This is a genomic window from Streptomyces sp. NPDC002690, from assembly GCF_053592415.1.
Genome location: NZ_JBSFVR010000008.1, coordinates 1 through 56975, shown reverse-complemented (window position 1 = coordinate 56975; position 56975 = coordinate 1). Strand labels below are relative to the sequence as shown.

The following is a 56975-nucleotide window of genomic DNA, read 5'->3' as shown; positions in this document are numbered from 1 at the left end:
GTCATCGGTGAGCAATGTGGCGTACTGCGGGGTTCGCGTGATCAAGGGAACAGAAGAACTCACGAATCGACCCTCGGAGAGTGAACTCATGTGGGCTATTCTGCTGCGAAGAGGATCCGGGCAGAGCAGCCCCCGGGTCCTTTTGTGCTTTCCGCGCGTTGTTACGGAGACGTTTCAACAAGCTCAGCGACCCCAGGGCGCGGGGCCGCACCCGTAAAACCTGTATGACGAATGCCGCAGGGCTTAGCCGTACAGCCGTTCAGAGTGACGAAGTGATGTGCCGCATCTCCCCCGGGTCCGGCCCGGGAGTGCCCCTCTCGCAGGGAACGAGGAGGACCGACGTAATGGGCGAGCGAAACGTGCACCACGATCGACCGACGACCGAGGCAGGTGAGCGGCGATGAGCTCTCTGCTGCTCCTGACGAATGCCCTTCAACCGTCGACGGAGGTGCTCCCCGCCCTCGGTCTTCTGCTCCACAGCGTGCGGGTGGCCCCCGCCGAGGGACCCGCTCTCGTCGACACCCCCGGTGCCGACATCATCCTGGTCGACGGGCGGCGTGACCTCCCGCAGGTCCGCTCCCTCTGCCAGCTGCTCCGCTCCACCGGACCGGGCTGTCCGCTGATCCTCGTCGTCACCGAGGGCGGCCTCGCGGCCGTCACCGCCGACTGGGGCATCGACGACGTCCTGCTGGACACGGCGGGTCCGGCCGAGGTCGAGGCCCGGCTCCGGCTCGCCACCGGACGGCAGCAGATCACCGCCGACGACTCCCCCATGGAGATCCGCAACGGCGATCTCTCCGTGGACGAGGCGACGTACAGCGCGAAGCTGAAGGGCCGGGTCCTCGACCTGACCTTCAAGGAGTTCGAGCTGCTCAAGTACCTCGCGCAGCACCCGGGCCGGGTCTTCACCCGCGCGCAGCTGCTCCAAGAGGTCTGGGGGTACGACTACTTCGGCGGTACGCGCACGGTCGACGTCCACGTACGGCGGCTGCGCGCCAAGCTCGGTCCCGAGCACGAGTCGCTCATCGGCACGGTCCGCAACGTCGGTTACCGCTTCGTCGCGCCGGAGAAGGGCGAGCGGAAGCAGGCGGCCCAGGAAACGGCGTCCCGGGGCGGCACTCCGCCGGACCGGCCGGCGGAGCGATCCGAACCGGCGGAGGTCGCCGAAGAGGAACCCGTGGTCGCGCCTGTGAAGAGGTAGTTCCATCCGCGTAGACTGCCGCGCGTGGCCAAGGTGACGCGGGACGATGTGGCAAGACTGGCGGGTACGTCGACCGCGGTCGTCAGCTACGTCATCAACAACGGACCCAGGCCGGTTGCCCCGGCCACGCGCGAGCGGGTACTCGCCGCCATCAAGGAGCTGGGCTACCGGCCCGACCGGGTTGCCCAGGCGATGGCGTCGAGGCGGACCGACCTCATAGGGATGATCGTGCCGGACGCCCGGCAGGCGTTCTTCGCGGAGATGGCGCACGCCGTCGAACAGGCCGCCGCCGAGCGCGGGAAAATGGTCCTCGTCGGCAACTCCGACTACCGCGACGAGCGCGAGGTCCACTACCTCCGGGCCTTCCTCGGCATGCGGGTCTCCGGGCTGATCCTGGTCAGCCAGGGCCCCAGCGAACGGGCCGCCGCCGAGATAGAGGCGTGGGACGCCCGGGTGGTGCTGCTGCACGAGCGTCCCGAGGCGATCGACGACGTAGCGGTGGTCACCGACGACGTCGGCGGCGCTCAGCTCGCCACCCGCCACCTGCTGGAACACGGCTACGAGTACGTCGCCTGCCTCGGCGGCGTGGAGTCCACCCCGTCCGTCGGCGACCCGGTCGCCGACCACGTCGAGGGCTGGCGCCGGGCGATGCACGAGTCCGGCCGCTCCACCGAGGGCCGGCTCTTCCAAGCCCCGTACAACCGTTACGACGCCTACCAGGTGGCTCTCGGTCTCCTCGCCGGTCCGGACAGGCCGCCGGCCATCTTCTGCTCCACCGACGACCAGGCCATCGGCGTCCTGCGGGCCGCCCGCGAGCTGCGCATCGACGTGCCGGGCGAGCTGGCCGTCGCGGGCTTTGACGACGTCAAGGAAGCCGGGCTCACCGACCCGCCGCTGACCACGGTCTTCTCGGACCGCCCGGCGATGGCGCGCGCCGCCGTGGACCTGGTGCTCGACGACTCGCTGCGCGTCTCCGGCTCCCGGCGGGAGCGGCTGAAGCAGTTCCCGTCCGCGCTGGTGGTACGGCGCTCCTGCGGCTGCGGAGAGCCCTCGCCGCACACGCCGTAGCCGCGTCCCGTCAGCGGAGGACGGTGAGCTCCGCCAGGAGCCGGACGGCGGTGGCGGCCTCGGAGCCGGGTGGCGCGCTGTAGATCATCATGGTCAGGTCGGGGTCGTCGGGCGCCCGCATGGCGACGTAGTCCAGGGCGAGTTCACCGACCTGTGGGTGGACGAAGCGCTTACGGCCCCGAGTTCGCCCGCGAACGTCGTGGTCGGCCCACAACCGGCGGAAGTCGGCGCTGCCCCGGGTGAGTTCGTCGACCAAGGACGACAGCAGGGGGTCACCCCGGTGACGTCCCGCGTCCAGGCGCAGGTTGGCGACGGTGTCGCGGGCCTTGACCTCCCAGTCGGGGTAGAGGTCCCTGGAGGTGCCGTCGAGGAAGACCAGGCGGGCCATGTTCCGCCCGGCCGCCGGGATCGCGGGGAAGTCGGCTATCAGAGCCCGTGCCAAGTTGTTCCAGGCCAGGATGTCCAGCCGCCGTCCGATGATGTAGGCGGGGACCGCGTCGAGCGCGTCCAGCGTCTGCCGCATCTCGGGGCCGACCTGCTGGGGTCCGCCCGGGACTTCGCGTACGGCGGCGGGCCTGGCGAGGTTGTGGAGGTGGGCGCGTTCGTCCGCGTCGAGACGGAGCGCGCCCGCGACGGCGTCCAGGATGTCGGCGGACACGTTGGGGGCCCGCCCCTGTTCGAGGCGGGTGTAGTAGTCGACGCTCACCCCGGCCAGCAGGGCCAGTTCCTCCCGGCGCAGTCCGGGGACCCGGCGCCGGCCGCCGAAGTTCACCGCGCCGGCCTCCTCGGGGCGCAGGCGGGCCCGCCGGGAGACGAGGAACTCGCTGAGCTGCCGGGCACGGTCCATGCGCCCAGTGTCCACCACGGCCGCGCGGGGGTGCGGCGGTACGGCAGAACGCGGTGCCTGGTCCTGACAGACCCAGGCACGGTGTGCCCGGGTCGAGTGGGGCTCTGGGTGGTCCGGGGCCCGGCCCGCAGGATGGAACTCGTCCACCCACGCACGTCGAACCCCCGCGACCACCAGGAGTCGTCCCATGACGAACAGCCTCACCGTCATCGCCCGTTTCACCGCCAAACCGGGCCAGGAGAAGCGTCTGCGCGACGAGCTGCACGCGATGATCGCGCCGTCCCTCGCCGAGGAGGGCTGCCTCGGCTACCAGCCGTTCGGCGAGCCCGGCCGCGAGGACCGCATGATCATCGTCGAGGAGTGGGCCGACGACGCCGCCCTGGACCACCACTTCTCGCTGCCGCACTTCCAGCACGTGGCCCGGGTCCTGGACGAGATCCTCGCCGAGCCGTTCACCCTGCGTCGGCTGACCGACTTTCCCGCTTGAGGCGTCCGTCGTGTTCCGCGCACGGCACCGACTCGTACGGGCACCGCGCTCCGCTCCGGCGCCCCTTCCCGGGCCGAGGGAAAGCGGCGGCCACCCCTCGCGGACGGCCGTTACGCCGCTCCCCGCCAGATCGTCATGTCGGCCTGGACGAAGCCGGCGTCCGGTACCGCGGTCGACTTGATCCCGATCACGAGCAGCCCGATGTCCCCCGAGGCGCTCTTGACGCAGATCTCGCTCCCGTCCGCGGCGGCGGCGAGTGGGAGGCTGTGATCCTCGCGGTCCGTCAAGGCCGAACGGCAGTCGTCGACGGTGATGCCCCGGAAGTTGACCATCAGCCGGAACACCAGCGTGTCGCCCTTCAGTTCACAACCGGGCGTCTCGCATCCGAAACGGAGTTCCCCCGTGCCGTCTTCCACCTTCACGGTCGGGTCGTCGAAGTTCGCCGAGGTCTTCGCATCCAGGTAGACCAGGGGGTACGGCTGGGGTTTCGGGTTCCGGGGCGAGGCGGAGGAAGCCCCGGACGCACCTTCGCCGGCGCCCAGGACCTGCGTGCCGGTGGAATCCGACGGGCGGGCGACGATCTGGTGGACGCCCTTGCGTACCGCGCCCATGACCGGCGGGGCGACCACCGCGACCAGTGCCGCGACCCCCGCCACGGCTGCGGCCGATATCAGAGCGGTGCGCCATCCGCGCTTCGCCGCCGTCCGGGGTGCCCCGCCCGAGGGGAGCGGGAAGGCGGACGGGAACTGCGGCCGGTCCTGTGCCGGTGGTGGTAGCTCCACCCGCGTCCCCACCGGGGTGGGATCGGGCAGCGGCGGCGGAAGTTCGACGTCCTGCTCGCTGAACCGCCGCCACACGGCCGGTGCCCCGCCCCCGTCCGAATCCGGCCCCAGCCGCCCCCGGCACCATTCCAGAACCTCGTCCGGGGTGGCCCGGTCCGCCGGGTCCGCGGACAGGCACCGGGCGAAGAGCGGGCGCAAGGACTCGGGCAGCGACGAGAGGTCGGGCTCGGAGTGCACGATCCGGTACAGCACGTCGACGCCCTGGCCCTCGCCGTAGAGCGGCTCGCCCAGGGCCGCGAACGCGGCCGTCTGGGCGAGGGAGAAGACGTCGGCCGCTCCGGTGACCTCTCCCGCGGACGCCTGCTCGGGAGCCATGTACGCGGGCGTGCCGACCGCCTGCCCGGTGACCGTGTACGCGGTCGCGTCGGCCGCCGTCGCGATGCCGAAGTCGATGACGCGCGGGCCGTCGACGGCCAGCAGCACGTTCGAAGGCTTCAGGTCCCGGTGCACGATGCCCTCGGCGTGGATGGCCCGCAGCGCCTCCGCCATCCCCGCCATCAGCCACAGCACGGCGGGGACCGACAGCGGTCCCTGCCGGGCCACGGCCTGCGACAAGGACGGCCCGGGTACGTACGACGTGGCCAGCCACGGCGGTTCACCGTGCACGTCGGCGTCGATCACCTCGGCGGTGTACACCCCGCGGACCCGCTGGGCCGCCTTGATCTCCCTGGCGAACCGCCGCTGGAAACCGGGGTCGTCCGCCAGCTCCGGCCGTACCACCTTGACCGCCACCGGCCGCCCGCCCCGGGTGTACGCGAGGTAGACCCGGCCCATGCCACCGGCACCCAGCCGGGCGACCAGCCGGTAACCCCCGACGACCTGCGGATCCAGCGCCCGAAGCGGCTGGAACACATCCCTCGTACCACTCATCCGCCCGCTCCCCCACTCCGCCGCGTCGGCCAGACGGCAGCAGCCTACGTGGCACGGGCACGAACCCGGCTCCCAGGTGGCCCCGGCGAGCGCCCGCACCGGCCGCACGCACGGGAAACGCCGGGTGAGGGAGCACCGGATGAGCGCTCAGGACGGACGCCACTCGGAACACGCCCCGTCCGGACACGTCCGGGAACCGGCGGGAGGACCGCGTGGCTCTGTTCACCGGTAGTGCCGTCAGTCGTTCACGGGTTGGGGAGGCACTCGGATCCACGGTCGAGTGATGTTCACGAGTTCCGCCGACACCCGAGCCCGAGCCGGACAAGCCTGAGCCCCTGAACCCGCTGGACCGCTGGTCAGGACACCTGTCAGGCTCCGCCCCATGGAGATTCTCGATGTCCTGATCAGCATGGCGAAGACGGGCCGACTGGGCCCGGTGTTCAGCGGAGCCGACTGGAGCGACGTGACCGCGGCTCTCGGCGAGCCGTGGGACATCGGAACGACGAGTCGGAACAGGGGATGGCCGAGGCTCTTCGCCTACGGAGACCTTGAGCTGAGTGTCTGCCGCTGCCGGAAGGTGTCTCTCGTCTGCGTCCAGACCTGGCGTGACGTCGTCGAACTGCCCCCGTCAGTGGTCGAGGGGACGGGCACCTTCCCGGCGGGACTCAGCCACCGGGACGTCGTTTCCGCCTTGGACAAGGCCGGCTGTTCCTGGGAGCCGTATCCGCCGCTGACCTTCGGCGACCAGTGCTCGCTCGTGGTGATCCCGACAGCGGCGAATTTCACCTTCGAGATCCTCGAAAGCCAGGGACCCGTGTTGAACGTCATGGGCCTGCCCGGCGACCCACACGTCTGCGACGTGGAGCACCGCCAAAGCTCGTGAACATTCATCGCTCCAGTGATCGCCAACCGCTGTTCGGACACGTCGACGCATGCTGTCCCTGACGAGCCCCGCGAGGTTCTGCCCGGCTTCTCAGCAGGGGCTCAGGCTCCTCTCATGTTCCGCGGACACGCTTTCCCCATGACTGAGAGCCCCCGCCCGAGCGGCGAGTACCCGACGTATCCCACGTACGGCAACGACTCGTACGGCACCGAGTCGCACCCCGCACCGCAGCCCGCCGCCGACGGCGCGTACCCCCCGCCCCCGGCGTACGAGCCGGCCCAGCCGGTCGCCGTGGACCCGCAGACCACGGTGTGGCCGGGTGGCGCGGGCGGCGGCGGGTTCTCGGACTTCCCCGAGTACGCCGGGTACCCCGCCCCCGCACCGCTCCCCCAGCAGCCCGCGCGGAAGGTGAAGCGGCCCTACGCGCTGCTCGCGGCGGTCGCCATCGCGGCGGCGGCGGTCGGCGGCGGCACCGCCGCCCTGGTCGGCGACCTCTCGGACAACGGCTCCGGCGGCACCAGCGCCAGCAGCGTCGTCAGCGGCACCACCGTCTCGGCCGGCAGCGCGGGCACCGTCGCCGGGGTGGCGGCGGCCGTCTCCCCCGCGATCGTCGAGATCGGCGCCACCTCCACCGCGGGCGACTCCACCGGCTCCGGCGTGGTCATCACCTCGGACGGCGAGATCGTCACCAACAACCACGTGATCACCGGCGCCTCGGAGATCAAGGTGACCCTCTCCACCGGCAAGACCTACACCGCGGACGTGGTCGGCACCGACGCGGACAAGGACCTCGCCCTCATCAAGCTGGAGAACGCGAGCGGCCTGAAGACGGCCACCCTCGGCGACTCCTCGGACATCGCGGTCGGTGACCAGGTCGTCGCGATCGGCTCCCCCGAGGGCCTGACCGGAACCGTCACCAGCGGCATCATCTCCGCGCTGGACCGGGACGTCACGGTCGCGAAGGAGGAGAGCGACTCCAGCGGTTCGAGCAGCACCGACGGGTCCGGCGGCTTCGGCGGCTACGGCAGCGGGGGCCAGGGCGGCAGCGGCGAGCAGCAGTGGCCGTTCGAGTTCGGCGGCCAGCAGTTCAACGGCGACACCGGCTCCTCCACCACCACCTACAAGGCCCTGCAGACCGACGCCTCGCTCAACCCGGGCAACTCCGGCGGCGCGCTGATCAACATGAGCGGCCAGATCATCGGCATCAACTCCGCGATGTACTCCCCCAGCTCCTCCAGCAGCACCAGCAGCTCCAGCGCCGGCAGCGTCGGCCTCGGCTTCGCCATCCCCGTCAACACGGTCAAGGCAGACCTGGAGACCCTGCGCTCCGGCGACGGCTCCTGAGCGCCGCCGGACCTCCGGTCGGCCCGCCCGGCGTGCGAGGCTGAGAACGACCGTGACCGCGACGAGCAGCCGTGACTGCGACGAGCAGCGACAACGAGAAGAGGACGCCGAGCGATGAGCCCCGCCGAAGACGATCCGCAGCGCATCCTGATCGTCGACGACGAACCCGCCGTACGCGAGGCGCTCCAGCGGAGCCTCGCGTTCGAGGGGTACGCCACCGAGGTCGCCGTCGACGGCTACGACGCCCTGACCAAAGCCGAGGCGTACCACCCCGACCTCATCGTGCTGGACATCCAGATGCCCCGGATGGACGGCCTCACCGCCGCACGCCGCATCCGGGCCACCGGGACCACCACGCCCATCCTCATGCTCACCGCCCGCGACACCGTGGGGGACAGGGTCACCGGCCTCGACGCGGGCGCCGACGACTATCTCGTCAAGCCCTTCGAGCTGGACGAGCTCTTCGCCCGCATCCGCGCCCTGTTGCGCCGCAGCTCCTACGCGGCGGCGGCGAGCGCCGACATCACCGACGACGACGTGCTCTCCTTCGCCGACCTGCGCATGGACCTCGCCACCCGCGAGGTCACCCGGGGCAACCGCCCCGTCGAGCTGACCCGTACCGAGTTCACCCTGCTGGAAATGTTCCTCGCGCACCCGCGCCAGGTCCTCACCCGCGAACAGATCCTCAAGGCCGTCTGGGGCTTCGACTTCGAACCCAGCTCCAACTCCCTGGACGTGTACGTGATGTACCTGCGCCGCAAGACCGAGGCCGGCGGCGAACCCCGCCTCGTGCACACCGTGCGCGGGGTGGGGTACGCCCTGCGGTCCGGCGGCGAGGGGTGAGGCGCCTGGTGCGCCGGCTCCGCACCCTGCCGCTCCGCTCCCGCCTCGCCCTGCTGGTCGCCCTCGCGGTGGCCGTCGCGGTGGCGGCGGTCGCGGTGGCCTGCTGGTTCGTGACCAAGCAGCAGCTGGAACACCGCATGGACGAGTCGCTGCGCAGCTCCCGGCTGAGCGACGTGCGCCCCCTGCTCGACTCCTGCGCCGGCGGCAAGCAGCAGCAGATGACGCCCGCCGTGGGAGGAATCGCCTTCCAGGTCATCGATTCGAGCGGCACCGTCTGCTCCATCGACGAGGACTCCAAGATCCCGGTGACCGAAGCCGACATCGCGGTGGCCGAAGGCCGGGAGCGCTACGCCCTGCACACCGAGACCGCCGAGAACGGCGTACGGATGCGGGTCTACACCTACCACCTGCTCACCCAGCCCCCCACCGACACCGCCGTCACCATCGGCCGCCCGATGAGCGAGGTGACGGACCCGCTCTCCGCCCTCGCCTGGCTGCTCCTCGCCGTCTCCGGGATCGGCGTCCTCGCCGCCGGGGCGGCCGGTATGTGGATCGCGCGGTCCGGGCTGCGCCCGGTGGACGAACTGACCCTGGCCGTCGAGCACGTCGCCCGCACCGAGGACCTGACCGTCCGCATCCCGGTGGAGGGCGAGGACGAGATCGCCCGGCTGTCGCGCTCCTTCAACTCGATGACCGCCTCCCTCGCGACCTCCCGCGACCGCCAGTCCCAGCTGATCGCCGACGCCGGGCACGAGCTGCGGACCCCGCTGACCTCGCTCCGCACCAACATCGAGCTGCTGGCCCGCAGCGAGGAGACGGGCCGGGCCATCCCGCCGGACGACCGGAAGGCCCTGATGGCCTCGGTCACCGCCCAGATGACGGAGCTGGCCGCGCTCATCGGCGACCTCCAGGAACTCGCCCGCCCGGACGCCGCCCAGCCCGGCCCGCTGGAGGTGGTGGGCCTGCACGACATCACCCGTACCGCCCTGCAACGCGCGCGGCTGCGCGGCCCCGAGCTGACCATCACCGCCGAGCTGGCTCCCTGGTACGTACGCGGCGAACCGGCCGCACTCCAGCGCGCGATCGTCAACATCCTGGACAACGCGGTGAAGTTCAGCCCGGCGCGCGGCACCATCGAGGTCACCCTGGACCGGGGCGAGTTGAAGGTGCGCGACCACGGTCCCGGCATCCCCGCCGACGACCTCCCGCACGTCTTCGAGCGCTTCTGGCGCTCCCCCTCCGCCCGCCAACTCCCCGGCTCCGGACTCGGCTTGTCGATCGTCGCCCGCTCGGTCCAGCAGTCCGGCGGCGAGGTGTCCCTGCGACCGGCGGGCGACGGCGGCGGCACGGAGGCGGTCATCCGGCTGCCGGGGGCGCCCACGCCGCCGCCAGAGATCGGCTGAGGGACGGGGGACGGCGGGGGCGGCCGTGCGGCACGCGGAAGCAATTGCCCCAGGGGGCCCGGTTATTCCTGGGGCTCCAAGCCCTCTCCGGCGCTCACGCGTGGGTGGGTTCCCGCCGGATCAGCGGACGGTCCCGGCCGCCGAGCGCGTCAGGTGAGGCCGAGACCGGGCTCCCCGAAGTCCAGCATCGGAAGTTGCGGAGCTCGCGTGGATCCGGCGGCTCGCGGGGACTCGGTCGAGCGAGTGGCAGAAGAGGCCCTTCTCTGGCGTAGCTGGTTCTGCCCGGAGTGCAGGGAGATGGCGGAGGAGGTACCGGCGTCCCCCTCCGCCATGTGCCGCGCGAGCTTCCGCTCGTCCTCCAGGACGATGTGCATGTTGGTGACGATGATGCCCATGTAGGACAGGCCCTGCACGGCGGCGCCGACCGCCGACGCGATGACCTTCTGGTCGTCTTCGAGGACTTGGCTGACGCCGTAGGTGGTCGCACCGATCAGGTTCATGGCGCCGAAGAGGGCTCGGTAGGCGCTGGGCACGTGTCCTTCTCGCTGGAACCGGTAGACCCCCCGGATGATCTCGCCCAGTCCTACGGCCCCGTTCAGGGCGACCCCGCTCGCGTAGACCTTGGTGCCCTTCTCCGCCATCGCGTTGCCGATCGCCTGGACGATGAGGGGAGCGGCCTCGGGAAACACATTGGCGAAGGTCTTGAACAGGCGTGTCGTCGTCTCGCTCCCGCCCGCCGACGCTCCCCCGCCTTCCTCGTCGCGTGCGGGAACCCGCTGAATCGACGGCCCGGCGTGCGCGGGCGCCGGTGCCGCCCGCTCGGTGCCGTCGCGCTCTCCGGCACCCGGCCTCCGCGCCGGCACTTTCGCAAGGAGGTGGGCCCAGGACTCCGCCTCGTTCTCGTGCCGGTCGCCCGGCGACGAGACGCGCAGACCGGTGCCGTTGTCCGTACCCGCGACCTGGCCGCGCTGCTGCTGCCAGGTGTGGGTCAGCTCGTGCAGCAGGGTGTGTTCGTCCATGCCCCGCTCACCGGCCACGATGTGGCGGCCCGACGTGTAGGCACGGGCACCGAGTTCGGCTGCCGAGCGGTGCGCCTCGGGGCCACTGTGCACCCGTACGTCACTGAGGTCCGTACCCAGACCCTGTTCGGCCTTGGCACGGATGCGCGGGTCGACCGGGGTGCCGGGCGTCCGGAGCGCGTCGAGCACCGACGACCGCTGCACCGGTGTGCCGTGGTGGCATCCGGCGCCGTGCTCGTGTTCCCCTCCCAGCATCCGGGTCACCGCGGCGTTGCCCGCGAGGCGCTGGAGGTTGAGCACCGACGCGGCCGTCGTGGCGGTGGGTGCGGTGCCCGGCCCGGCGCGGTGGAACTGCGGGCGCGGCGATGGGGTCCGAGCGGACTTCTCGGACGGTGTCTCGTACGAATGCACCAGGGTCCCTGACTCTCGTCTGGTCGCGGGCGACGGCCCGTTCGGCCGTCGCTGTCCCGGGAGGGGAGGCGACGGGCCCGCACCGGCACCGGACGGCCCGGGTGGACGAGCCGGGCGACCGCGCGGCACCACGCGTCCTGGACGCGTCCTGGGTCGCGCGCACCACCCCGCCCCGTGGAGAGCCGCGCCGTGGCCACGTCGGCTCCGTGCCACCGGTTCGATCCCGGCCCTCCTCGGTCGACGTTAGGGACGCCCGACTCCCCCGGCGTGCGGCCTTGATGCACCCCTGACGAGACGGTCCGCAACGTTGACGCACCCCTGACGTGCCCCGGGGCCGCTGTCGGCAGCCCGAAGATTCAGAACTGGTCGCGGAGGTCGAGGTCTTCGGGCATCCGGAGGAACAACTCCACGCCCTGGCATCGCGAGCCGAGCCCCTCGGACCGGGCTGCGAAGACGTCCGCCTCGCCCCAGGGGCGTAAGTTCCACTCGCTCCAGAAGTCGCCGTGCCGGAGGGTGAACCCGCACGCCTCACCCCGGTGGAGCGCGGCAAGCGCCCCGATACAGCCGCCACCCTCGTCCCAGCGCCGGGCCTGTAGCTCCTCACCGGGCGGGAGGTGCGCGACGATGGCGCGCACCTGTCCCTGGACCCAACGAATGGCTTCGAGCGGGGTGTTGGTGGTGGAGTGCGCCGCGTCCACGATCTCGTCGTCTTCGACCGCGTGATAGGTGACCCGCTCGCAGCGGTAGAGGTTCGGGGGCGTTGCGGTCGGCGGGAGCGAGTCGTGCACGGGGTGGCCTCCTTGTTCAGCGCCGAGGACGCCCCCGCCCGCAACCGGCGTGACGGGCCGCAGAGCAGGGGCGCTCGGGCTCACCTCCCCCAACAGGCGCAGATGTTCGGGGAGTTGACCGCCGCACGGGCGGCGGTCGAGCGTTACGAAGCTAGCGCTTGACGCGCTTCCGTATCAAGAGTTTGACGTCTAACGAGTGAACCCGAGAGCTCTACACATGTAGTACGAAAATCGAAAGCGGCCCTCACCTGCGCCGGTGAGGGCCGCCCGAAGCGCATACCGCGATGAGACCAGAGACGCTCACGCCAGGTCGTCGAATTCGCCTTCCTTGACGCCGCCCAGGAAGGCCCGGAGCTTGACGCGCGTCGTCCGGACGACCACGTCCGGGTTGTCGCTCTCGCGCAGCAGGATCTCACCGTCGTACTCGGCCAGCTCCAGGCAGTTGTTGCCCTCGGGGGCAGACGACTTGGAGGACTTGCGCCACTGAATTTCCATGGTTCTCACGCCTTCACACTTGTTGTGCGACCTTTCGAATGAAGTCCCTGGACTCCCCTCGGCCGAGCGACAGCTCCTCCACCCGGTCCAGTGCGGCCCGATAGTTGACGAGGCGGGTCTCGGCATCCAGGAATGCAGGTCCGGTCGCCGTGTCCATCTGCACGGTATCCAGCTGTGGAACCGGGCCGTAGACATATTGCGTCGCGCTGCCGGTCTCCGGGAAGCCGCCCGCAGCGAAGGGAACCACCCTGACCACGACGTTCTCCCGCTCCGACTCCCTGAGCAGATGGTCGAGCTGCCCGCGAGCCACCCGGGAGTTACCGAACACCATCCGGAGCGCGGTTTCGTGGATCAGGAACGTACACACGGGCGCGTCGACCCGGTCGAGGACGTCTCGGCGCCTCAATCGATGCGAAATCAGCCGACGCCGACGAGCCGGGATCAGCTGCGGCACCGCCTGATCGAACACGGCGTTGGCGTAGTCCTCGTTCTGCAGCAGTCCAGGCTGGTAGATCACCTGCATGGACCGAATACCGACCGCGTGATGCTCCAGTTCCGCCAGATCCAACGCTCCACTGGTGAACTCGCCCCGATACTCCTCCCACCAGCCCTTGACCCGCTCCTCCGCCATAGCGGCCAAGGCCTCCACGTAGGCCGAGTCGGGGCACCCGTAGCCGCCGGCCCACGTTCGCACCCGATCCGCACTCACCCCGAAGCGCCCGGATTCCGTGTTGCTGATGGCGGTGCGGTCGGTACCGAGCAGGGTCGCCGCCTCGGCCAAGGCGAGTCCCGCATGCTGGCGCATCTTGCGCAGCTCGATCCCCACGCGGCACTGCCGGGCCGTGGGCGCCTTTCTCGGTGGCATCACGCTCTCCTCTGGTCGGCTCACAGTCTCGCTGGCGGCCTCACCGTAATCCATTCGGTCACTTAATGAGCCGATAAAGGTGCACAAGTGAGACCGCGCGCTAGTGTCTCCTCACAGCACCGGCAAGCAGGTCGAAGAGCCCGAAGTGCAGCCGTACACACACGCCTTGAGGGCGTACCAGATTACGGCCATCGCCACGGCTCCCTCCCGGTGCCAGGCACCACTGACCCGACCGCGACGGGAGTACGCACATGACCACCACCACCCCGGCCCCCGCACCGCCCGACCCGCTCGGCGGCGAGCGTTACCGGCTCACGCTGCCGAACACCGCGTCGTCAGCCCGTATCGCGAGGGCGTTCGTCGCGTCGCTCCTGGCGAAGGAGCAGCACGGCGAACTCGTGGACGACGCGAAGCTCTGCGTCACGGAGTTGGTCACCAACGCGTACCGGCACACCAGTTCGTCACTGGTTCGAGTGCATGTGGCGGTGAACCGGAAGCGGGTCACCGTCTCCGTCGCGGACTTCGACCCACTCGCCGTCCAAGCGCTCGCCGCCGGGCGTCCCGGGCTCGACCAACCCGGCGGACGCGGCCTGTTGATCGTGGAGAGCCTGGCGCTGGCCTGGGGCACCACGTCGTTGGACGACCGGCTGCCCGGCCACAAGGCGGTGTGGTTCACCCTCGGGCGGTCGGAGCGGGCGCGTGTACCGGAGCCGGCCGGGCGGGCGTGAATCCCGGTCGTCCGAAGGCGTCACCGGGATCGGCGGGCGGATGCGGGCCACTGCCCAGGTTCAGTCGCTCGGGCCGCCGCTTCCGGTGCGGCCGTTCGTGGCGTTGACCAGCCCTACCAGGCCGCCCACAGCGGGCCCGACCCACCCCGCGACCACGAACGCCACGGGAACATCCAGATCCGCGCCCAAGCACACGGCGAGCCACGCGCCCGCCAGCACCACCTGGGCGACCACGTAAGCCGTCACCTTGCGCCGCACGCTCCACGCCCGCACACCCGCCAGACCTGCCCGCACAGCCGCCCCACCCTTCCGCCGCTGTCCGCAGCCGTGCTCGGCACCGTACTCCCGCCCAGAACGGCACGGGCGCCGGGCCCGCCCGTCACATCCCCGGCCCGTCCCCCGGGTTCGCCGGATGCTCGGGCGTCCACCACTCCAGGAGTCCCCCGATCCCGAGCGCCAGGGCGGCCACGGCGACGAGGACCGGGGCCCACCGCCGGTGGGTCCACCGGCGGGTCAGCGCCCAGGCCACAGCGGGTACGAGCCCGCCGCCGAGCACGATGAGCGGGAGATCGACGTAGAGCACGCTCAGATCGCGGGCATGGCCCTCCAGCCCGCCTTCGACGCTGATGAACGCCTTGGGCGCCCACGCGAGCGGCGCGACCGCAGCGCCGAGGCCGGCGAGCAGGCAGCCGAGGCTGTCGTTGCCCTGCGGCCCGGCGGGTTCGCGGTTCTCCGGCTCTCGGGTGTCCGGCTCACGGGTGTCCGCAGGTTTCCTTTCGTGTTGCCGCATGTCCCTCACGGACGCGAACCGTATGACCTGCGGTTCCTGGGGCATCGAGTCAGGCCGGGGCCGACGACCCGCGACCTCCGGCGGCCTCGACCGGTACTCGCTCACCGCCCCTTGGAATCACCTGCCGCCTCTCACACAATGATCCGATGACGCACACCGAGGACGCCGCGACCACATACGCCTGGACCGCCCTGGGAGGCCGGAGCGAACTGCTGGACTCCGTGTCCTATGTCGGGGCCGGTGCCGTCCTGCCGTCCCGGCTGCCGGTACGGGAGCTCGCCCGCGCCAGTGTGGGAACCGCCTCGCTCGCGGCGGCGGAGCTCCTCGCGCTCCGCAACGGGGTTCCGGTCCCGGCGGTACGGGTGGACGAGGGCGCGGTGGCCACCGCGTTCATCAGCGAACGCCACCTCACGGTCGACGGCGAGACGCCCACCTCCTTCGCCCCGTTGTCCCGGTTCTGGCCGACGGCCGACGGATGGGTACGCAGCCACGCCAACTACCCGCACCACCGCACCCGTCTGCTCCACGCGCTCGGTCTTCCGGACACCGGGAACGACGAGGACCTCGTGGAGCCGGTCGCGAAGGAACTGGCCTCGCGCACGGCGGTGGAGATCCAGGAGACGGTCTACGCGGCCGGCGGCCTCGCCGTGGCCGTGACTTCCGAACCCGCCCCGGCCGGGCTGCCGTTGACCGAGTCGGCGCGCATCGGCGAGGGCGGCCCCCGGCCCCTGACTCCCGCGTCCCTCCCGGCCGAAGGGGTACGGGTCCTGGACCTCACCCGCACCATCTCCGGCCCCGTCGCGACCCGCACCCTGGCCCTGCTCGGCGCCGACGTGCTGCGGGTGGACGCCCCCTGGCTCCGGGAGGACCCGGACGCGCACGCCGACACCGGTCCGGGCAAACGCTCCACGCTGCTGGACCTCGCGGCCCCCGCCGACGCGCGGGCCTTCGAGGAACTCCTCGCCGGGGCGGACGTCGTGGTCACCGGCTACCGTCCCGGCTCGCTGGACCGGCTCGGCCTCGGCCCCGACGCGCTCCTCGCCCGGCGCCCCGGCCTGATCGTCGCCCAGCTGTGCGCCTGGGGCTGGTCCGGCCCCTGGGCGGAACGGCGCGGCTTCGACAGCCTGGTCCAGGCCGGTACGGGTATCGCCGCCATCGAGGCGTCGGACGACGGCCGGCCCGGCGCGCTGCCCGCGCAGGCGCTGGACCACGCCACCGGCTACCTGCTCGCCGCCGCCGTCCTGCGCGCGCTGGGCGAGCGCCGGACCGAAGGCGGCGGACGGCATCTCCGCTTCTCCCTGGCGGGCACGGCGTCCTGGCTGTTGCACGGCATCGACGCCGTCCCGGCCGAAGGCCACGGCTACGACCCCGCTCCCTGGCTCACCGAGACCCCGTCCCCCTACGGACTCCTCTCCCACGCCCTGCCCCCGATCCACTACGAGGGCGCCCCCGAGAACTGGAAGCAGGCCCCGACCCGGTGGGGCAGCGACGCGCCCCGCTGGGCCTGAGGCGGTCGGGTCCCCGCTCAGCCGGCACAACTGCGGCGCGACCGCACCGCCGAGCACGACCAGGGAGGCAGACGTGAAGCGCACGCACCTCACCTCGGGGAGCGCCTCGTCCATGATCTGGACGAGACGCTTGGCCTTGGCCGAATCCGCGAGCCTCTCCGCGAGGTTCCGTCGCGACTCTTCCAGAGTCTCGGCCGACCGGAGGGGCTCGTAGAGTTCGGCCTCCGCGAAAGGGGCGGCGGGCCGACCCTCGGCCCACCGCCCCCTCACCGTCCGCGTGGACTACTGCACGATCGTGATGCGGTCCGTGGCCGGCGGGGCCAGCGGGGCGGCGGCCGTGGAGTGGGCCGCCAGGTAGGCGTTGAACAGGTCCAGGTCGGACGGGCCGACCAGCTTGTTCGTACCGAGGGCGAGGGCCGGGAAGCCGTCGCCGCCGCCCGCGAGGAACTCGTTCATCGCGACGCGGTAGGTCTTCGCCGGGTCGATCGCCTCACCGTTCAGCTTGATGCTGTCCGCGGAGACACGGGCGGCGCCGGTCTTCGTCAGGTCGAGCGTGTAGGTGAGGCCCTTGGAGACCTGGAGGATCTTCGGGCTGGCCTCGTTGAGGCCGCTGACCTGCTGCTGGAGCGCGGCGATCAGGTTGGCGCCGGACAGGTCGACCACGTTCATCATGTTGGTGAACGGCTGCACGGTGAAGGACTCGCCGTACGTCACCACCCCGTCGCCCTCGCCGCCGGAGTTGGCGTACACGAGGTCGGCGCGGATGCCGCCCGGGTTCATGAAGGCGACCTGTGCGCCGCCCTGGTCGGCAGGGGCGAGGCCCTCCGCCTGCGCGTCGGCGATCAGGTTGCCGAGCGGCTTCTCCAGGGCGGTGGAGCCGCGTCCGTTGATGTCGGCGGAGATGTAACCCTGCGGGCGGCTCGCGATCGGGGCGGCCAGCGCGTTCCAGCGGGCGATGAGCGCGGTCATGTCCGACGCCTTGGCCTGGTCACGGCTGACGACGTGGTTCGCGGACTTCACCGACGTACGCACGATGTCGTCGGTGCGGCGGTCGTAGGTGAGGGTCGTGTCCGTGTAGAGCTTGCCGAAGGACGCGGCCGAGGTGACCATGCGCGGCTTGCCCGCCGGGTCCGGGATCGTGCAGACGTACGCGTTGTGGGTGTGGCCGGTGACGAGGGCGTCGACCTTCGGGGAGATGCCCTTGGCGATGTCCACGATCGGGCCGGAGATGCCCGCGCCGTCGCCCCCGCTGTCGCAGTCGTAGTTGTACGAGCCGGAGGCCGGGGCCCCGCCCTCGTGGATCAGCGCGACGATCGACTTGACGCCCTGGCGGTCCAGCTCCTTGGCGTACTTGTTGACCGTCTCGATCTCGTCGTGGAACTGGAGTCCCTTGACGCCGTTGGCCGTGACGATGTTCGGCGTGCCCTCCAGGGTCACTCCGATGAAACCGATCTTGACGCCGTTCTTCTTCCACACGAAGTACGGCTTGAGCACCGGCTTGCCGGTCTTCTCGCTGGTGACGTTGGCCGCGAGGTAGGGGAAGTCCGCGCCCTGGAACTTCTTGCCCTTCTCGTAACAGCCGTCGACCGGGTGACAGCCGCCCTTCTGCAGACGGGTCAGCTCGTCGATGCCCTCGTCGAACTCGTGGTTGCCGACCGCCGTGACGTCCAGGTCCAGGCCGTTGAGCGCCTCGATCGTGGGCTCGTCGTGGAAGAGCCCGGAGAGCAGCGGGCTCGCGCCCACCATGTCGCCGCCGGCGGCGGTGACGGAGTACGGGTGCCCCTGGCGCGCGGTGCGCAGCGAGGAGGCGAGGTACTCGACGCCACCCGCGGCCACCGACTTCACGGTGCCGTCGGCCTGGGTCTCGGAGACCGTGCCGGACGATCCGGTCGGCGGCTCCAGGTTGCCGTGCAGGTCGTTGAAGGAGAGCAACTGCACGTCGACCGTGCTGGGCTGCTTGCCGTGACCGTGGCCGGAGCTGCTGCCATGGCCGTGGCTGCCCCCACGGTCGTGGGCGACGGCCGGCAGCGCGGCGAGCGTGCTCACCGTGGCCACACCGACCGCCAGCGCGAGCAGCCGCCGGGTGGCTCGGTTCTTCTTCGGAGTCGCTGACATCGGTCCCCTTGTGAGTGTTCAGCGTGCGGTACGTGGTGTTGACATGTCTGAGTCGTGCGTGCGGAAGCCTAGGGTCAACGCGCGTAGCGCGACAGGCCTTCGGGGTTACGAGCTGGTTGCCTTCCCGTCAGAAACGCGTCTCAGCGGACGAATTCCGCATGCCCGACTTCCACTCCTCGGCGAGGAGACCGAGCAACACCTCGTCGACGAACTCGCCCAGCACCCAGGCCGACGAGCGCAGTACGCCCTCGCGGACGAAGCCGTTGCGTTCGGCGGAGCGCAGCATCGCGGGGTTGTCCGCCAACGTCTCGATCTGCAGCCTCCGCAGGCCGCGCACGACGAAGCCGTAGTGGCAGAGGGTCCCGACGACATCGGCGCCGAACCCCCTGCCGCGCGCGGAGGGCAGCAGGCGCAACCCCACGTGCGCGGTCCGGTTGTGGGTGTCGATGCCCCAGAGCGACGCCGCACCGATCAGCGCGTCACCGTCCAGTTCGACCACGGAGAACGGGACCTGCGTCTGGTCCCCGTCGTCCAGCACGAGCCGCGAGTCCTGCGGACCGGGAACGGCCGGCCGCCACGGCGCGCCGCTCGACCGCGAGGATTCGGCCACGTCGTCGTAGAGCCCGGCCCGCAGGATCGGAATGTCGTCCTCGCGCCGGCCCCTGAGACCGACCTTGCTACCCCTGAGCATGCGAGCTTCCTACCCGACCCCGCCGGGCGCGGCAATCGGAATACCGGGAATACGGCGACACCGCTCCCGGCGCTCTCTCCACCGCCCGGCCGTACCGCCACCCGGCGGGCGACCCGCCGTACGCTCGTCCGTATGACGACTGACGTACCCCTCCCCGCACCCGGCCGCGAGATCCAGACACTGGACGTGCTCGCACCCGTCCAGGCCGACGCCGTACTCGACCTGCTCGCCGAGGCCGCCCGGGCGGACGGCCGGCAGGCGGTCTCCGAACAGGGACGGCTCTACCTCCGGGGCGGCCACCGGACCGGCGTACGCCACCTGCTGCTGACCAGCGGCGGCGTACTGGCCGGGTACGCGCAACTGGAGGACACCGACCCCGTGGAGGCCCCGGCCGCCGAGCTCGTCGTCCTCCCCGAACAGCGCGGCCACGGCCACGGCCGGGCCCTGGGCGCCGCCCTGCTCGCCGCCAGCGGCAAGCGCCTGCGGGTGTGGGCGCACGGCGGTGGCCCGGCCGCCCGCCACCTCTCGCAGGTGCTCGGGCTCAGCCTCTTCCGCGAGCTGCGCCAGCTCCGCCGCCCGCTGATCCCGCTCGACATCCCGGAACCGGTGCTGCCGGAGGGCGTCACCGTACGCACCTTCGTCCCCGGCCAGGACGACGCCGCCTGGCTCGCCGTGAACAGCGCCGCCTTCGCCCACCACCCGGAGCAGGGCGCCCTCACCCAGCGGGACCTGGACGACCGCCTGGCCGAGTCCTGGTTCGACCCGAAGGGCTTCTTCCTGGCCGAGCGCGACGGCGAACTCGTGGGCTTCCACTGGACGAAGGTGCACGCCGAGGAGCACCTCGGCGAGGTGTACGTCGTCGGCATCCGGCCCGACGCCCAGGGCGGCGGCCTCGGCAAGGCGCTCACCGCCATCGGCCTGCGCCACCTCGCCGCCGAGGGACTGCCCGACGCGATGCTCTACGTGGACGCGGACAACGTGGCGGCCGTGACGGTGTACGAGCGGATGGGCTTCACCACCCACGAGGTGGACCTGATGTACCGCACGGAGTCCTGACCGGTACCTTCGCACTCCGCCGGCCGCCATCCCCGGCGCGCGGAGGGCTTGTTCACCATCGACTGCCCGAACGTTCCCAGGGGCGGCGTCACTTGACGCCGCCCCTTCTTTGCCCCACCCTTTCACTACTCAACTAGTGAAAGGGTGTTGACCGCATGGCAGAACCCGCAGCGGTCGAATTCCGCATCGACCGGCGCAGCGGTGTCGCCACCTACGTTCAGATCGTCCAGCAGACGAAACAGGCCCTGCGCCTGGGAGTTCTGCGGCCCGGCGACCGGCTGCCCACCGCGCGCGAGGTCGTCGAGGCCACCGCCATCAACCCGAACACGGTGCTCAAGGCCTACCGCGAGCTGGAGCGCGAGGGGCTGACCGAAGGCCGTCGCGGCCTCGGCACCTTCATCCGGCGCACCCTCGGCGGAGCGGCCCACGAGGACCCCGGCTCGCCGCTCCGCGGTGAACTCGCCGACTGGGTGGGCCGTGCGCGCGCGGCGGGTCTGGAACGGGACGACATGACAGCACTCTTCACGGCGGTACTGGACGGCGCGCCCACGGGGGGCAGCACGTCGCAGGTGAGCGGCGAATCCGCGCCGCAGCACGGCACGTCCAGGGCGAACAGCGCACACAAGGGGGAAACGAACGCATGACAGTCGCCGCGATCGAGGCCGACGGCCTCGGCACGACGTACCGGCGCGGGAAGGGCACGTGGGCCCTGCGCCACTGCTCCTTCCGGCTGCCCGCCGGGCGGATAGCCGCCCTCGTCGGCCCCAACGGAGCCGGCAAGTCCACCCTGCTCGCCCTCGCCGCCGGGGTGCTCCGCCCCGCCGAGGGAACCCTGCGGGTGCTCGGAGCCTCACCGGCCGAGGCCCGCGCCCGCATCGGTTACGTGGCCCAGGAGAAGCCGCTCTACGGGCAGCTGACCGTGGCCGAGACCCTGCTGACCGGAGCCGAACTCAACCCGGGCAGCTGGGACACGGAGACCGCCGAGCGGTTCGTCGGGGACCTGCCGCGCACGGCACGGGTCCGCACCCTCTCCGGCGGCTCCCGCACCCGGCTCGCCCTGGCCCTCGCCCTCGGCAAACGGCCCGAACTCCTGCTGCTGGACGAGCCGATGGCCGATCTCGACCCGCTGGTCCGACACCGTCTGATGGGCCTGCTGATGGCCGAAGCCGCCGAGCGCGGCACCACCATCGTCATGTCCTCGCACATCCTCACCGAGCTGGAGGGCGCCTGCGACCACCTCCTGCTCGTCGACGGCGGCCGGGTCCGGCTCGCCGGGGACACCGAGGAGATCCTCGCCGCACACGCCGTACTCACCGGGCAGGCCGCCGACCTCGCCCCACACACGGTGGTGGAGTCCCGCACCACGGGTCGTCAGGTGACCGCGCTGGTACGGCCCGAGGGTCCGGTGGACCACGCCACCTGGCAGGTCACCACCCCGTCCCTGGAGGAACTGCTGCTCGCCCACCTCCGCTCCCCCGACGCCCCGCCGCTGACGATCACCCACCCCGGCCAGAACAGTGCCCGCCACGAGGAATCCCGGACGGTGACCGCGCCATGAGCACCCTCGCCCCGCCCCGCCCGGCCGTCCGCGCCACCGCCTCCACCGGTCTGCGCGGCCCCGTCCGGCTCGTCGTCCGCCAGCACCGGCGGACGTTCCAGCTGCTGATCCTCCTCATCGCGCTCGCCGTCGTCGGCCTGGTGGCCGTCACGGTGTGGGTCGGCCACGACGCCGACGCCTTCGCCGACACCGGCTGCCGGCTCGGCAGCAACAGCCCGACCCACGCCTGTGCGCAGTCCGTACGCGAGTACCTGGACAGCCAACTGCACCTCAGCACCGCCCGGAGTTGGGTCGAGCTGCTGATGGTCCTCCTGCCCGCCGCGTACGGGGCGTTCATGGCGGGCCCCGCGATCGGACGCGAACTGGAGAGCGGCGTCCACCGCCTCGCCTGGACCCAGTCCGTATCGCCGGCCCGCTGGCTCACCGCGAAGCTGGCCGTCCCCGCGACGGCGGTCGTGGCGGTGACCCTCGTACTGACCGCCGCCCACGCCTGGGCCTCGGGACAGGCCGAGCAGTACACCGACGAGTGGTACATGGACGGGCTGCGGCCCACGGGCGGTGTACTCCCCCTCGCGTACGCGCTCTTCGCCCTGGCCGTCGGCACCCTCGCCGGCCTGCTGCTCCGGAACACCCTCCGCTCCATGGCCGTGGCACTGGTGGTCCAGGGCATCTCGGTGTACGGGTTCGGCAAGGTACGGCCCCACCTGTGGCCGGTCGTGACGGCCACCTACTCGTCCCGCATCGACGACTTCCACCTGGGCCGGTGGGTGGTCGACTCCGGCTACCTCACCAGCACCGGCGAGCGCCTGCCCTTCAGCACCTGCGCCGACAGCACCGAGACCGGCGACACGTGCCTGAACGCACTCGGCATCACCGGCCGCTACGTGGACTACCACCCGGAGTCCCACCACTGGCCGCTCCAGCTCGTCGAGACCGGCATCCTGCTCGCGGTCGCGGCCCTGGCCGTCCACGCCTCCTACCGGCTGCTGCGCCGCCTGCACGCCTGACCCGGCGCCGCACACCCCCACCACGGCCGCGCCGTCCGGGCTCCACGAGGGGGGAGCCCGGCCGGCGCGGCCGTACGCGTCGCCACGATCACGGCCGACGCGGCCGTACGCGCGCCCCCGGGCCTCCGTTACGGTCGTACACCTTCCCGGCATCCGGACAACCCGGGAGATACGCCCTACCGGGCCCCGCAGGGGGCGCGTACCAGCAGGTGAGCGCCCCCTCGGGGCACCACTCCGCGTCCACACCGCTTCCTGCATGTCATGTCGCCGTTACCGTCCATTAAGACTCGCTTGCGACTCTCTCGGAATGCAGCCAGCTGTGCCCGCCCCCCGCAACGGAAAGCCCCAGCGCCCTCCCGGACCTTCCGCGATCTTTCCCGGCTCCGACGCGCCCACTGGGCCATTCAGCGGGAAGAATGGGTCCATGAGCCAGCAGCCCAGCGCCGATGTACCGGTCCAGCCCGCCGCCTCGTCGACTCCCCCGGCCCAGCCGACGGTGGGGTCCCTCGCCGCTCATCGCCCGCCCGCGGTGTCCAAGGGTTCGCCGCGCTCGTCGGGGTTCTCCACCGCCGCGGATCTGGACCCCGACCTCGACGCCGACGCCGACTCCTACGAGCCGCGCCGCGACGGCGGCAGCCTTCCCGGGGACCGCTTCCTCGACCGGGAACGCAGCTGGCTCGCCTTCAACGAACGCGTTCTCGAACTGGCCGAGGACCCCGCGACGCCCCTCCTCGAACGGGCTAACTTCCTCGCCATCTTCGCGTCCAACCTGGACGAGTTCTTCATGGTCCGGGTCGCCGGCCTCAAGCGCCGCATCGCGACCGGCGTGGCCACCCGCTCCGCGTCCGGGCTCCAGCCCCGCGAAGTGCTGGAACAGATCTGGACCCGCTCCCGCGAACTCATGGCCCGGCACGCCGCCTGCTACCAGCAGGACATCGCCCCGGCCCTCTCCGACGAAGGCATCCAGCTGATCCGCTGGCCCGACCTCACGGAGAAGGAGCAGGCCCGCCTCTTCACCTTCTTCCGCCAGCGCGTCTTCCCCGTGCTCACCCCGCTCGCGGTGGACCCGGCGCACCCCTTCCCGTACATCTCCGGCCTCTCGCTGAACCTCGCCGTCGTCGTACGCAACCCGGTCAGCGGCCACCGCCACTTCGCCCGGGTCAAGGTGCCGCCGCTGCTCACCCGCTTCCTGGAAGCGTCCCCGCAGCGGTACGTCCCCATCGAGGACGTCATCGCCGCCCACCTCGAAGAGCTCTTCCCGGGCATGGAGGTGCTCGCCCACCACATGTTCCGGGTCACCCGGAACGAGGACCTGGAGGTCGAGGAGGACGACGCCGAGAACCTCCTCCAGGCCCTGGAGAAGGAGCTCATGCGGCGTCGCTTCGGCCCGCCCGTCCGCCTGGAGGTCGAGGAGTCCATCGACCCCTACGTCCTCGACCTGCTGGTGCGCGAGCTGAAGGTCACCGACGCCGAGGTCTACCCGCTGCCCGGCCCGCTCGACCTCACCGGACTCTTCGGCATAGCGTCGCTGGACCGGCAGGAGCTGAAGTACCCCAAGTTCATCGCCGGCACCCACCGCGACCTCGCCGAGGTCGAGTCCGCGTCCGCGCCGGACGTCTTCGCCGCGCTCCGCGAACGGGACGTACTGCTCCACCACCCGTACGACTCCTTCTCCACCTCCGTCCAGGCCTTCCTGGAACAGGCGGCGGGCGACCCGGACGTACTGGCGATCAAGCAGACGCTCTACCGCACCTCCGGCGACTCCCCGATAGTGGACGCCCTCATCGACGCCGCCGAGTCCGGCAAGCAGGTCCTCGTCCTCGTCGAGATCAAGGCCCGCTTCGACGAACAGGCCAACATCAAGTGGGCCCGCAAGCTCGAAGAGGCCGGCTGCCACGTCGTCTACGGCCTCGTCGGGCTGAAGACCCACTGCAAGCTGTCGCTCGTCGTCCGCCAGGAGGGCGACACCCTGCGCCGCTACTCCCACGTCGGCACCGGCAACTACCACCCCAAGACGGCCCGGCTCTACGAGGACATCGGCCTGCTCACCGCCGACCCGCAGGTCGGCGCCGACCTCTCCGACCTCTTCAACCGGCTCTCCGGCTACTCCCGCCGTGAGACCTACCGCCGGCTGCTCGTCGCCCCCAAGTCGCTCCGCGACGGGCTCGTCGCCCGCATCAACAAGGAGATCGCCCACCACCGCGCCGGGCGCCCCTCCTACGTCCGCTTCAAGGTCAACTCCATGGTGGACGAGGCGATCATCGACGCCTGCTACCGGGCCTCGCAGGCGGGCGTCCCCGTGGACATCTGGGTACGCGGCATCTGCGCGGTCCGCCCCGGCGTCCCCGGCCTCTCGGAGAACGTCCGGGTCCGCTCCATACTCGGCCGCTTCCTCGAACACTCACGGCTCTTCTCCTTCGGCAACGGAGGCGAACCCGAGGTCTGGTTCGGCAGCGCCGACATGATGCACCGCAACCTCGACCGCCGGATCGAAGCCCTGGTCCGGGTCACGGACCCCGCCCACCGCGCCGCACTCAGCCGGCTCCTGGAGACCGGCATGGCCGACACCACCTCGTCCTGGCACCTGGGTCCCGACGGCGAATGGACCCGCCACTCCACCGACGCGGACGGCCAGCCCCTGCGGCACGTACAGGAAATGCTCATTGATGCACGGAGGCGCAGGCGTGCGACGCCCTGACCAGCAGACGCCCGGTACCGCCACGGCACTGACCGCCGAGGCGGTACTGGCGCCCTACCTCCGCGCCCAGGCGGCCGACTTCCTGCGGAGTCTGCGCCTGCACCGCGAACAGAGCGCCCCCACGGACTCCGGCAGCCGCGGCGCGGAAGAGGCCGCCCGCGCGCTGCGCAGGTCCGCCCGCCGCATCAGCGGGACCCTGCACACCTTCAAGGCGCTCCTCGACCCCGGCTGGGCCGACCAGCTCCGCACCGAGCTGGCCTGGCTCTCCGGCACCCTCGCCCGCGAGCACGACTGCTCCACCCGGCTCCTGCGGCTCCTCGAAGCCCTCCACCACCTGTCCGGCGCCCACCTCCCGGCCGCCCGCAGCGGCAAGGGCGCCACCGGCGGCGGAGCCGGCAGCGGCACCGGCACCGACCGGGCGGCCCTGGACGTCGGCGCCGCCCGCGCCGGAGCCCTGCTGGAACGCCAGCTCACCCTGGCCCGCACCCGCGCCCACTCCGCCGCCCTCCAGGCACTCGGCTCCTCCCGCTTCCACGCGGTCGCCGACTCCGTCGCCCTGCTCGCCTCCGAGGTGCCGCTGACCGGCAAAGCCGGTGCCCCCGCCGCCGAGGCCCTCCTCGACCCCGCCGAACACGCCCGGCAGCGACTGCTCGGCGCCGTCGCGGCCCTGCCGCACGGCGACGCGGCGGACGTCTACAACGAGGCGCACGACGCGCACTGGCACCAGATCCGGCTGCTGCTCCGCCTCCACCGGTACGCCCACGAGGTCGTGGCCGGCATCCCCGACCCGGTCCTCGCCGGTCCGGAACGCGCCCTCGACCTGCACCGGGAGGCATCCGAGGCCGCCTCGGCCGCCTCGGCGGCGGCCCGCACCCCACGCATCGCCCCCGCCACCGCGTACGCCCTCGGCGTACTCCACGCCGACCAGCGCCACGAGGTCGACGCCGCACGCTGCGTGTTCCGCGACACCTGGCCGTTCGCGGCGGCCGTGGCGGCGCCATGACCTCTCCCGGACCGGTGGTGGCCGCCGGCTGCGTGCTCTGGCGCCGTTCCCCGTACGACGGTGCCCTGGAGGTCTGCCTCGTGCACCGGCCGAGGTACGACGACTGGTCGCACCCCAAGGGCAAGCTGAAGCGCGGCGAGGACCCGCGGGACGCGGCGGTGCGCGAGGTGCTGGAGGAGACCGGCCACCACTGCGAGCCCGGCGCCGCGCTGCCGACACTGCGGTACGAGGTGAACGGGCACCCCAAGGAGGTCTTCTACTGGGAGGCCCCCGCCACGGGCGGAGCCTTCGTACCCAACGACGAAGTGGACCGCGTCGTCTGGCTCTCCCCCGCCGCCGCCCGCGACCGGCTGACCCGCCCCGCCGACCGGGTGCCGCTCGACGCGATGCTCGACGCCCGGGCGGACGCCTGACCGCTCGGGGCGCCCCGGCGCGTCAGCGGTGATCTTCCAATGTGCCACCCCGTACGCATCACCGCGTACGGGGTGGCACACGTGCGCCGGTGCGCGGGGCAGGACCGGTGCCGCGCCGGTGCCCGGGGCCGGACCGGTGCGCGGGGCCGGACCGCGACCAGGATCGTCGCGGAAGACCACAACCCCGCACCGTCCCGCACGGTTCACCTTCCGTTCACTCGCTCCCGTAGGCCGCTTCACCTGTTCTGCCTAATTTCGGACTTACACGGTGCGAGGCGCTCAGCCAACGCACCACTCCACATCGCACGCCGTCGTAGAACGTATCGACCACGGCGGCTCCCGGAAGGAAACACCCGAAAGTGAAGCTTCAGCGCAAGAACCGGCTTCGTGCCACCGCGCTCGGTGCCCTCGCCGTCTCCGGCGCCCTGGTCCTCACGGCGTGCGGTTCGGACGACAACACCGGCAGCGACGCGACGGGCGGCGGCACCAGCGCGTCCGCCTCCGCCGCCGCCTCGGACATCTCCTGCGACGGTGCCACCGGCCAGCTGCTGGCCTCCGGTTCCAGCGCGCAGAAGAACGCCGTGGACCTCTGGGTCAAGAACTACATGGCCGCCTGCTCCGGCGTCGAGGTCAACTACAAGTCCTCCTCCTCCGGCGAAGGCATCATCGCCTTCAACCAGGGCACCGTCGGCTTCGCCGGCTCCGACTCCGCGCTCAAGCCGGAAGAGGTCACCGACTCGAAGAAGATCTGCAAGACCGGCCAGGGCATCAACCTCCCGATGGTCGGCGGCCCGATCGCGATCGGCTTCCACCTCGAAGGTGTCGACAGCCTGACGCTGGACGCCCCCACCCTCGCGAAGATCTTCGACACGAAGATCAAGAAGTGGAACGACGAGGCCATCGCCAAGCTCAACCCGGGCGTCAGCCTGCCGGACAAGGCGATCCAGCCCTTCCACCGCTCCGAGGACTCCGGCACCACGCAGAACCTCGGCAAGTACCTCGCCGCCACCGCCGGTGACAACTGGAAGTACGAGCCCGAGAAGAAGTGGCCGGCCCCCGGTGGCCAGGCCGCGTCCGGCTCCGCCGGTGTCGCCGCCCAGGTGAAGCAGGTCGACGGAGCGATCGGTTACTTCGAGCTCTCCTACGCCTCCTCGCAGTCGATCTCCACCGTCGACATCAACACCGGTGCCGCCGCCCCGGTCAAGGCCTCCCCGGAGACCGCCTCCGCCGCCATCGCCGCCGCCAAGATCAAGGGCACCGGCAAGGACCTGGCGCTCGACCTCGACTACACCACCAAGGCCGAGGGTGCCTACCCGATCGTCCTGGTCACGTACGAGGTCGTCTGCGACACCGGCAACAAGGCCGAGACCCTTCCGACGGTCAAGTCCTTCCTGACCTACACCGCCTCCGACGCGGGCCAGAAGCTCCTCACCGAGGCCGGCTACGCGCCGATCCCGGCCGAGATCAACGCGAAGGTCCGCGAGACCATCTCGGCCCTCTCCTAGTCACACCGGCACCACGCCACACCAGCAACGCCTCCGCCTCCGGCGGAACCCCGTACGGCCCGGCCCCTCGTCCGGACCGGGCCGTACGGACGTGAACGACCGGCGGCCGGTCGGGCAGGGGCCCCGAAAGGGCATCGGCCACCGGCCGGCCGCCGCGCTTTCCCATCCGGTGCACCGCCGCCAGGGGAGCCCCGCTCCCTCACACAGACCGGAAAGACCATGGCCTCCACCACACCGATAGACATCCCACCGGCACCGCCGGCCCGCCAGAGCCTCCCCGCCAAGTCCGGCGGGCGCGCGGGCGACAAGATCTTCCTGGGCCTCTCCCGGGGCTCGGGCATCCTGCTTCTCGTGATCATGGCGTCCATCGCCGTGTTCCTCACCTACCGCGCCGTACTCGCCGTCTCGAAGGACGAGGGCAACTTCCTCACCACCTTCGACTGGAACCCGGCGGGCGACCCTCCGGTCTTCGGCATCGCGGTCCTGCTCTTCGGCACCGTCGTCAGCTCGATCGTCGCGATGGTCATCGCGGTCCCGATCGCCGTCGGCATCGCCCTCTTCATCTCGCACTACGCACCGCGCAAGCTGGCAGCGCCGCTCTCCTACGCGGTCGACCTGCTCGCCGCGGTCCCCTCGATCGTGTACGGCATCTGGGGCGCCCTCGTCCTGGTCCCGCACCTGGAGGGCCTCAACCTCTGGCTCGACCAGTTCTTCGGCTGGACCTACCTCTTCGAGAAGACCGAAGTCGGCGTCGCCCGCTCGCTCTTCACCGTAGGCATCCTGCTCGCGATCATGATCCTGCCGATCGTGACCAGCGTCAGCCGCGAGGTCTTCCTCCAGGTCCCGCGGATGAACGAGGAAGCCGCCCTGGCGCTGGGCGCCACCCGCTGGGAGGTCATCCGCCTCTCGGTGCTGCCCTTCGGCCGCTCGGGCGTGATCTCCGCCTCGATGCTCGGCCTGGGACGCGCACTCGGCGAGACGATGGCCGTCGCCACGGTCCTCTCGCCCAGCTTCCTCATCTCGTTCCACCTGCTCAACCCGGGCGGCGGCACCTTCGCCCAGAACATCGCCGCGAAGTTCGACGAGTCCACCCAGTTCGGGCGTGACGCCCTGATCGCCTCCGGTCTCGTCCTCTTCGTGCTCACCCTGCTGGTCAACGGCGCGGCCCGGCTCATCATCGCCCGCCGCAAGGAGTACTCGGGGGCCAACGCATGAGCCACGCATCGACCGGCGTCCAGGACCGCCCGACGCCGTCCAAGGGCTCCCTCAGCAGTCGCGCCCTCCCGCGCTGGGCCCCGCTCGGGTTCGCCGTCGTCGCGATCCTCCTCGCCGTCGGCATCGGCGCCGCGGCCGGCCTGGACAGCCGTGTCCAGTGGGGCCTGATCGCCGCGCTGCTCTTCCTGGCGATCTCGTACGTGACCACCACGGTGGTCGAGAACCAGCGCCAGGCGAAGGACCGCCTCGCGACCAGCATCGTCTGGGTCTGCTTCGTCCTCGCGATCATCCCGCTGGCCTCCCTGCTCTGGACCACGGCGGCTCGGGGAGCGAAGGTCCTCGACGGTTACTTCCTCACCCACTCGATGGCCGGAGTGCTCTCCGCCGAACCGGGCGGCGGCGTCTACCACGCGCTGGTCGGCACCCTGGAGCAGGTCGGCATCGCCACCGTCATCTCCGCGCCGATCGGCCTGCTCACCGCCGTCTACCTGGTGGAGTACGGCAAGGGCTCCCTCGCCAAGGCGGTCACCTTCTTCGTCGACGTGATGACGGGCATCCCCTCCATCGTCGCCGGCCTCTTCATCCTCTCGATCATGCTCATGGCCGACCTCGGGCCTTCCGGCCTGATGGGCTCGCTCGCCCTGTCGATCCTGATGATCCCGGTCGTGGTCCGCTCCACCGAGGAGATGCTCAAGCTCGTCCCGAACGAGCTGCGCGAGGCGTCGTTCGCCCTCGGCATCCCGAAGTGGCGCACCATCCTGAAGGTGGTCCTGCCGACCGCGATCGGCGGCATCACCACGGGTGTCATGCTCGCCATCGCGCGTGTCGCCGGTGAGACCGCGCCGATCATCCTGCTCGTCTTCGGCAGCCAGCTGATCAACACCAACCCCTTCGACGGCCCGCAGTCCTCGCTCCCCTTCTACATCTGGGACCAGTACAAGGTCGGTTCCGAGGCGTCGTACGACCGCGCCTGGGGTGCGGCACTGGTGCTGATCGCCTTCGTCATGATCCTCAACTTGGTGGCCCGCGGCATCGCCCGCTGGAAGGCCCCGAAGACCGGCCGCTGACCGCGGCTACGAAAGAAGCAGTGATTCAGATGGCGAAGCGCATCGACGTCAGCGGCCTCACCGCCTACTACGGCACCCACAAGGCCATCGAGGACATCTCGATGACCGTCGAACCCCGCTCCGTGACGGCCTTCATCGGCCCCTCCGGCTGCGGCAAGTCCACCTTCCTGCGCACCCTGAACCGGATGCACGAGGTCACCCCCGGTGGCCGCGTCGAGGGCAAGGTGCTGCTGGACGACGAGAACCTGTACGGATCGAGCGTCGACCCGGTCACCGTGCGCCGCACGGTCGGCATGGTCTTCCAGCGCCCCAACCCCTTCCCGACCATGTCGATCTTCGACAACGTCGCGGCGGGCCTGAAGCTGAACGGCAAGTACCGCAAGAGCGAGCTGAACGACGTCGTCGAGAAGTCGCTCCAGGGCGCCAACCTCTGGAACGAGGTCAAGGACCGCCTGAACAAGCCGGGCTCCGGCCTCTCCGGCGGTCAGCAGCAGCGGCTCTGCATCGCCCGCGCCATCGCGGTCGAGCCCGAGGTCCTGCTGATGGACGAGCCGTGCTCCGCGCTCGACCCGATCTCGACCCTCGCGGTCGAGGACCTGATCAGCGAGCTGAAGGAACGCTTCACGATCGTCATCGTGACGCACAACATGCAGCAGGCGGCGCGTGTCTCCGACCGCACGGCCTTCTTCAACCTCGCCGCGGTCGGCAAGCCGGGCCGTCTCATCGAGATAGACGAGACGGAGCGGATCTTCTCCAACCCGTCGGTCCAGGCGACCGAGGACTACATCTCGGGCCGCTTCGGCTGAGCCGGCCCCACCCCTCGCCTGCCTGGACGCCTTCCGGGCAGGCGACCCCGATCGGCCTCGCGGTGCTGCATGGCGGTGCCACCGCAAGGCAAAAGGGGCCGCCCCCGTTCTCTGCGAAGAGAACGGGGGCGGCCCCGTATCCACGGTTCGGGCGTTCGGGCGTCAGCCGAAGAGCAGGTACACGATCCCGTAGCTCGCCGCGGCGACGAGCGCCGCCGCCGGCATGGTGATGAACCAGCCCAGGATGATGTTCTTGGCGACACCCCAGCGGACCGCGTTGACCCGCTTGGTCGCGCCGACACCCATGATCGCGGAGGTGATGACGTGCGTGGTGGAGATCGGGGCGTGGAAGAGGAACGACGAACCGAACATGATCGACGCGCCGGTCATCTCGGCCGCGAAGCCCTGCGGCGGGTCCAGCTCGATGATCTTCCGGCCGAGAGTCCGCATGATGCGCCAGCCGCCCGCGTACGTACCGAGCGACAGCATCAGCGCACAGACGATCTTGACCCAGACCGGGATCTCGTCGTTCGGGCCCTCGACGTCGGCGATGACCAGGGCCATCACGACGATACCCATCGTCTTCTGGGCGTCCTGGAGACCGTGGCCGAGCGCCATGGCCGCCGCCGAGACCGTCTGCGCGATCCGGAAACCGCGCTTGGCCTTGTGCGGGTTGGACTTCCGGAACATCCACATGATCGCGACCATGAAGAGGTAGCCGACGACCAGGCCGATGACCGGGGAGAGGAACATCGGAATGACGATCTTCTCCAGCACCCCGTCCCAGTGCACCAGCGTCCCGCCGGCCAGCGCCGCGCCGACCATGCCGCCGAAGAGCGCGTGCGAGGAGGAGGACGGCAGGCCGTAGTACCAGGTGACGAGGTTCCAGATGATCGCGCCGACCAGCGCCGCGAAGAGGATGCCCATCCCCTTCGAGCCCTCGGGCGTGGCGATGAGCCCCTCACTGACCGTCTTGGCGACGCCCTGTCCGAGGAACGCACCGGCCAGGTTCATCACCGCGGCCATCGCCAGGGCCGCCCGCGGGGTCAGCGCCCGGGTGGAGACCGAAGTGGCGATGGCGTTCGCGGAGTCGTGGAAGCCGTTGGTATAGGTGAAGCCGAGCGCGACGCCAATGGTCACGATCAGCGCAAAGGTGTCCACTGGAGTCAGGACTCCTTGACCGCGATGGTCTCCACCGTGTTGGCGACGTGTTCGAACGCGTCGGCCGCCTCTTCCAGCACGTCGACGATCTGCTTCAGCTTCAGCACCTCGATGGCGTCGTACTTGCCGTTGAAGAGGTGGGCGAGCAGCTTGCGGTGGATCTGGTCCGCCTGGTTCTCCAGCCGGTTGACCTCGATCCAGTACTCGGTGAGGTTGTCCATGGTCCGCAGCCCGGGCATGGCCTCGGCGGTCAGCTCCGCCGCCCTGGCCAGCACCTCGATCTGCTGCTCGACACCCTTCGGGAGCTCTTCGACCTGGTACAGAACGACCAGGTCGACGGCCTCCTCCATGAAGTCCATGATGTCGTCGAGCGACGACGCGAGGTTGTAGATGTCCTCGCGGTCGAACGGCGTGATGAAGGAGGAGTTCAGCTGGTGGAAGATCGCGTGGGTGGCATCGTCCCCCGCGTGCTCCGCCGCCCGCATGCGCTCCGCGATCTCGGCTCGGGAGGAAGAATCCGCTCCGAGCAGTTCCATAAGGAGTTTCGAGCCCGTGACGATGTTGTCCGCGGACGCGGAAAACATGTCGTAGAAGCTCGTCTCCCTGGGGGTCAGACGAAAGCGCACGTGGGGTCCTCGGGATGCTTTGGATTCGGTCAGGCTGATGCTAGGCGCATCATCCGGCCACGGCTAACCGGCATTCTTCAGTGTCGCCCATCGATCAGCGTGATCAGCACGGCCCCCGGGTCACGTTTCGGCTCGATTCGTTACCATATACCCACCCGGGGTATACAGCCCGGGAAGAGTCCGGGCGGCGTCCGGCGACAGGGCACGCCCCGGAACGGGCACCTCTCGGTACTCCCGCCTTCACGGCTGTCGCCACGCACGGGCACGAGACAACGGGAGGACCCCATGACCACCACCGAGGCCACCGGGCAGACCGGCGCCACTCCCCCCGAACCCCTCGGCCTGCCGGCCGGGCCCGTGACCGACCACGACCGGGGCGTCCACGGCTACCACCATCAGAAGGACGAGCACCTCAAGCGCCTGCGCCGGATCGAGGGCCAGATCCGGGGTCTCCAGCGGATGGTGGACGAGGACACCTACTGCATCGACATACTCACCCAGGTCTCGGCGTCCACCAAGGCGTTGCAGTCCTTCGCGCTCCAACTGCTGGAGGAACACCTCCGCCACTGCGTCGCCGACGCCGCCGTCAAGGGCGGGGACGAGATCGACGCCAAGGTCGACGAGGCCACCAAGGCCATCGCACGCCTGCTTCGCACCTGATGTCCGTTCCGCACCCCCGGCCGGCGTGCCAACCGGCCTGCTGGTCAGCCACCCGGCCCGCAGCCGCTCCGGGCGTGACGGTCGCTCCGACGTGGCGTTCCCTCCCGGCCGTGGCGCCTCGTGTGTGCGCCCGGACGTGACGTCCGCACGTGACACGTGACACGTGACACGTGGTCACGGTCGGGTCCGGTCAGGACCTTCGTTCGGCCTGGCGGGGAATGTTGGACGTTCCGGCGGCCTCGCCCACGTTGAGCACCTCGTCGATGCGGTCCGGACTGAGCCGGTCCTCGGGGCTGGACGATGCGGCGATCATCAGCTCGCCGCAGAGTTCGATCTCGGCGAGAGCCACGTACTCCTGCGCGTTCGGAGCGCTGAGCGTCACCACCTGCGTCACCTCTCTCTACCGTCGCCGGCCCTTGGCGCACAGACTCCAAGCGTAGGGACCACCAGGCGCCGCGCGCATGACACGGACGGGCCATTTCGGCCCCTCCCAAGAGGGCTGCCCTCGCCCATCGAACACCCGTACGTCCAGTTGTCTTCTCCGAATACAGCACCGCAGGCTCGGACGCAAGCATCGGATTCCAGCCACCGGCTCCGGCTCCGGCTCCGGCTCCGGCTCCGGCTCCGGCTCCGGCTCCGGCTCCGGCTCCGGCTCCGGCTCCGGCTCCGGTGACCGTGCGCCGTCATGGACGCGGACGCCTTCGTCGGCGCGGGTGCTGCCGCCGCCCTCGCCGCCCCCTTCATCGCCCTCGCCCCCTCATCGCCACCGCCACCACCACCGCCGCCATCGCCATCGCCTCAGCTCTGCCGGATCTCGCCCGTGTAGAGGTCCGCCCCGTCCGGCAGATCCACGGTGACCGGCACTCCGAACCCGTACAGGAGCATCGTCGAGACCACCGTCACCGCCGGGCCCTCGGCCGAGAAGGTGAAACGGTGGCGGACCTTCCGCAGCCGGCCCTCGTCGTCCAGGTAGGCGTCGAAGGGCACCGCATGGGTGCGGAAGCCGCCCGCCGCGGCCGTCAGCGCCGCCCGCGACAGGGGCGAGGCGGCCCCCGCCGCACTGCCGATGTCCGCGGTCCCCCGGTAGTGGCGGACCCCGATGCCCGCCAGCTCGGTCCGCCCCACGTACGTCACACCACGGGCCTCGCGCAGCAGCTCGGCCGCGGCCATCGGGTCGGTGACTCCGCCGGTGACGAGGTTGCCGTCCGCAAGCACCGTGGTGTCGATCCGTACCCACTTGTCTTCCGGGACCCCGGCCCCCCGGTTCTTCATGTAGAGCGCGCCCGGCGTCAGCAGCTCGGTGATGGGCCGGTGCTCCTCCGCCCCGGCCGCGTCCTTCGGCAGCACGACCTTGATGCGGCCGAGCTGTTTGCGGAAGTCGTACGCGCCCTGGCCCCGGATCGTCACACGGGTGCCACCGGCCGAGGTCTCCATCGAGGTGTTCGTCTCCGCCCCGCCGGACTCGGCGAGCACGTCCGCCGCCCGGTCGAGCACCAGCCCGGGCGACTCGTCCGTCGGAGCACCCGTCACGGTCCCGCTCCCGCCGCCGGAACAACCGGCCAGCACGGCGAGCAGACCCGCCACGGCCAGCGCGCGGACAGCCAGTGCCGCGCCTTCGCACCCGTGCTGCCGCACCACCATCGCCTGCCAACCCCCAACGAACTCACGCCGGAACCGGACCCTCGCCCGTTCCGCATAACGACGGCCGCCGTCCCCCGTCACGCCGGTCCACCCCGATCGGCGGCGGGGAAGCCTGGACCTCTCCCGTCCGGGCCGACCCACCAGTACCGTGGGCACGTGCATCAGGAAGCTGTTCACCCTGCCCGGCGCACCCCGGCGTGCGCCGCCCATCCCCCCGGCCCCCACGCCCCGTCCGAGCCGGTTGCCGCAGCTCAGGACCACATCGCGACCACCATCGAACGCGGCTCGTTCTGTCTGGCACGCTGCTCCTGCGGCTGGTCCGGACCCGCCCGCCGCTCCCGCGACCTGGCCCGCACCGACGCCGAACGCCACCGGACCGCGACCTGATCCGTCCCCCGCCGGCACCACACCCACCGACGAGGTCCCGAACCGCCCGCCGCTCCGCAGACTCGAGCGCCCGGCATCCTGCCCGGTCGCGGCCCCGCCGCACCGGGCCCCGGAAGGTCCCATGAACCAGCCCTGCCTCACCGGCCCGACGATCCCTACGGCCCGGCACGCGAGCCCCGTGCCCGCACTCGCTCCGCCACTCACCCCGCTCCCCGTCCGGTCGCTCGCCCGGCGCACCGTCCTGGCCGCAGGGGCGTTCGCCGCGCTCACCTCCTGCTCGTCCCCGGACGCCCCCGCCGCCGGCCCTTCCGGGGCTTCCGCCTCGGGCCCGTCCCGCTCCACCGCCGGGTCTCCGGGACCGGCGGTCACTCCGTCCGCGTCCGGCGGCAGCGCCCCGGCGGACTGGCCCGCGCTCGGCCGCGGCCTCGACGGGACCCTCGTACGGCCCGGGGACTCCGCGTACGACACCGCCCGCCGGCTCTACAACACCCGCTTCGACTCCCAGCGGCCCGCAGCCGTCGCCTACGTACGGCACGAGGACGACATACGCGAGTGCCTCGCCTTCGCCCGTACGTCCGGCACCCCCGTGGCGATCCGCAGCGGCGGCCACTCCTACGCGGGCCTGTCCGCCGGCACCGGGCGCCTGGTCGTCGACGTCTCGGCGCTCTCAGGTGTCGACCCGGACGGGACCGTCGGCGCGGGCGCCCGGCTCGGCGACATCTACCGGAGCCTCGGCGCCCACGGCCTCACCGTCCCGGGCGGCTCCTGCGCCACGGTCGGCATATCCGGCCTCACCCTCGGCGGCGGCCACGGCGTGGCCTCTCGCGCGTACGGTCTGACCTGCGACAACCTCACCTCCGCCACCCTGGTCACCGCCGACGGGCGCACCCTGACCGCCGACGCCACCCGGAACAAGGACCTCTTCTGGGCGCTGCGCGGCGGGGGCAACGGCTCCTTCGGGGTCGTCACCCGCCTCGGTTTCCGTACCTCGCCCGCCCCGCAGACCGTCGTCTGCAACCTCAGCTGGCCGTGGTCCCGGGCCGGTGCGGTGCTCGCCGCCTGGCAGGAGTGGGGGCCCGACCAGCCGGACGAGATCTGGTCCTCCCTCCACTTCGACGCGGGCGCCGACGGCGCCGACCCCACCGTGTCGCTCGCGGTGTTCAGCCTCGGCACCTACGGCGACCTGCAGAACGCGGTGGACCGGCTCGCCGACCGCGTGGGGTCGTCCGCCTCCACCGTGTCCCTGCGCCGGCGCGGCTACGAGGAGGCGATGCTGGCCTACGCGGGCTGCGCCGGTCTCACCGCCGACCAGTGCCATCTGCCCGGTACGGCCCCGGGGCGCAAGGCCCAGGGTGTCCTCGGGCGTGAGACGTACGCGGCGGCCTCCGACTTCTTCAACCAGTCACTGCCGCCCGAGGGGGTGCGCTCCCTCACCGGTCGCGTCGAGGCGTTCACCCGGCTGTCCGCGGGAGAGGGCGCGAAGGGGTCGGTCATCCTCACGGCCCTCGGCGGAGCGGTCAACCGGGTCGCCCGGGACGCGACCGCCTTCGTGCACCGCGATTCCCGGATGCTCGCCCAGTACATCGCCGCCTGGAGCCCGGGCGCCCCCGGAACCTCGGCGACCACCGCACAGGGCTGGCTGAAAAGCATCCATGCGGCGATGGGTCCGCACGCCTCCGGAGAGGCGTACCAGAACTACACCGACCCCACGCTCACCGACTGGCGCCGCGCTTACTTCGGTTCCTCCGCCGACCGCCTCGAAAAGCTCCGCGAACAGTACGACCCCGAGAAGCTCTTCGCCGGACCGCAGACCCCGTGAAACCGCCGCGCCCATGAAATAACCACGGCGGGAAACCGCCACCCCGTCAGATCACCGTCCCCCAGCACGGATTCGGCCATCCCAGCACGGGGTCGGCCGTCCCGCCACGGGGTCGGCCGGCCCCGCTACGGAACAGGGCGTCGGCTCCCCCACCGGGGAACCGACGCCCTGCCGTACTCGTGGTGGATCCGCGCCGGCGGTGACGCGTACGACGTCGCCGGCGCACGGCCGCCAGGCCGCTGCCCCCGCCGCACCGCCACCGGCTGACGCATACTCAGGGCGCGCGCGGGTTCAGGCGGCGCGCGGGTTCAGGCGGCGAGGTCCTTGTCTCCCGTACCGCCGCCGCGGCCCGATCTCGGCTCGGGCACTTCCAGCGTGCCGCCGAGGCCACCGGCCGGGACTCCCGCCCGCCTCGACCGCACGAGGAAGCCCAGCCGGGGCGACCGGGAGACGGCCGCCACCAGCGGGGTGAGCAACGCCATGGCCACCGGGGCGAGGAGGAGCGTGACGGCCGTGCCCAGAGCGAGGCCGCCGATCACGTCGGTCGGATAGTGCACACCCATCCAGACGCGGCAGAACCCCTCGGCGAACGCGAGGCCCAGCGCGAGGAATCCGAACTTACGGCCGACCACGAAGATCCCGACCGCCAGCGCCATCGCCATCGTGGCGTGGTCGCTGACGAAGGAGAAGTCGTTCTTTCCCGCGACGAGGACCTCAAGCCCTTCGTGGTCCTTGAACGGCCGTGGGCGCTCCACGAACCCCCGGATGGGAATGTTGACGAGGAGGGCGATGCCCATGGCGAGCGGAGCCCAGACGAGCGCGGCGACCGCCGTCACCGAGTCCTCGGCCGTGCCGCGCCGGCGAACGCTCCACCAGCACCACAGGGCCACCAGGACCATGCCGAGCATGATCCCGTACTCGCCGACGAACTCGACGACGCTGTCGAGCCAAGCGGGAGCCGACTTGGCCAGCCCGTTGATGTCGTAGAGCAGGCTGACGTCGGGGTTCGACCCATCGAGTGCGAGTCCAGCCATCTGCTGCGGCCCCTTGCCTTGTCTGCTGCCGCGACGCGCGTCCATGCGCGCCGCCCGTGGTCGAACCCCCCGTTTTCGGTGCGATCCGGTACCGCGTACCTGTCGACGCGTCCTGCGACACGACGGTGGTCGGGCGATCGCGCGTGGTCAGTGCGCGGGCCTTCCCATTCCAGGGAACGGCCTTCCGGTAGTGACGGTTCCGCCCTCCACCGAATGATCACCATGACGTTATCGAAGAGTGACTCATCGTCGCAGCTCAGGGCCCAGGCTTCACAGAGAGTTCCTACCCACGCCATGGCAACGGCCACCCTCCGCCGTTCCCGCCCGTTCCCGCCCGTTACCCTCGCCCGCTCCCGCGCTTCCGCCACCCCCTCGGGGTACTCAAGCCTGCGGGAGGGCGGTGGGAAGCGCCGCCGCCCCGTCCTTGGTGACCCGCGTCGCACCGAAGTAGTCGGGACTGTCGATCTTGTCGAAACGGATCACCGCCCCGGTGTACGGCGCGTTGATCATGTACCCGCCACCGACGTAGATCCCCACGTGGTGGATGGCCCGCGAGTTGTTCAGATCGTCGGAGAAGAACACCAGGTCGCCGGGGAGCAGCTCGTCCCGGGACGGATGCGCCCCGGCGTTGTACTGGTCGTTGGCGACCCGGGGAAGCTCGATGTCCACGCTCCGGTACGCGGCCTGCGTCAGCCCGGAGCAGTCGAACCGTCCGTTCTGTTCGGCCGTACCGTTGCCGCCCCAGAGGTACGGGGTGCCCAGCTTCTGCTGCGCGTAGTAGATCGCCCCCGCCGCCTGCTGGGACGGTGCCACCCTGCCGACCGGCTTGGCGAAGCTCTTCTCCAGCGACCGGATGATCTTGACGTAGTTCTGCGTCTCGGCGATGGCCGGAACCCCGCCCGCCCGGATGACCCGGTAGGCACCGGCGTTGTAGGAGGCGAGCATGTTGTCGGTCGGATCGCCCGGCACGTCCTTCACGTACCCGGCGAGCTCACAGTCGTACGAAGCGGCCGAGGGGATGGCGTCGGCCGGGTCCCACACGTCCCGGTCACCGTCACCGTCGCCGTCGACGCCGTGCGTGGCCCAGGTGCCCGGGATGAACTGCGCGATGCCCTGGGCCGCCGCCGCGCTCTGCGCCCGCGGGTTCCAGCCGCTCTCCTGGTAGAGCTGCGCGGCGAGCAACGCCGGGTTGATCGCGGCGCAGAGCGTGCCCCACTTCTCCACCAACGGCTGATAGCGCGCGGGCACCGCCCCCTTGGCGAGCCCGACCGACCCGCTCGCCCCGGCGATGCCCGCGGCGGCGGAATACGTACCGACGACGAGCAGCCCCACGAAACAGAGGCACAGCCCGATCCCACCGCCGACGAACACCCAGTATTTCCGCACCCCTCAACCATCCCCTACCGAGCCGCGGTTCAAGGGTCGTTTCGAGGGTGTGTACGAATCGATCGAAGCACTCGCCTCACCCGCGATGTCACTGACGCCCCCTCAGGAGCCTCCCGCCGACCAGTAAGGGGACTTTACGTCGGGCCTCGGCAGAGGGTAGACCCCCTCGTACGCGGGGCCGTTCGGCTTCGACGTGGAGTCGGCCACCTCCGACTTCCGCACGCACGGGCTGTCCACCTCGAAGAACACCTGCCCTCCGCCCCGGACACTCACGCTGATGCCGAACCCCTCCGCCTGCGCGTACACCGCGGGGAATTCCTCGTCCTTGTTGACAGCCTTGATCCGGTACTCGCTGCCGCGCCAGAACTCCGTCACCCGGTCCAGGAACTCCTGGCGCCGCCCGGGGGCCACGACCGTCATCACCGTGCGCCTGCGCGTCACGTCGCAACTGCCCGTCGTGGTGGGACCGTGGGCCCACTGGACCGCGGGCTCGATCGCCCTCAGGGTCAGGTCGAGCATCGAGTCAGCCCGCTCGGCGGCACCCTGCATGTCCATCGCGCCCATGGGGCTCCCCGTACTCCCGCTCGTGCTCGTGCTCGTGTTCGTGGTCGAGCCTGTGGCCGGACCGTCCGATCCCGCCTGCTGCCCGCCGCAGCCGGCCAGTACGAGACCGAGCGCCAGAGTGGCGACCGCCGTCCGGAGCATGCGCCTCATCGCTGTTCCTCAATCTTCAGATTGCTGGAATGTCCCGACACGATCAGGGCGATGGCGTCGGCCGACATGGCGTCCCGCACCGGGTCGAAGTACTGCGAGTGCGCCTCGGCACTGACGCCGTGGCCGCTGATCACCGGCGGCCCGGGGTCGACCGGGAAGCGGACGGCACCGAACGCCTTGCTCGCCGGGTCCTTCCCGAACCAGAGGTCGTCGTCACCCGGGTCCGCGAGATCGCCCGCGATGTACGCACCGGCAGGACCGAGGGCCAGTAGCCCCAGGGAGCCGACGACTGCCTGCGTCTTCGAGGGCAGCTTGGTCACCGGGTCGTTCGCGGCGGCCCCGACGAAGACGTGCCGGGCGCCGACCCCGAGGTCCACCGCCTGGTCCACACCCACCCCCGGACTGCCGACCAGGATGATGTCGTCCACCCCCGGAATCCCGCCCTCCCGCTGCGTCGCGGCCCCCACCGTGCGGGAACCGTAGGAGTGCCCGATCGCGGTGAAGTGCGGGTCCTTGTGGGTGTTGGTCGCCGTCAGGCCGTCCCAGAAGTCGCCGTAGGCCACCCCGCCCTTCTCCGCCCGACCGGTGCCCATGATGGCGAAGTACCCGGCCACGCCGTCGCCGTCCGGCAACTGCGGAGCGTCGTACCCGAGCCAGACGATCGAGGCGCTGGACCGCTCGTAACCCTGCGCACCGATCGCGGTGTCCCGCGCCCGCTTCAGGTCGTTCTCCGCGAACTCCTTGTCCAGCGAGGTGTTCAGCCCCGGCACGTACGCCGACACGTGCTGCGACAGGTCGGGGTTCCCGTACGACACGATCGCCCGGCCGTTGCCCTCGGACCCGATCCCCAGCAGGAACATCGGCGGCTGCGAGCCCTCCTTCAGCTGCCGGTCGATCTCCCTCATCCCTTCGAGGATCTTCTTCGACTTCTTGTCGTCCTTGCCCGCCAGCTCGGCGATCAGGCTCTGGAGGTTCTTCCTGTTCGCCTGGTCCCTCACGGCTGCCGGTATCCCGTCCAGGTTCCCGATCCGCTCCGGGAACAGCTCCAGATACCGCCCGCGCTCGGCCTGGCTCAGCCCGTCCCACCACGCCTTGCGCCCCTTCGCCGAGGCACTCACCGGAATCCGGTCGCTCAGGTACTGCCGCTCGTCCTCGCGGACGGCCGCCGCCACCCGTGACCCGGAGCCGGGCAACCCCATGCCCCCGATCCCGACGCCCCCGAACTGGTCGGCCCACGCCCCCACCGCCGCCACGTAGTCGCCCGCGGCCCACTCGGCCCTGGCGCCGTCCTCGGTCCCACGACCCGCCGCACCCGCCTCCCCGGACAGCCGGTCGACGAGGCCCGCGACCGCCTCCCGCGGGCTCAGCACGGTCCGGGCCGCGCCCCGGAGGTCGCCTCCCAGCCCGTCCACCACCAGACCCTCGAAGAACCCGGCGCCGGAGCCGCCGCTGCGGGACGCGGTGCGGGGGGCGCTGCCCGGGCGGGCCTCGGGGCGGGCGGCCTGGGCGCGCTGAGGGGCGGTGGTGCCGCCGGAGTCTGCGGTGTTTCCCGCGGTGCCGGCGGAGTCTGCTGTGGTACCCGCGGTGCCGGCAGTGGTACCCGCGGCGCCGGCAGTGGTTCCCGCGCTGGTGGTGCTCCCGGACCCGTCCGAGTCGTCGCCGGACACGGCTCCGGTGCCGCCACCGGTAGCGCCGTCATCGCCGCGCTCCGTGGAGCCTCGCGCGCCGCCGGCTGCGCCGCCTGCGGAGCCTTCCTGCCCGTTCCGGCTCTCCCCTCCGGCCACCACATCGCTGCCTGGCGGAGAGCACGCACCTCCGGTCAACTGGCAGATGGCGTTGCGTATCTCCCCGGTGAGTTGGGTCCCGACGGTCGTCGCCATGATCGCCCCGACCAGCGCAGCGACGATCAGCACGAGGCCGAGGTACTCCACCGCGCTCTGCCCACCGTCCCGGCGAGCCACGAACCACCGGACCACGCCAAAGCCCGGCTCCACACGCCGTTCCGCCCGAGGCACGCGGAACCATCCCCGCGCCGCAGGCCGTAACAGCAGCACCACCACACCCACGGGCATCACCAGTTGGGGAAGCCCGGACATCCCGGCACCCTCGGTGTCCCACGTCGCCAACGACCCGAGCACCAGCCAGACATGCGCGGCCAACAGCCCGAACCACACTCCGCGCCCATGGATACGCGCGTAGAACGACAGCACGAAGCCAACGGTCCCCGGCAGAGCCGCGTACAGCAGCATCCCCAGCAGCTGTCCGTCCACCGCATCGACCGAGGACGCCAACGCGAGAACGTTGGTCACACCCACGACCGTGCTCACGAACACCAAGCGCACAAGAACAAGGGCCGCCTGTAACGCCCTTGGCGCACTCCTCCCGCCCATCGCTGTCGGGCTGAGGCTCGTTGCATCACCCCCGGACACCGCAAGCTCTCGTATGCCAGACACGTGGGGACCCCCGGCTCGTCAGTGGGCGCGGTGGCAGGCCAGCCACCGCACGTAGAGGACCACACTCACCCCACCACCGGCATGGGCCCCAGGACCCAAACCAGGACTCAAACATGCCTGCGCGAAAGCCAGTTGAAGCGCAGACGTCCGCACGGGGCCCCGTGCGGGCAATCCCTCACGAGGCCGACGCCCCCGGCGGGAGCGTGGCACCAGCAACGCCCGTGGCCGACCAGAAGTCGGAGTGGATGTTGGGACGCGGGATGTTCTCCATCCCCTCGTAGCTGGGGGTGTTGGGCTGGCTGGTGGGGTCGGCAACCTCGGATTCCTGCACGCAAGGAGTGTCCGCCTCGAAGAAGACCTGCCCCTCCCCGCCAACGATCAGCGCAACTTTAAAGCCATCTTCGGATACCGCGAAGATGGCCGGAAAATCAACACTATTATTTGTGGACATAATTCGATATCCATTATTCTTCCAGAAGCGCTCAACAACGCCGAGAAAGTTACCCCTGCGCTGCGCCGAGATGATTGTCATCAGGGTTCGACGACGCGTCAAACTGCAGCTACCGACAGTAGTGGCGTCGTGAGCCCAATGGACTTCTGGGCTAATAGCCTTCAAAACATCATCCAACATCCCATCCGCCCGCCCAGCGGCCTCTTCCATGTTCATTTCAGAATCATCTCCACTACGCGAGGATGGCAAGGGCGCCCCACACCCCACCAGAAGAATTAGCGCGAGCGACAGCACCGCCTTGCGCCACACACCTTGCATCACCTGTACTCCTCGTTTTTAACCTCACGCGCCCGTCCGACAGAAATTAGCGCAATATTGTTCGCAGAGGCACGGTCCATTGCAGGGTCGAAATAGTTTGAATGCGCTGGCGCCACCCCACCTAAACCAATCAGCGGCTGGCCAGCAGCAACAGGAAATCGGTGCGCACCGAACTCCTCACTCGCAGGATCCTTGCCGAACCACAGATCATCATCCCCTGGATCTGCAAAATCCCCAGCGACTACAGCTCCGTACACACCGCCGAAATAGAAACCCGCCGCGCTAGCGACAATCTGCGTTTTGGTGGGCAGCTTCGTCACTGGATCATTTTCAGCGGCACCTACGAAGACGTGACTTTTGTCGACATTCAAGTCATCTGCATGTTCAGCACCAACACCGGGGCTACCTACAAGAATGATGTCATCCACACCTGGGATCCCGCCATCTTGTTGGGCTGCAGCTCCCACAGTGCGCGAGCCGTATGAATGCCCGATTGCCGTGAGGTGGGGGTCTTCATTCACGTTCGTGACAGCAATACCGTCCATAAATTTATTGAAAACCAAGCCCCCCTTTTCGGCACGCCCAGATCCTGTAACCGCGAGACTCGACCAAGAATCCAGAAGTTGAGGTGCGTCATACCCAAGCCATGCGATTGACGCGGCCCCAGAATCCCAGCGCCGCATCCCTTTGACCGTATCTCGAGCCCTCCTCAAATCATCTTTCGCAAATCTAATGTCCAAAGACGTATTCAGCCCCGGCACGTAAGCCGCAACATTCTTCGAAGTATCCGGGTTTCCGTAGGCCACAATCGCGCGCCCGTTCCCCTCATCGCCGATCCCGAGCAGGTACATGGGCGGGTCTCCAGGCTTGAGCGGCGCCTGAAGCTGCTGATCGATCAGCCGTAACGCTTCCAGCTTCTCCGCAGCCTCGCCACCGTCCATTGCCGCCAACTTGCCGATCAGCAACTGGAGGCTGTCCCGGTTGGCGGCGTCGCGTACCAGAGCAGGGATGCCGTCGAGGTTCCCGATGATGTCCGGATAGGTCGCGAGGTACTCGTCGCGCAGTTCCTGCGAAAGACCGGCCCACCACTCCATACGCTCGGCGGCCGATGCCTGATACGGAATGTGGTCGTTCAGATAGGCCCGGGCCGCTTCGCGCACGGATGCCATGTCGGCCGCCGCATCGGTCCACGTGGAATCCGGGACATCCAGGCTGTCCTCGGCCTTCAACTCGCGGAGAATGCTCGCGTACCGCACGTCCGCGTCAGCGGCCAAGGCCACCGCCCTGGCGATCCGGTCCGCGATGTCCTGGGCAGCCGCCGCGTGAGGATTGGGAGCGGTCAGGGTGCCCGAGGGTGCCATCAGATCGGGGAATCCGCCGCCGGCAGCAGTCGTCCCGCCCGGCAGAGGCTTGTCGGCGATCAACCCCTCTCTCGCGGGGTACGACACGGATCCGTTGGCGTGCACGGTGAACTTCAGGCTCTCTGCCTCCGCCAGCGCCTCTCGGACCGATTTCTGATGCGTGCGTACCTCGTGGGCCAGGCTGTTGAGTGCCGTACGTACGAGTCCGGTTTCCGTGTAGGCGTACTGGAAGTTCCGGGCCAGCCGACGCAGACGGTCGAGGGCGGCGTCCACCGCCTCGCCTTCCTGAGTCTCGCGGAGGCCGGTGAGAATCTGCTGGTCGATCCGGTCCCGTGCCGCGTCGGCCCGGTGGCTGAGACGACCCCAGCCATCTGCGGCGCAGTCCAACTCCCCGCACGGCACCGCGAGCAAAGCGGACCAGGTCAGCGTGCCCCTCACCCGTCGCTCCCGCCGAGCAGATACAGCGAGGACTGCGGCCGGGGCAGAGCCCGCAGCGGCGGAGTCGGCTGTGCAGGAAGATCCACCAGCGGGCCGAACCCGTCACGTACCGATTCGTCCGTCGCCCGCTGGTCTCTGGCGACCGCCCGCAGTTTGCCGGCGAGGTTTCCGCACTCGCCCTGTGCCGTCGACATGCGACGCACCCACGACTCACGGACCACCGCGAGCTCACTCAGAACCGCGAAGTCACCGGAGCCCTCGCTCGTCAGCAAGCCCTCGTGCGACTTCTCCAGTTCCTGCCTCGCCGTGCCGAGATGTGTGTGCAACTCCTCGGCGCCGCCCGCTGCCCTGGTCCACGGCTCGGCATGGTGCCGCAGCCGGTCGTAGCCGGAGACCGGACCGGACACCACCCCCTTCCCCACGTCGTCGCTCGGCCCGTGCCCCGGCCCCTCCCCCGGCCCGCCGACGTCGCGGCCGTGGACCACCTGCTTCTCCGCCGGATCACCCGGCGTCCGCCACGCTTGCGGCTGTCCGACCACGGACATACCACCACCCCGTTCTTTGATCCTCGATCCTCGATCGTGGAGCGGCAGAACTGTGCCTGATCCGGGGAGGGCGGCGCGCCGCCCTCCCAAGGATCTACGTGGAACGGCCCCGGAATTTCAGGGGTGTCCAGGGGTACGCCGGACTACGGTTTCACCCGAACGATGGGCAGCCCATCGACCCGTACCGCCCGAGTGGTGCCAGCGGGCACGTTCACTCGGGCTTCTCCCCGCACACCACCCACAGCAGCTTGCCGCCCTCACCGGCCGGGCCCGCGGGCAGGACACGACCACCCCAGCTCTCCGCACACATCTGTACGAGAGTCAGTCCCCGTCCGCGTTCCGTGAGCGTCGTCTGCTGGGCCGGTACGCACACCCCGCTGCTCCCGCCGTCCCCGGCTCCCCGGAAAGGGGGCGGGATCTCCGGATTGCTGTCCCAGACACTGAGCCGGATGCGTCGATGCCCCGCGCCACACATCCGGAGCGAGTACGCCCCCCAGGAGTGCTGGTACGCGTTGGTGGTCAGCTCACTCACCAGCAGTTCTGCGGTGTCGCCCAGTGCGGTCATGCCGTGTGCGCGCAGCACGACCCGCAGGACCGAGCGGGCCACGCCTGGCGAGCGCGGGTCATGCGGCAGTTGAAGGGTGTACGCCCACGGCGGCGATACGGTGGGTGCATGCATGGAAGTCCCCGTTCGGATGGTGTGGTTGGCGGGCCCCGCACGGCACCCGGCGTCCGAACCGGCCGGCCGGCGGGCTCGTCGCGGGCACCTTGTCCCACGATCACGGTAAAGGTGCCATGTAATACATTCCCCGCAGTTGGGGTAATGCATGCCCCAAGACACCCGTACGAGTGACTGGGCGAAGGGAGGCCGATGGCGACCAACTCGACCCCGACGGCGCGTCGGCGACGACTGGGCGCGGAGCTGCGCAAACTGCGCGAGCGCGCCGGGATCACCGCCACGGAGGCGGCGGTCCTGCTCGGCGGCAACCAGGCGCGCATCAGCAACATCGAGGCGGGACGGTACGGCGTGAGCGCCGACCGGGTACGCGCCCTCTCCCGCCACTACGCGTGCACCGACCGTGGACTCGTGGAGGCGCTGGCGGCGATGACCGGCGAACGCCGCGGCGGCTGGTGGGAGGAGTACCGGGGCGACCTTCCGGGCAACCTGCTGGACCTGGCCGAGCTCGAACACCACGGCACCGCCCTCCGTGCAGCCACCGTCTGCACCGTCCCGGACCTCCTCCAGACCGTGGACCACGCCCGCGAGGTCCTCACCCGGGGCGTACCCGAACTGTCGCCGCCCGAGGCCGAACGGCGGCTCTCCTTCCGCATCAGACGGCAGGAGGTCGTCTTCCGCACCGAGGCGGCCCCGTACCGGGTGATCGTCCACGAAGCCGCCCTGCGTATGGGGCTGGGCGGCCCCCGGGTCGCCGGCGCGCAGCTGCGTCACCTCTTGGCGATGAGCGAACGGGAGACCGTCTCCCTCCGTGTCATCCCCTTCGCGTCCGAGGGGCACCCAGGGGCCGGGCAGCCGATCACGTACGTACAGGGTTCGGTCGCACAACTGGACACCGTGCACCTGGAGCAGGCACACGGCCTGGCCCAGCTGGACGCCGAGCCGCTGCTCCGGACGTACCGTCAGTTGCTGGACCGGCTCGAAACGTTCGCCCTTGACGTGCGGGCGACGCGCGACCTCCTGCACGCCCTCGCAACGACGGGCCCATAGGCGCGGGCGGCTTGACGGAACGTCGGGTGTGCGCCGACGGCGCACACCCGGCTCTCGAACAGCGCATGCGAACACGGGCGCCCCGACGAACGCTCCGATCGCGACGGAAACCATGACCTTCGTCATTGCTCCTCGTCACGGAGCGTGATACACAGAGTAACCAGCCAGTGGTCCAGCCGCCCTGGCCACACCGCAGCTCAGGACGGCCACCCCGGTCATTTGTGCGAGATCCGGGTAAAGAGACCCGGGAAGGCGTCGTGCTGGCGGGGTTTCATCAGCGAAGATAAGCAGACACGACCCGCACCGGACGGCGCGGGCGTCGAACTACACAGCAGGGGCGGTGACTTACATGATCCTGGCAGCTGAGAAGGGCGACATCACCACCATCATCGGCGGAATCGCCCCGAACTGGGGCCCGTTCGGGACGCTGGGCAACGAAGCACGCATCATGGTCGAGGTAGTGATGGCGGTAGCCATCCTGCTCTGTCTCGGTATCGCGATCTGGGGCGCGGCCAAGCAGCGCATCGGCGCGACAGCCCTGCGCGACACCTTCAGCGCCGAACAGGGCAAGGGGCTGATCGTCGCCGGGCTGACCGGCGTCTTCATCATCGGATCCCTCGGCACCCTGTTCACCATCGTGTACGGCATGGCTGTCTGACGCGCGATCAGCGAAATCTCCCGCTGCCGCATCCCGTCTCCCCATCATCCGCCCGTCGCGTCACCGGCTGAGGTCGAGTCATCCCATGTCGAGTCACCACACCGCACCCGCGCGGCGCCCAGCAGAGCTACCGTCGTACGACGGAGGACCGCACACGGCTGAGGGGACGTACGCGGCATGAGCTACGACGATGAGCAGGGCTACGGAAGCAGGGATTCCGGCGGCCGGGGCGACGACGCGTACAGCACGCTGGGCGGAACCCGCCAGACGCGCACCCGCCTCCCCGAGGGCAACCCCGGCACGCCCCACGGCCGCCGGCCCGCCCGCAACACCCGCTCGCTGGTCATGGCAGTCGGCGTAGTCGTGCTACTCGTCGCCGCCATCGCGTTCGCGAACCTCGGCGGCAACGACAAGGGTGACAACGTGGACCCGGCCGTCCCCGGCAGCAGCCGCGCGAACACCGCCGGAGGCACCGCCCCGACCACCCCCACCGGCACCGACCCCGTCACGGGTACGAACGGCGGCATCGCTTCGGGGTTCGCCCATGACGAGCAGGGGGCCCAGAGCGCGGCGGCGAACTACACGGTCGTGCTCGGATCCGATCAAATGTTCACCAGTGACGGTCGCCACAAGATCACTGAGGCCGTCTACGCCCCGGATGTCGCTGCGTCCCGTCAGGCCCGCATCGACGAGGCCTACTCCGGCGCAGCATTCCTTTCCAGCATCGGACTCAATCCCGACGGCACCCCCCCGGACGCCTTGACCTTCATCTCTCGATCCAATCCGGTGGGAGCCAAGATCGCGAAGTACAGCGGAGACCAAGCAACCGTCGCCGTCTGGTATTCGGCTCTATTCGGCCTTGCGGGAGAGGGTTCCAAAAACCCTGTATCCGAAGGCTGGTACACCACCACGTACGAACTGGAGTGGGTCAACGGCGACTGGAAGGTCACCGACTTCACGCAAAAGGACGGACCTGTACCCGTAGGACGCGACCAGGCGGCTTCACCGGCTGATCAAATGGCAGATGCGGTGAAGCAATTCGGAGGGTTCACCTATGCGCGATAGAAGGTACCGCCGGATCTCGGCGGCGACTGTCGTTGGATCCGTCCAGGTCGGCGTATTCGCCTTTGCCGCCCATGCTGGTGCAGCGCCGTCGCCTAGCCCTTCTCCTTCTGCCAGCAACAATGCGTGCGATCTGATCCGAGGCCCGGCCAAGGACTACTGCGAAGGCGACGCCGGCACCCGCACCACACCCCCCGACACCACCGACGACCCCCTGGACCCCCTCACCTCCCTGGCCCACGGCTGTGCCGACGCCGCGTCGTACCTCATCGGCCAGCTCAGCAAGGCCGTCGAGGGTACCGCCAGCGTCGACTTCACCAACGAGTCCTTCCGCAAGCAGTACGCGATCGTCTTCGCCGCCTCCACGATCCTGACCCTGGTCCTCTGGCTGTTCGCCGTGGCGAAGAGGGCGATCCGGGGAGTCCCGTTCACCACCGCGATCTCCGAGGCCGTCGGGTATCTCTGGCTCACGGTGCTGGCTTCCGCGTTCACTCCGCTCATCCTTTACGTCGTCGTCTCCGCCACCGACGGGGTCACCGAGGTCATTTCGTCCGCCACCGGCGGTCAGTCCGACGTGTTCTTCGGCTCGTTCGCCGAGGCGCTCGAAAAGGGCGACGGCATGGGCGGCGGGCCGATCATGCTGATCGTCGTCTCGCTGGTGTCCCTTCTCGCCGCGGGCATTCTCTGGCTGGAACTGGTCATCCGGGCGGCGCTGCTCTACGTCGGCGCGCTGTTGGGCGTGGTGGTGTACGCGGGGCTCGTCGACAAGAACATGTGGGGCCACGTACGCCGCTGGGCGGGCATCATGATCGCGGTGATCATGGTCAAGCCGGTGATCGTGATCGTCCTCGGCCTCGCGGGAGCACTCTCCTCCGACGACGGCCCGGACGCGCTCTCCGCCGTCGTCTCGGGGCTTTCGATCATCCTGCTCGCGATCTTCGCGTCGGCGATGATCTACCGCTTCGTCCCCGGGTTCGGCGACGAGATCCAGGGTGCGCGCACCAACCGCAAGCAGGCCACCGACGGCTCCCAGGCCGCCGCCCTGGTCAGTTCGCCCGCCGCTCTCGTCTCCCAGGGCATCAAGACGCACAGCGGGCGCAACGACCAGAACGGCGGAGGCGGCGGGGGCGGCGGCGGACGCCCGGCCAACCCCATCGGCGGCGGTGTCGCGGCGCACGGGTCCCGGGGCGGGGGCGGCGGAGGAGCCGCGCCCGCACCCCGCAGCGGTTCGGGTCCCACCTCCGGGACCCCCCACAGCAGCCGCTCCCCGCGGGGCGGTTCCGGCAGCACAGGTAATCCGAGCACAGGAGGTGGAGGGCGGTGACGATCCAGTCCCACCCGATCACGCCCCGCCGCACGTATCTCATCGGCCGGGCCCGGCCGAACGCGATCGTCGGCAAGAACCGCGAGACCGGCGAGATCGCCCTCATCATCGTCGGCGCGTTCCTCGGGATGATGAGCGGACTCGTCGTACCGGTCCTCTCCCTGCGCATCGCGCTGCTCACCGGGTTCCCGATGCTGGCCCTGGCCGTCGTGTACGTCCCGTACAAGCACCGGACCTTCTACAAGTGGTTCGAGATCAACCGCAGCTACAAGCGCTCCCTGCGCCGCGGCACCGCCTACCGCTCCTCCGCGATGGAGGCCGGGGTGCGGGGTGACGGTCGCGAGGTCGAGGTCGGCCCGCCGCCCGGGATCGGGCGGATCAGCTGGCTCTCCGCCCCGTTCGGGCCGGACGAGATGGCGGTGCTGCTGCACGCCGACCGCCGCACGGTGACCGCCGCGATCGAGATCGAGGGCCCCGGCGTCGGGCTGCGCGACAGCGAGGACCAGGAGGCGCTGGTCGACCGGTTCGGCACCCTGCTCAAGCACGTGGCCAACGGCGACGGCTTCGTCACCCGCATCCAGATGCTGGCCCGTACCCTCCCCGCCGACCCCGACGCGCACGCGAAGGACGTCGCCCAGCGGGGCGACAACCACGCGCCGCGCTGGCTCCAGGACTCGTACGACCAGCTGCAGTCCATGGTCTCGACGTCCAGCGAGCAGCACCGCGCGTACCTCGTCGCCTGCATGCACCACAGCCGCGAACTCAGTGCCGAAGCCGCCGCGATGGCCCGCGCGGCGCGCCCGCAGGGTGGCCGCAAGCTGGACCGCGACGCCGGTCTCGCCGTCGTGATGGCCCGCGAACTCACCGACATCTGCGCCCGCCTCGCCGAGGCCGACATCCGGGTGCGTCAGCCGCTCGGGCAGAGCCGGCTCGCCTCGCTGGTGCACTCGATGTACGACCCCGACCACCCGATCGACCACATCCAGGCGATGACCAAGCGGAATGCCTGGCCGGCCGAGCTGGACGCGATGGAGCCGACGTACCTCCAGGCCAAGACCCGGGAGTCGACCACCCGCGCCCCCTGGTGCCACGCCACGGCCTGGGTGAAGGAGTGGCCGATGACGCCGGTGGGCGTCAACTTCCTGGCCCCGCTGCTCGTCCACACCCCCGACGTCATCCGTACGGTCGCCGTCACGATGGATCTCGAACCCACCGAGGTCGCCATCGAGCGGATGCTGACCGAGAAGACCAACGACGACGCCGAGGCCAGCCGCCAGGCCAAGATGAACCGCACCGTCGACCCCCGCGACATCGCCGCCCACGGCCGTCTCGACCAGCGCGGCGAGGATCTCGCGAGCGGTGCGGCGGGGGTGAACCTGGTGGGGTACATCACCGTCTCCTCGCGTTCCCCCGAGGCGCTCGCCCGCGACAAGCGGACGATCCGGGCGTCGGCCGGCAAGTCGTACCTGAAGCTGGAGTGGTGCGACCGCGAACACCACCGCGCCTTCGTGAACACCCTGCCGTTCGCGACCGGCATCCGCCGCTGACGCGCGCGGTCCCCGCCCTGCTGCCCGGCCACCTCCGGGCAGCACCCCGCACCACAGCACCACCCCCACCTCCGGGCGACCGGAAGCAGTCGAGAGAGAGGGCAGCCACTCGTGCGAGACCCACTGTCCGCATTGTCGGAAGCCTTCACCGCGTTCCTCTTCGGCAAGGTGGAGACGACCCGCCTGCCCGTGCGTACCTCCACGGGCCAGGCACAGGCCGTCTACCTTCCCACCGCCGCGCCCGGTCTCGGCGACTCCGGGGTGATCATCGGGCGCGAGGTGTACTCCGGCAAGGGCTACATCTACGACCCGTTCCAGCTGTACGGGCAGCAGCTGCCCGCACCGCACTGGCTGGTGCTCGGCGAGTCCGGCAACGGCAAGTCCGCGCTGGAGAAGACGTACGTGCTCCGCCAGCTCCGCTTCCGCGACCGCCAGGTCGTGGTGCTCGACGCCCAGGGCGAGGACGGGCACGGCGAGTGGAACCTCATCGCCGAGGAGCTGGGGATCACCCCCATCCGGCTCGACCCCACCGCCGCCCTGAACGGCGGTATCCGGCTCAACCCGCTCGACCCCGCGATCACGACGACCGGCCAGCTCGCCCTGCTCCGAACGATCATCGAGGTGGCCATGGGCCACGGCCTCGACGAGCGTTCCGGCTTCGCGCTGAAGGTCGCCCACGCGTACGTCAATCTGACGATCACGCAACGCCAGCCTGTCCTGATGGACATCGTCGAGCAGTTGCGTCACCCGGAGCCCGAGTCCGCCGAGGCGATGAACGTCGACATAGACGACGTACGGGCCTGGGGTCTCGACGTCGCCCTGGTGCTGGACCGCCTGGTCGACGGTGACCTGCGCGGCATGTTCGACGGCCCGACGACCGACGGCATCGACCTGGACTCGCCGCTGATCGTCTTCGACCTCTCGCACATCGACCGCAACTCGATCGCCATGCCGATCCTGATGGCGATCGTCGGCGTCTGGCTGGAGCACACCTGGATCAGGCCGGACCGGAAGAAACGCATCTTCCTGGTCGAGGAGGCCTGGCACATCATCAACTCCCCGTTCGTCGCCCAGCTCTTCCAGCGGCTGCTGAAGTTCGGCCGCCGGCTCGGGCTCTCGTTCGTCGCCGTCGTGCACCACCTCAGCGACGTCGTGGACGGCGCCGCGGCGCGCGAGGCCGCAGCGATCCTCAAGATGGCCTCCACCCGGACGATCTACGCCCAGAAAGCCGACGAGGCCCGGGCGACGGGCCGGGTCATCGGGTTGCCGCGCTGGGCGGTCGAGATCATCCCCACCCTGACGCCTGGCATCGCGGTGTGGGACGTCAACGGCAACGTCCAGGTCGTGAAGCACCTGATCACGGAGGCCGAGCGCCCTCTCGTCTTCACCGACCGCGCGATGACGGAGTCGTCCGCGAACCCGGCGGACGACCTGGACGACCTGCTTCCCGAGTACGCGCGCGAAGCGGAGCGGGAGACGGAACAGCGGGCGGCCCGCATCGAGCGCCAACAGAGGCTCGACGAGTCGTCCGAGTCCACGGTGGCCTGAGGTGACGCGCACCTCGACGGGCTCCGACCCCGGGCACCCTCCGGCCCGCCGCGAGGAAAGGGGCGGCGGCGTCCCGGACGGACTGCTGATCGGCGGACTCGCCTTCCTCCTCGGGGTGACGGTCCTGATGTGGACGGCCACCGGACTCGCCGGCCTGTTCGCCCATGGGGCATGGCCCGACGGTGTGTCCCTGTCACGGACCCCCTCGGCCCTGCGCCTGCTCGCGGGCTCGCCCAAGGACCTCGCCGGCGCTTGGCCGAGCACCCCGCCCGGCGAACTCTCCGGCTACGGCCTCTTCTGGGGCCTGCTCATCAGCGAACTGCTGGTACTGGTGGTCCTCGGTGTGTTCGTCCTCGGCGCTGTCACGCGAGGCCGCGCGGTACGCCGTCGCGCCCGCGAGGAACGCCAAGAGCGCCAAGAGCGCCAGGCCCAGCAGGAACGCCAGGTACGGCAGCCGCGCCAGGAGGACGGGGACCCCCGCCAGGAACACCCGGCAGCCCCGCCCATGGCCGCGGTGCCCTTCCGGAAACCCCCGCCGAACCCCCCGGCCGCCGCTCCCGTACCGGGATTCGAACCGGGTCTCGTGCCGACTCCGGGCCCACTTCCGGCCGCGGAGGAATCCGAGCCGCTCGTACCCGCCCCCAGGCCCCCTGGTACGCCCGTTCTCCTCTACGCGACCGCCGCCGAGCGACGGCCCACCGCCGTCCAGGCCGTGCTGGACGCCCCCGGCCCCGTCCTGGTGGTCACCTCGGACCCCACGGTCTGGGCGGAGACGAAGGACGCCCGTGCCAAGCTCGGGCCCGTCCTCGTCCACGACCCGGGGCACCTCTGCGACACCCCGGCCCGGCTCCACTGGTCGCCGACCGCCGGCTGCGAACAGCCCGAGGTGGCGGCCTCCCGGGCCGCCGCCCTCCTCGCGCCGGTACGTCCACAGGCCCGCATCGACGAGGCCACCGCCGACACCGCGCAGACCCTGCTCCAGTGCTGGCTGCACGCCGCGGCCGTCGACGGCCGCCCGTTCCGCCAGGTCCACCGCTGGGCGATGGGGGGCGGCGCCCAGGAGGGAGTACGGCTCCTCCGCACCCACCCGAAGGCGGCCTCCGGGATCGCCGGCCTGCTGGAGTCCGCCCTCACGGCCCACCCCGAACGTCGCCGGGCAGCCCAGGAACTGACGGCACGGGCGCTGAGCGCACTGGCCACGGTCCATGTCCGCGAGGCCTGCACACCTCATCGATCCGATACGGCCGCGTTGGGTTCCTTCGCCCTCGAAGGGGGAACCCTGTATGTGGTCGGCGAGTCCGTCGAGGATCCTCGCCACCAGCCGGGCGCGATGCCTCTGCTCACCGCGCTCGCCTCGCACGTGGTCGAGCACGGCCGCCGCATGGCCGCACGGTCAACCGACGGTCGGCTCGACCCACCAATCACGCTGGTCCTCGACGACATCGCCGCCGTCGCCCCGCTGCCCTGCCTGCCCGAGCTGCTGGCGACCGGCGAGCGCCAGGGCATTCACACGCTGGCACTGCTCCGCTCCCCCGAACAGGCCCGTGCCCGCTGGCGTACCCCGCTGACGCCGCCGGCCGTGTAGCCCGCAGCCCCACCTCGGGCACTCCCGCTCAGCCGCGCTCGCGTACGTACTCCAGCTCGTCCTCACCCGGAACCCCCGGTACCGGCACGGTGTTGCCGGTGGGTACGAATCCGTACCGCCGGTAGAACGCGGCGGCACGCGGGTTGTTCTCGTGGACGAAGAGCCGCAGGCGTACGAGGTACGGATCGTCGAGCCCGAACGCCCATTCCTCGGCGGCCCGGAAGAGCGCGTCGGTCAGCCCGGAACCCCGGACCTCCGGACGCACGAAGACCCCGACCAGGTGCCCCTGAGTGGCCTCCGCCTTTCCCCCGAAGACGTCCTCCCGATCGGGACGCTCGACGAGAACCGTGACCGAACCCATCCAGCGCCCGTCGGCCGCCTCTGCGACGAACTGGGCCACGTCACTGCCCTCGGCCCCGCCGGCGGTCCGCTGCTGCCAGAACGAGTCGGGCTGCCCGGCAGCGCTCTCGTAAGTCTCCAGGAACGCCACCGGTGCCGCCGGGTCCTGGAGGGCCAGCAGCCGCAGTTCCTTGACCGACGGCCACTCCTCGGTGCGCACACGCCGCATCACATGATCGGTATTCATTCGGTCATGCTGCCCGCGTGCCGGCAGACCGGTCAATCGGATTCCGGCATGGTGTCGCAGGAATCCCAAGAACCGGGACGGCGAACTTCACGCAATTGTCCGTAAACGCAGAAAACCCCCGTGCCCAAAGGCACGGGGGTCTCCCGGAAAAATTGTTCGGCGGCGTCCTACTCTCCCACAGGGTCCCCCCTGCAGTACCATCGGCGCTGAAAGGCTTAGCTTCCGGGTTCGGAATGTAACCGGGCGTTTCCCTAACGCAATGACCACCGAAACACTATGAAATTAACCAACCGGATGAAAACACGGCGGTTGTTATTTCAGAACCAACACAGTGGACGCGAGCAACTGAGGACAAGCCCTCGGCCTATTAGTACCAGTCAGCTCCACCCGTTACCGGGCTTCCACATCTGGCCTATCAA

The 56975-nt window shown here is 70.4% G+C and carries 54 protein-coding genes and 1 rRNA gene (1 of these 55 running past the window's edge); 30 read left to right on the top strand and 25 right to left on the bottom strand.

The annotated features are described in order from the left end of the window. A protein-coding gene (locus ACWD3D_RS02445; RefSeq protein ID WP_451459051.1) for an alpha/beta hydrolase crosses the window boundary here: on the bottom strand, positions 1 to 90 show its 5' end (the start). The gene continues 864 nt to the left of window position 1, outside the view; 90 of the gene's 954 nt are visible here — the first part of the coding sequence; it begins with the start codon at positions 88 to 90; its stop codon lies beyond the left edge, outside the window. A gap of 310 nt (positions 91 to 400) precedes the next feature. Here ACWD3D_RS02445 and ACWD3D_RS02440 point away from each other — a divergent pair, with 310 nt between their 5' ends. Both ACWD3D_RS02440 and ACWD3D_RS02435 read left to right on the top strand, forming a co-directional pair. After that, on the top strand, positions 401 to 1201 hold the full coding sequence (locus tag ACWD3D_RS02440; RefSeq protein ID WP_451459050.1) for a response regulator transcription factor: 801 nt from the start codon (positions 401 to 403) through the stop codon (positions 1199 to 1201). A 24-nt stretch (positions 1202 to 1225) separates the two neighbouring features. Next, positions 1226 to 2269 carry a LacI family DNA-binding transcriptional regulator gene (locus tag ACWD3D_RS02435; protein WP_387367011.1) on the top strand — a complete coding sequence of 348 codons (1044 nt, stop codon included), beginning with the start codon at positions 1226 to 1228 and terminating at the stop codon, positions 2267 to 2269. Positions 2270 to 2279: 10 nt separating this feature from the next. Here the strand turns inward: ACWD3D_RS02435 and ACWD3D_RS02430 are convergent, their stop codons facing one another. Then, entirely contained in the window at positions 2280 to 3116 is an 837-nt protein-coding gene (locus tag ACWD3D_RS02430) for a helix-turn-helix domain-containing protein (protein ID WP_451459049.1), read from the bottom strand. 187 nt (positions 3117 to 3303) lie between these two features. On the opposite strand from ACWD3D_RS02430, the gene ACWD3D_RS02425 reads away from it, so the two are divergent. Beyond that, positions 3304 to 3603 (top strand): putative quinol monooxygenase, encoded by a 300-nt coding sequence (locus ACWD3D_RS02425; protein WP_451459048.1) that lies wholly within the window; start codon positions 3304 to 3306, stop codon positions 3601 to 3603. Positions 3604 to 3713: 110 nt separating this feature from the next. On the opposite strand, the gene ACWD3D_RS02420 is transcribed toward ACWD3D_RS02425, so the two are convergent. Beyond that, positions 3714 to 5315, bottom strand: a complete 1602-nt coding sequence (locus tag ACWD3D_RS02420) for a serine/threonine-protein kinase (protein WP_451459047.1) — start codon at positions 5313 to 5315, stop codon at positions 3714 to 3716. Between the two features lie 382 nt (positions 5316 to 5697). Here ACWD3D_RS02420 and ACWD3D_RS02415 point away from each other — a divergent pair, with 382 nt between their 5' ends. The 4 genes from ACWD3D_RS02415 (at position 5698) to ACWD3D_RS02400 (ending at position 9788) form a co-directional block, all read left to right on the top strand. Further along, positions 5698 to 6198, top strand: coding sequence for a hypothetical protein (locus tag ACWD3D_RS02415; protein ID WP_451459046.1), 501 nt, complete (start codon positions 5698 to 5700; stop codon positions 6196 to 6198). A 138-nt stretch (positions 6199 to 6336) separates the two neighbouring features. Continuing rightward, entirely contained in the window at positions 6337 to 7542 is a 1206-nt protein-coding gene (locus ACWD3D_RS02410) for a S1C family serine protease (RefSeq protein ID WP_451459045.1), read from the top strand. A 114-nt stretch (positions 7543 to 7656) separates the two neighbouring features. Further along, a complete protein-coding gene (locus ACWD3D_RS02405) occupies positions 7657 to 8385 on the top strand; it encodes a response regulator transcription factor (protein ID WP_387371199.1) in 729 nt (242 codons plus the stop codon). Then, positions 8382 to 9788 (top strand): sensor histidine kinase, encoded by a 1407-nt coding sequence (locus ACWD3D_RS02400; protein ID WP_451459044.1) that lies wholly within the window; start codon positions 8382 to 8384, stop codon positions 9786 to 9788. The genes ACWD3D_RS02405 and ACWD3D_RS02400 overlap by 4 nt, the downstream gene beginning before the upstream one ends. Before the next feature lie 149 nt (positions 9789 to 9937). Here the strand turns inward: ACWD3D_RS02400 and ACWD3D_RS02395 are convergent, their stop codons facing one another. The 4 genes from ACWD3D_RS02395 to ACWD3D_RS02380 all read right to left on the bottom strand — a co-directional run bounded on the left by ACWD3D_RS02395 (position 9938) and on the right by ACWD3D_RS02380 (position 13366). Further along, positions 9938 to 11218, bottom strand: coding sequence for an eCIS core domain-containing protein (locus ACWD3D_RS02395; RefSeq protein WP_451459043.1), 1281 nt, complete (start codon positions 11216 to 11218; stop codon positions 9938 to 9940). Between the two features lie 356 nt (positions 11219 to 11574). Further along, on the bottom strand, positions 11575 to 12006 hold the full coding sequence (locus tag ACWD3D_RS02390) for a hypothetical protein (protein ID WP_451459042.1): 432 nt from the start codon (positions 12004 to 12006) through the stop codon (positions 11575 to 11577). Positions 12007 to 12306: 300 nt separating this feature from the next. Continuing rightward, positions 12307 to 12501: a DUF397 domain-containing protein gene (locus tag ACWD3D_RS02385; protein ID WP_328720827.1), complete on the bottom strand. Its 195-nt coding sequence runs from the start codon at positions 12499 to 12501 to the stop codon at positions 12307 to 12309. Between the two features lie 13 nt (positions 12502 to 12514). After that, positions 12515 to 13366, bottom strand: coding sequence for a DUF5753 domain-containing protein (locus tag ACWD3D_RS02380; RefSeq protein ID WP_387371223.1), 852 nt, complete (start codon positions 13364 to 13366; stop codon positions 12515 to 12517). A 251-nt stretch (positions 13367 to 13617) separates the two neighbouring features. Between ACWD3D_RS02380 and ACWD3D_RS02375 the strand changes: the two genes are divergently transcribed. After that, the gene (locus tag ACWD3D_RS02375) at positions 13618 to 14094 is read left to right on the top strand and encodes an ATP-binding protein (RefSeq protein WP_451459041.1); all 477 of its coding nucleotides are present in this window, start codon (positions 13618 to 13620) and stop codon (positions 14092 to 14094) included. Positions 14095 to 14154: 60 nt separating this feature from the next. On the opposite strand, the gene ACWD3D_RS02370 is transcribed toward ACWD3D_RS02375, so the two are convergent. Then, positions 14155 to 14388, bottom strand: coding sequence for a hypothetical protein (locus tag ACWD3D_RS02370; RefSeq protein WP_451459040.1), 234 nt, complete (start codon positions 14386 to 14388; stop codon positions 14155 to 14157). Positions 14389 to 14473: 85 nt separating this feature from the next. Beyond that, on the bottom strand, positions 14474 to 14884 hold the full coding sequence (locus ACWD3D_RS02365) for a hypothetical protein (RefSeq protein ID WP_451459039.1): 411 nt from the start codon (positions 14882 to 14884) through the stop codon (positions 14474 to 14476). 146 nt (positions 14885 to 15030) lie between these two features. Between ACWD3D_RS02365 and ACWD3D_RS02360 the strand changes: the two genes are divergently transcribed. Further along, on the top strand, positions 15031 to 16392 hold the full coding sequence (locus tag ACWD3D_RS02360; RefSeq protein WP_451459038.1) for a CoA transferase: 1362 nt from the start codon (positions 15031 to 15033) through the stop codon (positions 16390 to 16392). Positions 16393 to 16674: 282 nt separating this feature from the next. On the opposite strand, the gene ACWD3D_RS02355 is transcribed toward ACWD3D_RS02360, so the two are convergent. Then, on the bottom strand, positions 16675 to 18507 hold the full coding sequence (locus ACWD3D_RS02355; RefSeq protein ID WP_451459037.1) for a bifunctional metallophosphatase/5'-nucleotidase: 1833 nt from the start codon (positions 18505 to 18507) through the stop codon (positions 16675 to 16677). 127 nt (positions 18508 to 18634) lie between these two features. Then, complete coding sequence (locus ACWD3D_RS02350) at positions 18635 to 19198, bottom strand: GNAT family N-acetyltransferase (RefSeq protein WP_451459036.1); 564 nt, start codon at positions 19196 to 19198, stop codon at positions 18635 to 18637. A 132-nt stretch (positions 19199 to 19330) separates the two neighbouring features. Here ACWD3D_RS02350 and mshD point away from each other — a divergent pair, with 132 nt between their 5' ends. The 11 genes from mshD (at position 19331) to pstB (ending at position 31526) form a co-directional block, all read left to right on the top strand. Continuing rightward, positions 19331 to 20254, top strand: a complete 924-nt coding sequence (mshD, locus tag ACWD3D_RS02345) for a mycothiol synthase (RefSeq protein ID WP_451459035.1) — start codon at positions 19331 to 19333, stop codon at positions 20252 to 20254. A gap of 155 nt (positions 20255 to 20409) precedes the next feature. Beyond that, the gene (locus tag ACWD3D_RS02340; protein WP_451459034.1) at positions 20410 to 20898 is read left to right on the top strand and encodes a GntR family transcriptional regulator; all 489 of its coding nucleotides are present in this window, start codon (positions 20410 to 20412) and stop codon (positions 20896 to 20898) included. Continuing rightward, positions 20895 to 21812, top strand: a complete 918-nt coding sequence (locus ACWD3D_RS02335; protein ID WP_451459033.1) for an ABC transporter ATP-binding protein — start codon at positions 20895 to 20897, stop codon at positions 21810 to 21812. The genes ACWD3D_RS02340 and ACWD3D_RS02335 overlap by 4 nt, the downstream gene beginning before the upstream one ends. After that, positions 21809 to 22819, top strand: coding sequence for a hypothetical protein (locus tag ACWD3D_RS02330; RefSeq protein ID WP_451459032.1), 1011 nt, complete (start codon positions 21809 to 21811; stop codon positions 22817 to 22819). The genes ACWD3D_RS02335 and ACWD3D_RS02330 overlap by 4 nt, the downstream gene beginning before the upstream one ends. A gap of 424 nt (positions 22820 to 23243) precedes the next feature. After that, positions 23244 to 25517, top strand: a complete 2274-nt coding sequence (locus ACWD3D_RS02325; protein ID WP_451459031.1) for an RNA degradosome polyphosphate kinase — start codon at positions 23244 to 23246, stop codon at positions 25515 to 25517. Further along, a complete protein-coding gene (locus ACWD3D_RS02320) occupies positions 25504 to 26520 on the top strand; it encodes a CHAD domain-containing protein (RefSeq protein WP_451459030.1) in 1017 nt (338 codons plus the stop codon). Before ACWD3D_RS02325 ends, ACWD3D_RS02320 begins: the two co-directional genes overlap by 14 nt. Continuing rightward, a complete protein-coding gene (locus ACWD3D_RS02315; RefSeq protein ID WP_451459029.1) occupies positions 26517 to 26933 on the top strand; it encodes an NUDIX hydrolase in 417 nt (138 codons plus the stop codon). Before ACWD3D_RS02320 ends, ACWD3D_RS02315 begins: the two co-directional genes overlap by 4 nt. A gap of 359 nt (positions 26934 to 27292) precedes the next feature. Continuing rightward, positions 27293 to 28438 carry a phosphate ABC transporter substrate-binding protein PstS gene (pstS, locus tag ACWD3D_RS02310; protein ID WP_451459028.1) on the top strand — a complete coding sequence of 382 codons (1146 nt, stop codon included), beginning with the start codon at positions 27293 to 27295 and terminating at the stop codon, positions 28436 to 28438. A 219-nt stretch (positions 28439 to 28657) separates the two neighbouring features. Further along, positions 28658 to 29653, top strand: coding sequence for a phosphate ABC transporter permease subunit PstC (gene pstC, locus ACWD3D_RS02305; RefSeq protein WP_451459027.1), 996 nt, complete (start codon positions 28658 to 28660; stop codon positions 29651 to 29653). After that, the gene (gene pstA / locus ACWD3D_RS02300) at positions 29650 to 30720 is read left to right on the top strand and encodes a phosphate ABC transporter permease PstA (RefSeq protein ID WP_451459026.1); all 1071 of its coding nucleotides are present in this window, start codon (positions 29650 to 29652) and stop codon (positions 30718 to 30720) included. The genes pstC and pstA overlap by 4 nt, the downstream gene beginning before the upstream one ends. A 29-nt stretch (positions 30721 to 30749) precedes the next feature. Continuing rightward, the gene (gene pstB, locus ACWD3D_RS02295; protein WP_387375870.1) at positions 30750 to 31526 is read left to right on the top strand and encodes a phosphate ABC transporter ATP-binding protein PstB; all 777 of its coding nucleotides are present in this window, start codon (positions 30750 to 30752) and stop codon (positions 31524 to 31526) included. Between the two features lie 162 nt (positions 31527 to 31688). On the opposite strand, the gene ACWD3D_RS02290 is transcribed toward pstB, so the two are convergent. Next, the gene (locus ACWD3D_RS02290; RefSeq protein ID WP_451459025.1) at positions 31689 to 32687 is read right to left on the bottom strand and encodes an anion permease; all 999 of its coding nucleotides are present in this window, start codon (positions 32685 to 32687) and stop codon (positions 31689 to 31691) included. A gap of 5 nt (positions 32688 to 32692) precedes the next feature. After that, complete coding sequence (locus ACWD3D_RS02285) at positions 32693 to 33313, bottom strand: DUF47 domain-containing protein (protein WP_266706158.1); 621 nt, start codon at positions 33311 to 33313, stop codon at positions 32693 to 32695. A 285-nt stretch (positions 33314 to 33598) separates the two neighbouring features. Between ACWD3D_RS02285 and ACWD3D_RS02280 the strand changes: the two genes are divergently transcribed. Beyond that, positions 33599 to 33973 carry a metal-sensitive transcriptional regulator gene (locus tag ACWD3D_RS02280; protein WP_451459024.1) on the top strand — a complete coding sequence of 125 codons (375 nt, stop codon included), beginning with the start codon at positions 33599 to 33601 and terminating at the stop codon, positions 33971 to 33973. 190 nt (positions 33974 to 34163) lie between these two features. Here the strand turns inward: ACWD3D_RS02280 and ACWD3D_RS02275 are convergent, their stop codons facing one another. Together ACWD3D_RS02275 and ACWD3D_RS02270 are read right to left on the bottom strand one after the other, a co-directional pair. Further along, positions 34164 to 34367 (bottom strand): hypothetical protein, encoded by a 204-nt coding sequence (locus tag ACWD3D_RS02275; RefSeq protein ID WP_451459023.1) that lies wholly within the window; start codon positions 34365 to 34367, stop codon positions 34164 to 34166. A gap of 404 nt (positions 34368 to 34771) precedes the next feature. Next, complete coding sequence (locus ACWD3D_RS02270; RefSeq protein WP_451459022.1) at positions 34772 to 35614, bottom strand: hypothetical protein; 843 nt, start codon at positions 35612 to 35614, stop codon at positions 34772 to 34774. Between the two features lie 156 nt (positions 35615 to 35770). On the opposite strand from ACWD3D_RS02270, the gene ACWD3D_RS02265 reads away from it, so the two are divergent. Both ACWD3D_RS02265 and ACWD3D_RS02260 read left to right on the top strand, forming a co-directional pair. Then, positions 35771 to 36001, top strand: coding sequence for a hypothetical protein (locus ACWD3D_RS02265; protein WP_451459021.1), 231 nt, complete (start codon positions 35771 to 35773; stop codon positions 35999 to 36001). 121 nt (positions 36002 to 36122) lie between these two features. Then, on the top strand, positions 36123 to 37820 hold the full coding sequence (locus ACWD3D_RS02260) for an FAD-binding protein (protein ID WP_451459020.1): 1698 nt from the start codon (positions 36123 to 36125) through the stop codon (positions 37818 to 37820). A gap of 308 nt (positions 37821 to 38128) precedes the next feature. On the opposite strand, the gene ACWD3D_RS02255 is transcribed toward ACWD3D_RS02260, so the two are convergent. The 8 genes from ACWD3D_RS02255 to ACWD3D_RS02220 all read right to left on the bottom strand — a co-directional run bounded on the left by ACWD3D_RS02255 (position 38129) and on the right by ACWD3D_RS02220 (position 47199). Then, positions 38129 to 38854: a phosphatase PAP2 family protein gene (locus ACWD3D_RS02255; RefSeq protein WP_451459019.1), complete on the bottom strand. Its 726-nt coding sequence runs from the start codon at positions 38852 to 38854 to the stop codon at positions 38129 to 38131. A 381-nt stretch (positions 38855 to 39235) separates the two neighbouring features. After that, positions 39236 to 40225, bottom strand: a complete 990-nt coding sequence (locus tag ACWD3D_RS02250) for a C40 family peptidase (protein ID WP_387369235.1) — start codon at positions 40223 to 40225, stop codon at positions 39236 to 39238. Positions 40226 to 40342: 117 nt separating this feature from the next. Beyond that, entirely contained in the window at positions 40343 to 40954 is a 612-nt protein-coding gene (locus ACWD3D_RS02245) for a hypothetical protein (RefSeq protein ID WP_451459018.1), read from the bottom strand. Then, positions 40951 to 43344, bottom strand: coding sequence for an alpha/beta hydrolase (locus ACWD3D_RS02240; protein ID WP_451459017.1), 2394 nt, complete (start codon positions 43342 to 43344; stop codon positions 40951 to 40953). Before ACWD3D_RS02240 ends, ACWD3D_RS02245 begins: the two co-directional genes overlap by 4 nt. Positions 43345 to 43582: 238 nt before the next feature. Next, positions 43583 to 44176, bottom strand: coding sequence for a hypothetical protein (locus ACWD3D_RS02235; RefSeq protein ID WP_451459053.1), 594 nt, complete (start codon positions 44174 to 44176; stop codon positions 43583 to 43585). Further along, entirely contained in the window at positions 44176 to 45975 is a 1800-nt protein-coding gene (locus ACWD3D_RS02230; RefSeq protein WP_451459016.1) for an alpha/beta hydrolase, read from the bottom strand. The genes ACWD3D_RS02235 and ACWD3D_RS02230 overlap by 1 nt, the downstream gene beginning before the upstream one ends. Beyond that, the gene (locus ACWD3D_RS02225) at positions 45972 to 46520 is read right to left on the bottom strand and encodes a hypothetical protein (RefSeq protein ID WP_451459015.1); all 549 of its coding nucleotides are present in this window, start codon (positions 46518 to 46520) and stop codon (positions 45972 to 45974) included. The genes ACWD3D_RS02230 and ACWD3D_RS02225 overlap by 4 nt, the downstream gene beginning before the upstream one ends. Before the next feature lie 211 nt (positions 46521 to 46731). Beyond that, positions 46732 to 47199 (bottom strand): ATP-binding protein, encoded by a 468-nt coding sequence (locus ACWD3D_RS02220; RefSeq protein WP_451459014.1) that lies wholly within the window; start codon positions 47197 to 47199, stop codon positions 46732 to 46734. 192 nt (positions 47200 to 47391) lie between these two features. On the opposite strand from ACWD3D_RS02220, the gene ACWD3D_RS02215 reads away from it, so the two are divergent. From ACWD3D_RS02215 to ACWD3D_RS02185, 7 genes are all read left to right on the top strand, one after another. Next, a complete protein-coding gene (locus ACWD3D_RS02215) occupies positions 47392 to 48246 on the top strand; it encodes a helix-turn-helix domain-containing protein (RefSeq protein ID WP_451459013.1) in 855 nt (284 codons plus the stop codon). A gap of 349 nt (positions 48247 to 48595) precedes the next feature. Further along, positions 48596 to 48904, top strand: coding sequence for a hypothetical protein (locus ACWD3D_RS02210; RefSeq protein WP_266706183.1), 309 nt, complete (start codon positions 48596 to 48598; stop codon positions 48902 to 48904). 177 nt (positions 48905 to 49081) lie between these two features. Beyond that, positions 49082 to 49969: a hypothetical protein gene (locus ACWD3D_RS02205; RefSeq protein WP_451459012.1), complete on the top strand. Its 888-nt coding sequence runs from the start codon at positions 49082 to 49084 to the stop codon at positions 49967 to 49969. Further along, entirely contained in the window at positions 49959 to 51290 is a 1332-nt protein-coding gene (locus ACWD3D_RS02200; RefSeq protein ID WP_451459011.1) for a hypothetical protein, read from the top strand. Before ACWD3D_RS02205 ends, ACWD3D_RS02200 begins: the two co-directional genes overlap by 11 nt. Continuing rightward, positions 51287 to 52837 (top strand): SCO6880 family protein, encoded by a 1551-nt coding sequence (locus tag ACWD3D_RS02195; protein WP_451459010.1) that lies wholly within the window; start codon positions 51287 to 51289, stop codon positions 52835 to 52837. Before ACWD3D_RS02200 ends, ACWD3D_RS02195 begins: the two co-directional genes overlap by 4 nt. A 132-nt stretch (positions 52838 to 52969) precedes the next feature. Further along, a complete protein-coding gene (locus tag ACWD3D_RS02190) occupies positions 52970 to 54385 on the top strand; it encodes an ATP-binding protein (protein ID WP_451459009.1) in 1416 nt (471 codons plus the stop codon). A gap of 1 nt (position 54386) precedes the next feature. Beyond that, positions 54387 to 55970, top strand: coding sequence for a type IV secretory system conjugative DNA transfer family protein (locus ACWD3D_RS02185; protein WP_451459008.1), 1584 nt, complete (start codon positions 54387 to 54389; stop codon positions 55968 to 55970). A 28-nt stretch (positions 55971 to 55998) separates the two neighbouring features. On the opposite strand, the gene ACWD3D_RS02180 is transcribed toward ACWD3D_RS02185, so the two are convergent. After that, positions 55999 to 56556 (bottom strand): GNAT family N-acetyltransferase, encoded by a 558-nt coding sequence (locus ACWD3D_RS02180; protein ID WP_451459007.1) that lies wholly within the window; start codon positions 56554 to 56556, stop codon positions 55999 to 56001. Between the two features lie 154 nt (positions 56557 to 56710). Then, positions 56711 to 56827, bottom strand: a 5S ribosomal RNA gene (rrf, locus tag ACWD3D_RS02175). Positions 56828 to 56975 lie beyond the last annotated feature (148 nt).

Coding starts and splice junctions, on each gene's coding strand:
- ACWD3D_RS02440 (WP_451459050.1), top strand. CDS start 401: ATGAGCTCTCTGCTGCTCCTGACGAATGCCCTTCAACCGTCGACGGAG.
- ACWD3D_RS02200 (WP_451459011.1), top strand. CDS start 49,959: ATGCGCGATAGAAGGTACCGCCGGATCTCGGCGGCGACTGTCGTTGGA.
- ACWD3D_RS02405 (WP_387371199.1), top strand. CDS start 7,657: ATGAGCCCCGCCGAAGACGATCCGCAGCGCATCCTGATCGTCGACGAC.
- ACWD3D_RS02270 (WP_451459022.1), bottom strand. CDS start 35,614: ATGGTGGTGCGGCAGCACGGGTGCGAAGGCGCGGCACTGGCTGTCCGC.
- ACWD3D_RS02335 (WP_451459033.1), top strand. CDS start 20,895: ATGACAGTCGCCGCGATCGAGGCCGACGGCCTCGGCACGACGTACCGG.
- ACWD3D_RS02375 (WP_451459041.1), top strand. CDS start 13,618: ATGACCACCACCACCCCGGCCCCCGCACCGCCCGACCCGCTCGGCGGC.
- ACWD3D_RS02415 (WP_451459046.1), top strand. CDS start 5,698: ATGGAGATTCTCGATGTCCTGATCAGCATGGCGAAGACGGGCCGACTG.
- ACWD3D_RS02255 (WP_451459019.1), bottom strand. CDS start 38,854: ATGGCTGGACTCGCACTCGATGGGTCGAACCCCGACGTCAGCCTGCTC.
- ACWD3D_RS02325 (WP_451459031.1), top strand. CDS start 23,244: ATGAGCCAGCAGCCCAGCGCCGATGTACCGGTCCAGCCCGCCGCCTCG.
- ACWD3D_RS02260 (WP_451459020.1), top strand. CDS start 36,123: ATGAACCAGCCCTGCCTCACCGGCCCGACGATCCCTACGGCCCGGCAC.
- ACWD3D_RS02360 (WP_451459038.1), top strand. CDS start 15,031: ATGACGCACACCGAGGACGCCGCGACCACATACGCCTGGACCGCCCTG.
- ACWD3D_RS02220 (WP_451459014.1), bottom strand. CDS start 47,199: ATGCATGCACCCACCGTATCGCCGCCGTGGGCGTACACCCTTCAACTG.
- ACWD3D_RS02350 (WP_451459036.1), bottom strand. CDS start 19,198: ATGCTCAGGGGTAGCAAGGTCGGTCTCAGGGGCCGGCGCGAGGACGAC.
- ACWD3D_RS02410 (WP_451459045.1), top strand. CDS start 6,337: ATGACTGAGAGCCCCCGCCCGAGCGGCGAGTACCCGACGTATCCCACG.
- ACWD3D_RS02365 (WP_451459039.1), bottom strand. CDS start 14,884: ATGCGGCAACACGAAAGGAAACCTGCGGACACCCGTGAGCCGGACACC.
- mshD (WP_451459035.1), top strand. CDS start 19,331: ATGACGACTGACGTACCCCTCCCCGCACCCGGCCGCGAGATCCAGACA.
- pstA (WP_451459026.1), top strand. CDS start 29,650: ATGAGCCACGCATCGACCGGCGTCCAGGACCGCCCGACGCCGTCCAAG.
- ACWD3D_RS02245 (WP_451459018.1), bottom strand. CDS start 40,954: ATGAGGCGCATGCTCCGGACGGCGGTCGCCACTCTGGCGCTCGGTCTC.
- ACWD3D_RS02340 (WP_451459034.1), top strand. CDS start 20,410: ATGGCAGAACCCGCAGCGGTCGAATTCCGCATCGACCGGCGCAGCGGT.
- pstC (WP_451459027.1), top strand. CDS start 28,658: ATGGCCTCCACCACACCGATAGACATCCCACCGGCACCGCCGGCCCGC.
- ACWD3D_RS02330 (WP_451459032.1), top strand. CDS start 21,809: ATGAGCACCCTCGCCCCGCCCCGCCCGGCCGTCCGCGCCACCGCCTCC.
- ACWD3D_RS02355 (WP_451459037.1), bottom strand. CDS start 18,507: ATGTCAGCGACTCCGAAGAAGAACCGAGCCACCCGGCGGCTGCTCGCG.
- ACWD3D_RS02225 (WP_451459015.1), bottom strand. CDS start 46,520: ATGTCCGTGGTCGGACAGCCGCAAGCGTGGCGGACGCCGGGTGATCCG.
- ACWD3D_RS02205 (WP_451459012.1), top strand. CDS start 49,082: ATGAGCTACGACGATGAGCAGGGCTACGGAAGCAGGGATTCCGGCGGC.
- ACWD3D_RS02430 (WP_451459049.1), bottom strand. CDS start 3,116: ATGGACCGTGCCCGGCAGCTCAGCGAGTTCCTCGTCTCCCGGCGGGCC.
- ACWD3D_RS02210 (WP_266706183.1), top strand. CDS start 48,596: ATGATCCTGGCAGCTGAGAAGGGCGACATCACCACCATCATCGGCGGA.
- ACWD3D_RS02215 (WP_451459013.1), top strand. CDS start 47,392: ATGGCGACCAACTCGACCCCGACGGCGCGTCGGCGACGACTGGGCGCG.
- ACWD3D_RS02240 (WP_451459017.1), bottom strand. CDS start 43,344: ATGGGCGGGAGGAGTGCGCCAAGGGCGTTACAGGCGGCCCTTGTTCTT.
- ACWD3D_RS02380 (WP_387371223.1), bottom strand. CDS start 13,366: ATGCCACCGAGAAAGGCGCCCACGGCCCGGCAGTGCCGCGTGGGGATC.
- ACWD3D_RS02180 (WP_451459007.1), bottom strand. CDS start 56,556: ATGAATACCGATCATGTGATGCGGCGTGTGCGCACCGAGGAGTGGCCG.
- pstB (WP_387375870.1), top strand. CDS start 30,750: ATGGCGAAGCGCATCGACGTCAGCGGCCTCACCGCCTACTACGGCACC.
- ACWD3D_RS02385 (WP_328720827.1), bottom strand. CDS start 12,501: ATGGAAATTCAGTGGCGCAAGTCCTCCAAGTCGTCTGCCCCCGAGGGC.
- ACWD3D_RS02315 (WP_451459029.1), top strand. CDS start 26,517: ATGACCTCTCCCGGACCGGTGGTGGCCGCCGGCTGCGTGCTCTGGCGC.
- ACWD3D_RS02280 (WP_451459024.1), top strand. CDS start 33,599: ATGACCACCACCGAGGCCACCGGGCAGACCGGCGCCACTCCCCCCGAA.
- ACWD3D_RS02235 (WP_451459053.1), bottom strand. CDS start 44,176: ATGCAAGGTGTGTGGCGCAAGGCGGTGCTGTCGCTCGCGCTAATTCTT.
- ACWD3D_RS02425 (WP_451459048.1), top strand. CDS start 3,304: ATGACGAACAGCCTCACCGTCATCGCCCGTTTCACCGCCAAACCGGGC.
- ACWD3D_RS02420 (WP_451459047.1), bottom strand. CDS start 5,315: ATGAGTGGTACGAGGGATGTGTTCCAGCCGCTTCGGGCGCTGGATCCG.